The sequence below is a fragment of the Halorubrum saccharovorum DSM 1137 genome, from assembly GCF_000337915.1.
Taxonomy (GTDB): Archaea; Halobacteriota; Halobacteria; order Halobacteriales; family Haloferacaceae; genus Halorubrum; species Halorubrum saccharovorum.
This window is the reverse complement of record NZ_AOJE01000006.1, coordinates 56,289-97,224: the sequence shown is the minus strand read 5'-3', so window position 1 is coordinate 97,224 and position 40,936 is coordinate 56,289. Positions and strand designations below refer to the sequence as shown.

Annotated in this window: 37 protein-coding genes (1 of these 37 running past the window's edge); 13 read left to right on the top strand and 24 right to left on the bottom strand. The window is 69.5% G+C overall.

Going from position 1 to position 40,936, the window contains the following annotated elements; all coding sequences use genetic code 11:
• The first annotated feature begins 136 nt into the window (after positions 1–136).
• Positions 137–1,723 carry a sensor histidine kinase gene (locus tag C471_RS01435; RefSeq protein WP_004045990.1) on the top strand — a complete coding sequence of 529 codons (1,587 nt, stop codon included), beginning with the start codon at positions 137–139 and terminating at the stop codon, positions 1,721–1,723.
• A gap of 38 nt (positions 1,724–1,761) precedes the next feature.
• Here C471_RS01435 and C471_RS01430 read toward each other — a convergent pair whose 3' ends face one another.
• Positions 1,762–2,259, bottom strand: coding sequence for an SRPBCC family protein (locus tag C471_RS01430; RefSeq protein WP_004045988.1), 498 nt, complete (start codon positions 2,257–2,259; stop codon positions 1,762–1,764).
• Positions 2,260–2,382: 123 nt separating this feature from the next.
• Here C471_RS01430 and C471_RS01425 point away from each other — a divergent pair, with 123 nt between their 5' ends.
• Complete coding sequence (locus tag C471_RS01425; protein ID WP_004045986.1) at positions 2,383–3,309, top strand: DNA-3-methyladenine glycosylase family protein; 927 nt, start codon at positions 2,383–2,385, stop codon at positions 3,307–3,309.
• Positions 3,310–3,405: 96 nt separating this feature from the next.
• Positions 3,406–3,795 carry a DUF555 domain-containing protein gene (locus C471_RS01420; RefSeq protein ID WP_004045984.1) on the top strand — a complete coding sequence of 130 codons (390 nt, stop codon included), beginning with the start codon at positions 3,406–3,408 and terminating at the stop codon, positions 3,793–3,795.
• Between the two features lie 90 nt (positions 3,796–3,885).
• Here C471_RS01420 and C471_RS01415 read toward each other — a convergent pair whose 3' ends face one another.
• The 8 genes from C471_RS01415 to C471_RS01380 form a co-directional block, all read right to left on the bottom strand.
• Positions 3,886–4,119 (bottom strand): UPF0058 family protein, encoded by a 234-nt coding sequence (locus C471_RS01415; RefSeq protein WP_004045982.1) that lies wholly within the window; start codon positions 4,117–4,119, stop codon positions 3,886–3,888.
• A gap of 294 nt (positions 4,120–4,413) precedes the next feature.
• Positions 4,414–4,593, bottom strand: a complete 180-nt coding sequence (locus C471_RS01410; RefSeq protein ID WP_049908910.1) for a DUF7836 family putative zinc-binding protein — start codon at positions 4,591–4,593, stop codon at positions 4,414–4,416.
• A 107-nt stretch (positions 4,594–4,700) separates the two neighbouring features.
• Positions 4,701–5,702 carry a transcription initiation factor IIB gene (locus tag C471_RS01405; protein ID WP_004045976.1) on the bottom strand — a complete coding sequence of 334 codons (1,002 nt, stop codon included), beginning with the start codon at positions 5,700–5,702 and terminating at the stop codon, positions 4,701–4,703.
• A gap of 105 nt (positions 5,703–5,807) precedes the next feature.
• Complete coding sequence (locus tag C471_RS01400; RefSeq protein WP_004045974.1) at positions 5,808–6,158, bottom strand: PGF-CTERM sorting domain-containing protein; 351 nt, start codon at positions 6,156–6,158, stop codon at positions 5,808–5,810.
• Positions 6,159–6,331: 173 nt separating this feature from the next.
• Positions 6,332–6,637 (bottom strand): hypothetical protein, encoded by a 306-nt coding sequence (locus C471_RS01395; RefSeq protein ID WP_004045973.1) that lies wholly within the window; start codon positions 6,635–6,637, stop codon positions 6,332–6,334.
• Between the two features lie 99 nt (positions 6,638–6,736).
• On the bottom strand, positions 6,737–7,018 hold the full coding sequence (locus tag C471_RS01390; RefSeq protein ID WP_004045969.1) for a winged helix-turn-helix domain-containing protein: 282 nt from the start codon (positions 7,016–7,018) through the stop codon (positions 6,737–6,739).
• Positions 7,019–7,080: 62 nt separating this feature from the next.
• Positions 7,081–8,037: a mechanosensitive ion channel family protein gene (locus tag C471_RS01385; protein WP_004045968.1), complete on the bottom strand. Its 957-nt coding sequence runs from the start codon at positions 8,035–8,037 to the stop codon at positions 7,081–7,083.
• A 40-nt stretch (positions 8,038–8,077) separates the two neighbouring features.
• Positions 8,078–9,340 carry a Zn-dependent hydrolase gene (locus tag C471_RS01380; protein WP_004045967.1) on the bottom strand — a complete coding sequence of 421 codons (1,263 nt, stop codon included), beginning with the start codon at positions 9,338–9,340 and terminating at the stop codon, positions 8,078–8,080.
• 101 nt (positions 9,341–9,441) lie between these two features.
• On the opposite strand from C471_RS01380, the gene C471_RS01375 reads away from it, so the two are divergent.
• The gene (locus tag C471_RS01375; RefSeq protein ID WP_049908909.1) at positions 9,442–9,654 is read left to right on the top strand and encodes a PLDc N-terminal domain-containing protein; all 213 of its coding nucleotides are present in this window, start codon (positions 9,442–9,444) and stop codon (positions 9,652–9,654) included.
• Between the two features lie 23 nt (positions 9,655–9,677).
• Here the strand turns inward: C471_RS01375 and C471_RS01370 are convergent, their stop codons facing one another.
• The 3 genes from C471_RS01370 to malA are packed head-to-tail and all read right to left on the bottom strand — an operon-like array spanning position 9,678 to position 14,351.
• The gene (locus C471_RS01370) at positions 9,678–10,706 is read right to left on the bottom strand and encodes a sodium:calcium antiporter (RefSeq protein ID WP_049908914.1); all 1,029 of its coding nucleotides are present in this window, start codon (positions 10,704–10,706) and stop codon (positions 9,678–9,680) included.
• A gap of 6 nt (positions 10,707–10,712) precedes the next feature.
• Positions 10,713–12,203, bottom strand: coding sequence for a 4-alpha-glucanotransferase (malQ, locus tag C471_RS01365; RefSeq protein WP_004045964.1), 1,491 nt, complete (start codon positions 12,201–12,203; stop codon positions 10,713–10,715).
• Between the two features lie 60 nt (positions 12,204–12,263).
• Positions 12,264–14,351 (bottom strand): alpha-amylase MalA, encoded by a 2,088-nt coding sequence (gene malA / locus C471_RS01360; protein ID WP_004045963.1) that lies wholly within the window; start codon positions 14,349–14,351, stop codon positions 12,264–12,266.
• Between the two features lie 146 nt (positions 14,352–14,497).
• Here malA and C471_RS01355 point away from each other — a divergent pair, with 146 nt between their 5' ends.
• The gene (locus C471_RS01355; protein WP_004045962.1) at positions 14,498–19,249 is read left to right on the top strand and encodes a glycoside hydrolase family 15 protein; all 4,752 of its coding nucleotides are present in this window, start codon (positions 14,498–14,500) and stop codon (positions 19,247–19,249) included.
• 30 nt (positions 19,250–19,279) lie between these two features.
• Here the strand turns inward: C471_RS01355 and C471_RS01350 are convergent, their stop codons facing one another.
• The 6 genes from C471_RS01350 to C471_RS01325 form a co-directional block, all read right to left on the bottom strand.
• Positions 19,280–19,747 carry a hypothetical protein gene (locus C471_RS01350; protein WP_004045961.1) on the bottom strand — a complete coding sequence of 156 codons (468 nt, stop codon included), beginning with the start codon at positions 19,745–19,747 and terminating at the stop codon, positions 19,280–19,282.
• Positions 19,740–21,626 carry a MutS-related protein gene (locus C471_RS01345; RefSeq protein WP_004045960.1) on the bottom strand — a complete coding sequence of 629 codons (1,887 nt, stop codon included), beginning with the start codon at positions 21,624–21,626 and terminating at the stop codon, positions 19,740–19,742. The genes C471_RS01350 and C471_RS01345 overlap by 8 nt, the downstream gene beginning before the upstream one ends.
• Before the next feature lie 68 nt (positions 21,627–21,694).
• Positions 21,695–22,843 (bottom strand): acyl-CoA dehydrogenase family protein, encoded by a 1,149-nt coding sequence (locus tag C471_RS01340; protein ID WP_004045959.1) that lies wholly within the window; start codon positions 22,841–22,843, stop codon positions 21,695–21,697.
• Between the two features lie 61 nt (positions 22,844–22,904).
• Positions 22,905–25,076: a class I adenylate-forming enzyme family protein gene (locus C471_RS01335; RefSeq protein ID WP_049908913.1), complete on the bottom strand. Its 2,172-nt coding sequence runs from the start codon at positions 25,074–25,076 to the stop codon at positions 22,905–22,907.
• A gap of 27 nt (positions 25,077–25,103) precedes the next feature.
• A complete protein-coding gene (locus C471_RS01330) occupies positions 25,104–25,538 on the bottom strand; it encodes a universal stress protein (protein ID WP_049908908.1) in 435 nt (144 codons plus the stop codon).
• Between the two features lie 88 nt (positions 25,539–25,626).
• The gene (locus tag C471_RS01325; RefSeq protein WP_004045956.1) at positions 25,627–26,667 is read right to left on the bottom strand and encodes a transcription initiation factor IIB; all 1,041 of its coding nucleotides are present in this window, start codon (positions 26,665–26,667) and stop codon (positions 25,627–25,629) included.
• 447 nt (positions 26,668–27,114) lie between these two features.
• On the opposite strand from C471_RS01325, the gene C471_RS01320 reads away from it, so the two are divergent.
• Together C471_RS01320 and C471_RS01315 are read left to right on the top strand one after the other, a co-directional pair.
• A complete protein-coding gene (locus tag C471_RS01320) occupies positions 27,115–27,516 on the top strand; it encodes a hypothetical protein (RefSeq protein WP_004045955.1) in 402 nt (133 codons plus the stop codon).
• 4 nt (positions 27,517–27,520) lie between these two features.
• Entirely contained in the window at positions 27,521–28,144 is a 624-nt protein-coding gene (locus tag C471_RS01315) for an METTL5 family protein (protein WP_004045954.1), read from the top strand.
• 37 nt (positions 28,145–28,181) lie between these two features.
• Here C471_RS01315 and C471_RS01310 read toward each other — a convergent pair whose 3' ends face one another.
• The 3 genes from C471_RS01310 to C471_RS01300 all read right to left on the bottom strand — a co-directional run bounded on the left by C471_RS01310 (position 28,182) and on the right by C471_RS01300 (position 30,845).
• A complete protein-coding gene (locus tag C471_RS01310) occupies positions 28,182–30,059 on the bottom strand; it encodes a rhomboid family intramembrane serine protease (protein ID WP_004045953.1) in 1,878 nt (625 codons plus the stop codon).
• Positions 30,060–30,145: 86 nt separating this feature from the next.
• Entirely contained in the window at positions 30,146–30,424 is a 279-nt protein-coding gene (locus tag C471_RS01305; protein ID WP_004045952.1) for a UPF0058 family protein, read from the bottom strand.
• 205 nt (positions 30,425–30,629) lie between these two features.
• Positions 30,630–30,845 carry a DUF7120 family protein gene (locus C471_RS01300; protein ID WP_004045951.1) on the bottom strand — a complete coding sequence of 72 codons (216 nt, stop codon included), beginning with the start codon at positions 30,843–30,845 and terminating at the stop codon, positions 30,630–30,632.
• A 235-nt stretch (positions 30,846–31,080) separates the two neighbouring features.
• Between C471_RS01300 and C471_RS01295 the strand changes: the two genes are divergently transcribed.
• Complete coding sequence (locus C471_RS01295; protein WP_004045950.1) at positions 31,081–31,752, top strand: sulfite oxidase-like oxidoreductase; 672 nt, start codon at positions 31,081–31,083, stop codon at positions 31,750–31,752.
• A gap of 74 nt (positions 31,753–31,826) precedes the next feature.
• Entirely contained in the window at positions 31,827–33,164 is a 1,338-nt protein-coding gene (locus C471_RS01290) for an isochorismate synthase (protein ID WP_394295185.1), read from the top strand.
• Positions 33,165–33,215: 51 nt separating this feature from the next.
• On the opposite strand, the gene C471_RS01285 is transcribed toward C471_RS01290, so the two are convergent.
• Positions 33,216–33,956 carry a proteasome assembly chaperone family protein gene (locus C471_RS01285; RefSeq protein WP_004045948.1) on the bottom strand — a complete coding sequence of 247 codons (741 nt, stop codon included), beginning with the start codon at positions 33,954–33,956 and terminating at the stop codon, positions 33,216–33,218.
• A 115-nt stretch (positions 33,957–34,071) separates the two neighbouring features.
• On the opposite strand from C471_RS01285, the gene C471_RS01280 reads away from it, so the two are divergent.
• Both C471_RS01280 and C471_RS01275 read left to right on the top strand, forming a co-directional pair.
• Positions 34,072–35,022, top strand: a complete 951-nt coding sequence (locus C471_RS01280; protein ID WP_004045947.1) for an RsmB/NOP family class I SAM-dependent RNA methyltransferase — start codon at positions 34,072–34,074, stop codon at positions 35,020–35,022.
• On the top strand, positions 35,019–35,549 hold the full coding sequence (locus C471_RS01275) for a DUF7122 family protein (RefSeq protein ID WP_004045946.1): 531 nt from the start codon (positions 35,019–35,021) through the stop codon (positions 35,547–35,549). The genes C471_RS01280 and C471_RS01275 overlap by 4 nt, the downstream gene beginning before the upstream one ends.
• A 19-nt stretch (positions 35,550–35,568) precedes the next feature.
• Here C471_RS01275 and C471_RS01270 read toward each other — a convergent pair whose 3' ends face one another.
• Both C471_RS01270 and thiC read right to left on the bottom strand, forming a co-directional pair.
• Positions 35,569–37,086: a DUF790 family protein gene (locus tag C471_RS01270; RefSeq protein ID WP_004045945.1), complete on the bottom strand. Its 1,518-nt coding sequence runs from the start codon at positions 37,084–37,086 to the stop codon at positions 35,569–35,571.
• Positions 37,087–37,174: 88 nt separating this feature from the next.
• A complete protein-coding gene (thiC, locus tag C471_RS01265; protein ID WP_004045944.1) occupies positions 37,175–38,623 on the bottom strand; it encodes a phosphomethylpyrimidine synthase ThiC in 1,449 nt (482 codons plus the stop codon).
• 111 nt (positions 38,624–38,734) lie between these two features.
• Here thiC and C471_RS01260 point away from each other — a divergent pair, with 111 nt between their 5' ends.
• Complete coding sequence (locus tag C471_RS01260) at positions 38,735–40,456, top strand: tRNA uridine(34) 5-carboxymethylaminomethyl modification radical SAM/GNAT enzyme Elp3 (RefSeq protein WP_004045943.1); 1,722 nt, start codon at positions 38,735–38,737, stop codon at positions 40,454–40,456.
• 78 nt (positions 40,457–40,534) lie between these two features.
• A protein-coding gene (rqcH, locus tag C471_RS01255; RefSeq protein WP_004045942.1) for a ribosome rescue protein RqcH crosses the window boundary here: on the top strand, positions 40,535–40,936 show its 5' portion. 1,800 nt of this gene lie beyond the right edge of the window; 402 of the gene's 2,202 nt are visible here — the first part of the coding sequence; its start codon is at positions 40,535–40,537; its stop codon lies off the right edge, out of view.

Sequence of the window (40,936 nt, the reverse complement as noted above, 5' to 3'; positions counted from 1 at the left end):
TCGATCCAGGCGATACGTTCGCTGAGGCGGTCGAATTCTGTCATAGACACTCAGAAATCGTCCGCCTCATCCTCTAACTTAACGCGACCGATATTTGCGGGTTAACCTTCAAATGCGATTGGTGCGATTTCACGGTATGCATCGGCGTTCCGCCGTGACGTACGTCGGAGACGATCCGGACGTGCGGGCGCGCGTGTCACATGCGGTCGAGAGCGCCTGGAGCGGGTCTTGGGCTCCGGACGACCGAGCGATCGCCACGGACGTACTGCTAGAGGCGGACGAGGAGACCGATCTGCAGCCACTGTCCGACGCCTGCGGCATTGTCACGACCGGCGACGCGGCAACGGATCCGTCTGTCGCTGACCGGCTTGCGGCGACGCCGGATCGCGTGCCCGTTATCGTCGTTCTCGAGACGGCGACCGCCGAGGGGTTCCGTCTCGCGCTTCGGGCTGGTGCCGACGACGTGGTCGCGGGCTCGGAATCCGACGCGTCCGAGTCGGAATCTGAGGCCGATCCGCTCGTGGGGCGGCTGCTCGACGCGGTGGAACCGAGACGGGCTCGGTTGGGATCGGACGACGCCGCTCGGCTCCGTGAGGTTCTGTTGGACGCCGGATCGACGCTAATGAGCACGCGGTCCGACGAGGTCGACACGAAGATCAGGTGGACCATGGAAAACGTCGGCGAACACGCCGAACTCGACCGGATGGTTTGTTACCTTCGGGAGGGAGAGATGTTTGAGCCGGCGTACACCTGGTGTCCCGAAGGGTGCGACACCGCGCTGCGTCCGATCGGTGGGTTCCCCGACGGAGGTAGCCTCTCGACGTTCGAAAACGTGGTCCGGTCGTCTGTTCCGCCGGGGTCGACGGACCGTTCTGCGGACGGAGATGACGCCGCGCTCGAGGAGGGGAAGGCGCCGGCGACCGTTCTCGTACCGCTCGTCGCCGACTGGAATTTAATCGGGGTGTTGACATTCGAGACCGACGCGTGGCGCGTGTGGACCGACGAGGAAGTGGACCTCTATCGAACGTTCGCCGATCTGATCGCGTACACCATCGCACGCAACGATCGGCGGCTGGAACTCCGCCGCCGAACGGAACAGCTCGAACAGTTCAGCGCCGTCGTCTCGCACGATCTCAGGAATCCGCTGAACGTGCTCTCGGGGTACCTAGAAACGGTCAAGAGAGAGGTCCCGGAATCCACGTACGAGCCGATGGATCGGGCGGTGACGCGGATGGAGACGCTCATCGACAATCTCCTCATGTTGGCGAAACGTGGCGAGACGATCGGGGACACGGAACTGATATCCGTCGCCGGCGTGGCCGAGGAAGCCTGGCAGACGGTCCGCGCGCCCGACGCGACACTGACGATCGCCGACGAGGTCGGCCAGGTGCGTGCGGATCCGACCCGGCTTCGACAGGTGTTCGAGAACCTGTTTCGAAACGCCGTCGACCACGCCGGTCCGGGCGTCACCGTCGAAATCGGCCCCCGATCTGGAGACGCCGGAGACGGGATGTACATCGCCGACGACGGGCCGGGCGTCCCGCCCGACGTACGCGACTCGCTTTTCGACTCCGGGTTTTCGACCGCGGACAGTTCCGGTATCGGACTCGCCATCGTCGACCGCATCGTCGACGCCCACGGCTGGGAGGTCGACGTCCACAACGACGGCGGCGCCGTGTTCGAGGTCGCCTTCAAAGCGGAGGCCGCGGTGACTCCCGCCTAACCGCTCGAGAGCTCCGGCTCAGGACCGCGGCGCCGGCCCTACGGTTCGAATCGGGCGACCGTCCGCCGGTGACGGTCCCGGAACATTCCCTCGAACCCGACCTTCGCGAACGGACCCGCAGCGTCCCCGAGGGGCCCGAACGGGAGCCGGTACGCGACGGTGTCCACGAGCAGGGTCTCCTCGCCGTCGGCGTAGAACGCGTGCGTGTGCTCCCATTTCCGGAACGGCCCGCCGGACATCTCGTCGACGAAGCGGGCGCGATCGCCGAGCGCGGACTCTCCGTCGGGCTCCCGTTCGGTGATCCGGGAGATCCACCGCTGTCGCGGTCCGACGCCGAAGGGCCGTATCGACATATGGATCCGCGACCCCTCAGCGAGTACGTCCGGGTCCGTCTCCCCGTCTGGCCCTTCGACGCCCCCGACACGGAGGTGCATCCAATCGGGCGTGAGCTCGCGGAGCCCGTCGATCGTGGAGTGGAACGCCCACACCTCGTCGATGGGGGCCGGCACGCGGGTCGTTCGTCGGTACGTCGGCATACCGTTCGTAGGGGACGAACGGGCAAAAACCCCCCTTCGGCGGCGGTCCACGGACTCGACGCGATCGCGATCGCTATCCGCCGACCGAAACCCGAATACGGTCACGGAACCACCGGATCAGTAATGGAGCGAGGCGCGATCGACATCGCGGATCTGGCCGGCCCGTTCGACCTCCAAGCGACCGTCGAGAGCGGACAGAGCTACCTCTGGAACCGCGCCGACGGTGGAACCTACGAGAATCTCCACGCCTACGGCGGAGATGCGTGGTACGAGACGGTCGTCGACCCGATACCCGGCGTGATCGACGAGCGGGTCCCGGTCCGGGTGCGACAGGAGGGTGGTGTCCACGAGGGGACCCTTCATTGGGAGTCGTCGGTGGACGCCGCTCCCCTCTTGGAACACCTACTCCGGCTCGACGACGACCTCGACACGATCCTTGACGCGACGCCGGATCTCCCCCTCCTCGAACGGGCGTACGACGCCTACGAGGGGATGCGACTCACGCGCGACCCCGTCTTTCCGTGTCTGATCTCGTTTATCTGCTCGGCACAGATGCGCGTCGCCCGGATCCACGGGATGCAGCGCCGGCTTCGGGAGACGTACGGCGACGCTGTCACGCTCGACGACGAGGAACACCGCGCGTTCCCGAGTCCTGACCAGCTCGCCTCTCGGACCGAGGAGGAGCTTCGCGACCTCTCCTTAGGGTACCGAGCACCCTACGTGCAACGGACCGCGGAGATGATCGCGACCGGCGAGGCGCATCCGCGAGAGGCGGCGGACCTCCCCTACGAAGAGGCCAGGAAGTCGCTGACGCGGTTCGTCGGCGTCGGCGACAAGGTCTCCGACTGCGTGCTGTTGTTCTCGTTGGGCTTCCTCGAAGCCGTCCCGCTCGACACGTGGATCCGGACCACGATCGAGGAGTACTACCCGGACTGCGAGCGCGGGAACTACGCCGACACGTCGCGCGCGATTCGAGAGCGGTTCGGCGGGGAGTTCGCCGGCTACGCGCAGACGTACGTCTTTTATCACCTCCGCGCGGGCGGCGAGTAGCTCGCCGGGGATCGATTCCCCCGAGCCGGCGTCGTTTCGGTCTGGAGACCTGTCGGCCGAACTTTCATACCGGTTCGCGTGGTACGGTGGCCCGTGATGGACTGCCGAGTCGTCGTCGAGGCCGCGGTTCCGGTGTACGACGTGGAGACCGCAGACGAGGCGGTCCGGATCGCCATCTCGAAGACGGGCGAGATGCTCAATCCGGACCTCAACTACGTCGAGATCGAGACTGGAAGCCGCACGTCGCCCGGCGGCGAGCAGCTCCCGCCGGCGTTCGTCGCCGCCGACGAGGCCCTCGTCGCGCTCGAACTCCAGATGGACGTGTTCAACGTCGACCGCGAAGAGCACGCGAGCCGCGTCGCCCGCAAGGAGATCGGACAGCGGCTCCGGAACATCCCGCTCAAGGTGCTCTCTGTCGAGGAGATCGAGGAGGACGCCGTCGACGCCGACGGCGATGCAGACGGCGCGAACGGCGCTCGGGAGTAACACCTCGCCACCGAGTGCTCGGTGACCGCTTCGAAACGACGACGTCGCCACTAGAAACGTAGCGATCGGCCGGCAGGCGGCGACGAAGATTTAGTCTGCGGTCGGGGCCAGCGGCTCCGACTCGGACTCGTCCATCGGCTCGGTGATTCCGTCAGTCAGCTTAAAAACAGCGGCTTTGTGGTCGGTCTTCGACTTGTGAATCGATGTCGGTTTGACGCCGAGTTCTTCATAGGCGTCGAGGTCAATGTCCTCGTCCCAAAACTCGCACTGCTTTCGTACTTCCGCGAGGAGGCCGTGAAGGTGGATGAGTTCCTGCTTCTTCATGAGTACCAGTCCTTTGCTACCGGAGGTTTATATTATTATCCTGAGTCACGTTACCATGGATAGTTCTGATTTCCCGTTTCCGGGGCGGAGACGCGTCTTTTCGCGTCATCGATCGGGAGGGTTTTCGAATTTTCCTCCCGACGACCGACCGACGGACGTCGAGAAATTGCGTCCGTCGGTGCGTTTCGGATCCTGTTGGTGCGTTTCGGATCCTGTTCTTCGTCGCGCGCGATCGATCACCGACCTAATGCTCGATCACCGACCTGCTCGACGGACGGCCGGACCGACCGTCTGCTACTGGAACTGTTTGACGGCTTCGAGGTCGCGTTCGGTCCGCATGAACTCCGTCAGTCGTCGCGTCGCGTGACAGTCGGGACAGCTGAAGTTCGAACGGAGACGCTGTAGGTCTGCAGGGTTGTCTTCCCACTCTTTGTTACACTCCGGACAGACGAGCCTGACGAACGCGTCGACCATGTGGGCGACGTACACGCGGCCGGGTTAAAAACGTACGTGGCGCTTCCGATCGTATCGGCTCCCGAGAACGGGGAGCCGCTGAGACGCGTTGGCTGGCGCGGGACGAATTAGGCGGTCAGCCCCTCGCTCGCGTCGAGGAGCTCCTTGTACCGATTTCGGATGGTGACCTCGGAGATGTCGGCGACTTCCGACACCTGGCTCTGGGTCACCTTCTCGTTCGAGAGGAGCGCGGCCGCGTACACCGCAGAGGCGGCGAGGCCCACCGGCGACTTCCCGCTGGTAATCCCTGACTCCTTCGCGCCGTCGAGCAGTTCGCGGGCGAGCCGCTGAGTCTCCTCCGAGAGGTCGAGCCGCGAGACGAACCGGGGGACGTAGCTCTCGGGGTCTGCGGGCTGGATCTCCAGCTTGAGCTCTCGGATCACGTACCGGTACGTCCGGGTGAGCTCCATTTTGTCGACCCGCGAGACGGCGGTGAACTCGTCGAGGCTTCGGGGATTCCCCGCCTGTCGGGCGGCGGCGTACAGCGCCGCGGTCGCGACGCCCTCGATGGAGCGGCCGGGAAGGAGGTTCTCGCTCAGCGCGCGGCGGTAGATGACGGAGGCGGTCTCGCGGACGTTGTCCGGGAGGCCGAGCGCGGAGGCCATCCGGTCGATCTCGCCGAGCGCCTGCTTGAGGTTGCGCTCCTTCGAGTCGCGGGTGCGGAACCGCTCGTTCCAGGTGCGCAGTCGCTGCATCCGCTGGCGCTGACGGCTGGAGAGCGACTTGCCGTAGGCGTCTTTGTCCTGCCAGCCGATGTTCGTCGAGAGCCCCTTGTCGTGCATCATGTTCGTCGTCGGGGCGCCTACACGGGACTTGCTGTCGCGCTCGCTGGAGTCGAACGCGCGCCACTCCGGTCCGCGGTCGACCGAGTCCTGTTCGACGACGAGGCCGCAGTCAGTACAGACGGTCTCGCCGTGTTCCGTGTCGGTCACGAGGTTCCCCTCGCACTCCGGGCACGTCGTGGTCTGTTCGCCCGTCGACTCCGCCTCGTCGACGGTCGATTCGGCCGACTCCGTAGTTCGGTCTCGCTCCGTTTCGCCGTTGTAGCCGCGTATGTGTGTTTCAGTCATGGTGTTCTCGCCGATCGAACTCCCGACAGAAATACTGGCGTCGGGCTCGCCGATTCGTTAACCAATAGTAAGTTACGAGCATATATAAATCTTTGCCCTAACCTCTCAACGATGATACTGGAAGAACGGCTGTAAACGCCGTCTATTCGGATATGGCGATCGACGACGTTTCCGCTGATTCTCCGATACGCCGAAGTCGAAACCTCCGACATATATAAAGAATAGTGTTCGAACCCCTCGCCGATCGCCGCCGTCATCCCGCCGTTCACAGGAGCGACGGCGCGCGACGATCGCGACCGCGATCAGTGCGGCAAGCGCGGCCACGGCGCCGAATCCGGGCGCTTCGTCACTGCTTCCGTCCTCGTCGCTCTCGCTGCTGGGGAAGTCGTACGCCTCGTCGACGACGACCGTCTCGCCGTCGGTGTCCTGCGCGCTCGCGTCGACGAACGCGGTCACCTGTGCGCGCGCAGCTCGCCGCCGGCGATGCGATATCTACACGCCGGTGAGCGAGAGCGACGATCGCGTACGACGGACGACGCGGTGGAGCGCGCCTCCGAGTCAGTGACGCGCTCGATCACGGGAGCCGCGAGACACGCCGGTACCCCGCCACGACTGCGGTCTCGATCGGTTCAGTCCCACGTGACCCAGACGAGGAACAGGAGGCCGAAGGTCTGGAGCACGTGGAGCGCCATCATCCCGCGCCACGCGATGGCGGGGACGTCGGAGGCGAACCACGCAGACAACATCGGGTCGAGCAGGTAGATGTACAGCGCGAACGCGTTCTCCCCGAGGAGGAACACGCCGAACATCGCTAACCCGAGGGCGTGTTTCGAGCGGAACTGCGCGTAGTTCCGCCCCCACACCCAGACGAGCGCGAGCAGCAGGGCGACGTTCACCCCCGCTGAGGCCCGCGCTACGTCGAACCAGAGACTCATCGTACACCTGCTATCGCCGGAGCGGGTATAACCGCTTTCCCAAATTCGTTCCGAATACGACCCGCAACGCGGCGGCTTCGGCTCCGAACCCCCGGCTCGTCAGTCGTCATCTGTTTGCTCCATGATCGTTTCGATAGTGTCCCAGTGTTGGCGCGCTCTCGGCGTCGGCAGGTAGACGGCGCCGTACTCGTCGCCGCTGCGCTGGACGACGTCGTTGTCCATCAGTACGTCGAGGTGGTGTCGAACGGTCTTGTAGTCCAGATCGAGGTCCTCGGCGAGCTGGTTCGCGTTTCGCGGGCGGTCGTCGAGCGCCCGCAGCAGCCGGACGCGGTTCGCGCCGCCCCGCGTTCCGGTTAGCACGTACCAGAGTGCCGCTTCCATCGTATTCCGATCGTCGGCGCGCCACCTAACTCCACCGCTCCCCGACGAGGTCCGGCGTCCGGCTACCGGTTCCGGCTCACCGGGAACGCGACGCGGTCCGGGTGTTCGTTGAACCGGGCGAGGATCCGCTCGTACAGCCGATTCTTGACGCGTTGTCCCCGACGCGGGTGGGTGAGGTACCGGACGCGGAGCTCCACCCACGACTCGCCCTGTTTCACGTTCACCGTCGGTCCGTCGTGCACTTCCAGCTCCACGGGCGTCTCGGCGAGCGCCTCGCGGTACGCCGCGATCCCCTCGGCCATCTCCTCTCCGAGGAGGTCGCTCGCCTCCTCGGCCATGATCTCGCGCGCGAAGTCGAGGTCGGTCTCGTAGGCGACCTGCACGGCGACCTCGTTCCACACGTACGGCGAGCCGCCCCCGCCGAAGTTGACCACGTTCGAGGAGAGCACGACGCTGTTCGGGACCGTCACCACCCGGCCGGACGGCTGGTTCGTCGTCACCAGTTCGCCGTCGATCTCCCACAGCGTCGTCACGAGGAAGTCGACGCCGATCACGTCCCCCTTCGCGTCGTCGATCCGGACGCGGTCGCCGACGCCGTACGGCTGTTTGACGGTGATGTACACCCACGCGATGAGCGACAGGAGGGGCTGCTGGAGCGCGAACGTGATCGCGAAGCCGATCACCCCGAGCGAGAAGAGGAGGCCGAGCCAGTTCTCCGTCAACACCGCCAGCGTCGCGACCGTCCCCACGAACCCGAACGCGAGGCGCAACACGTTCCGCGTGTTGTACGCGCGCCGCTTGTTCGCCGATCGCATCAGTAGCCGGACGGCGAGGAGGTACGACCCGTACAGCACGCCGAACACGGCGACGACGAGCAGCGCCCGTCCGACGACGAGCGTCGCCGGGTAGCCGATCACGTCGGGCCAGTCGCCGAGCGCGCCGGTCGTCGCCACGAGGCCGCCCGCCACGGCCGAAGCGACGCCGAGGACGATGGCGCCGAGCCCGAGAGGTCGTCTCACGGTCGTCGGTCGCGGCCGACCGGCAAAACGGTTGTGACGCCTACTCGCTCGCGACTCGCGCCAGCGCGCCCGCGAGGACCTCCGTCGCCGCGGCGCAGTCCGCCCAGTCGGTCCACTCGCGCGGGTTGTGCGAGATCCCGTCGCGAGAGGGCGCAAAGAGGAGTGAGGCGTCGGTGACGCGTGCGACCCGCATCGCGTCGTGCGCCGCGCCGGAGTGGAGGTCGATCGCGGTTCGTCCCGCCGCCTCGGCCGCGACGTGCGCCGCGTCGCGGAGCCGGTCGCTCATCGGCGTCGGCGCCACGTCGAAGGGGCGCTCGAAGGCTGTCTCGACGCCGCGCTCGCGCTCCAGTCGGGCGAGCGAGTCGCGCGCGGCAGAAACGATCGCCTCCATCGATTCCGTGTTCACGTCTCGCACGTCCACCCCCGCCTCGACGCGACCGGGGACGACGTTGGTCGCGTTCGGCGAGACGGACAGCGATCCGACCGTCCCCACTGCCGACTCGCTCTCGGTCGCGACGACCTCGTTCGCGGCGGCCTCCACGTCCAGCACGAACTCGCTCGCGGCCGCGAGTGCGTCCGTCCGGTCCCCCATCGCGGTCGCGCCCGCGTGGTTCGCCTCCCCCTCGATCGTCGCCTCGCAGTGGGTGATCCCGGTGATCGTCGTCACCACGCCGGCGTCGGCGCCCGCCTCCTCTAAGACCGTGTCCTGCTCGACGTGCAGCTCGTAGAACGCCGCCCACGAGGCCGGATCGATCGCGTCGTCGCCGCGGTAGCCGATCCGGTCGAGGGCCTCGCCGAGCGTCTCGCCCGCGTCGTCTTCGAGCGCGAGCGCCTCGTCGACCGAGGTGACCCCGGTCGCCACGCTCGACCCGAGCAGGCCGTCCCCGAACGTCGCGCCCTCCTCCTCGGTGAAGCTCACGACGGCGACCGGTCGCGCCGGCTCGACCTCGGCGTCCCGCATCGCGCGCACCGCCTCCAGCGGCGCGTACACGCCGAGCGGGCCGTCGAAGATCCCGCCTTCGGGGACGCTGTCGAGGTGGCTCCCGCTCGCGACGGGCGCCGCGTCGGGGTCTGCGGAGTCGGGGGTCCACGTCCCGACGAGGTTGCCGACCGCGTCGACGGCGACCGCGAGGCCGGCGTCCTCGAACCGCTCGACTAGTCGGTCGCGGGCCGCCCGGTTCGCCTCGGTCCCGGTCAGGTTCGTTCGCCCGCGCTTCTCGGGGTCGTCGTCCGCGATCCGCCCGAACGCCGCGTTCGCCCCCATGTCCTCGCGGAGCCGGTCGGCGTCGACTGGGAGATCCATGCCCGGATGGGGGGCGGGAGGTGCAAAACGGTTCGTGGTCGACGTGGGGAATCCGCAAAGCAACCAAAGACACTTATTTTTCGCCCGAGTTCCCGGGGACGATGTCCCCGATACTGCTACAGGGAGGAGCCGGTGTGCTCTTCTTCCTGATCGGCCTCCTCATGCTGCTCGTACAGCTCGGCATCATCGTCTGGATCTACTCGGACGCGCAACGGCGGAGCGACCAGCCCGCGTTCCTGTGGGCGATCGTCGCCTTCCTCGCGCCGCTTCTGGGGCTCGTATTGTACCTGATCATCGGCCGAAATCGGTACTGAGGCCGGCGGCTGGAACCCACCGCTCAAACGCCCCTGAGGACGGTCGTCGCCCCGACCGTCTCCGCGACCATCCACGCGACGAACAGCAGGTACGAGACCAACAGCAGCGACGACTCCCGCTCGGTGAGCGACAGCTCCGTCCGGAGCGTCGCGAACAGCAGCACGGTCGCGACGGTGAGCACGCCGAACATCGGGACGGCGGTCGAGAAGTTCACGTCGACGCTCCCGACGATCAACACCCCGGCCGGAATGGCGACCAGCAGGTCGAACGTGTTCGACCCCAGCACGTTTCCGAGGCTCGTTCCGCCGCGTCCCTCGCGCGCCGTTCGGACGCTCACCAAGGCGTCCGGGAGGCTCGTCGCCGCCGCGACGATCGTGATCCCGGCGAGGAACTCCGGAACGCCGAACGTCGCCCCGAGCGACTCGACCGACCCGACCAGCCGCTCGACGGCGACGCCGATGACGAGCAGGCCGGCCGCGAGCTTCCCCCATTCGCGGCGGATATCGACCCCCTTCCGAACCCGCGTGATCGCCGCATCATCCACGTCCTGGTACTGGATGAACAGGTAGAGCCCGTACAGCAACAGGGGGATCGCGGCGACGGGCCGGGTCAGCTCGCCCACGATCGGGTCCGACGAGACGGGGTAGTAGATGACCGCGAGCGAGAAGGTGACGACCAGCGCCGACACCGCGATCATGTAGAACTGCGCCTCCTTGTACACGATCGCGCGGCTGGCTTCGAGATCTCCCTCGGCGCCGAACCCGGAGAGCCCGGGGATGACGAGGACGTTGAAGATGGCGGAGCCGACCAGCGCCCCCACGCCCATGTCGAAGACGCCGGTGGCGGCGGTGACGACGACGCTCGCGAACTCCGGGAAGCTCGACCCGACGGCGACGACGACCGATCCCTGCACCACCGCAGGCAATCCGTAGTACCCCGACAGCGTCTCGGCGGCCTCCTCTAACCACTCGCTCCCGACCCAGATGGCGCCGGTCGCGACGGCGATCACGGCGACGTGGACGATCGGCGCGTCCGGCAGGATCCCACCGATCATCGACTATCTGATGTGTTCGCCGGCGAGCTCCCACAGCCGGTCGGCGATCTCGTCGTCGAGCGCGTCGCGCCGGACGCGCCACTCCCAGTTGCCGCCGAGGGTTCCCGGCTCGTTGAACCGCGCGTCGCTCCCGAGCCCGAGCAGGTCCTGGACCGTCGTCATCGCCAGCACCGCCTCCGAGGCCCACACCTCGTCGATGATCTCCCACTCCGGCGGCCGGTCGCCGTCGGCGCCGACGTTGTACCGGAAGCACTCCCGCTGGCGCTCCGGGAGGTCCTCGAAGTAGCCCGCCCACGTGTCCGTGTCGTGGGTCGACGTGTAGCCGACGACCCCCTCGGGGTAGTGCATCGGCTGGTACTCGTTGCCCTCCTCGCACCAGTCGGCATACTGCGGGACGCGCATCCCCGGGAAGCCGAACTCCGTCATCAGATCGTCCATCGCCGGCTCCTCGAACCCGAGGTCCTCGGCGATGAAGGGCGCCCGTCCCAGCTCGCGCTCGACGGTCTCGAACAGGTCGCGCCCTGGTCCCTCGCGCCACTCGCCGGCGGCCGGGTCGTCGCGGTCGGCCGGGATCGCCCAGTACTTCACGAACCCGAGGAAGTGGTCGAGCCGGGCCACGTCGGCGAGCTCGAACAGCCGCCGGAACCGGGCGAGCCACCAGTCGTAGTCGCGCTCCGCGAGCCGGTCCCAGTCGTAGACGGGGTTCCCCCACCGCTGGCCGGTGTCGCCGGCGTTCGGCGGGACGCCCGCGACCGCCGCGGGCCGGTTCTCGTCGTCGAGCCGGAACGCCTCCGGGTTCGCCCACACGTCCGCGGAGTCGAGCGCGACGTAGATGGGCACGTCGCCGACGATCGACACGCCCTCCTCGTCGGCGACCGCCCGGAGGTCGCGCCACTGCCGGTCGAAGGTCCACTGGAGGAACTCCCGGAACCGGACCTCCGCCGCGTGTCGCTCGCGGGCGTCGGCGAGCGCCTCGGGCTCTCGCGTCCGGAGCGGGTCGGGCCACTCGACCCACGTGTCCTCGTCTCTCTCGCGCGATATCGCCCGGAACAGCGCGTAGTCGTCGAGCCACGGCTCCCGGTCGCGGAAGGCGTCGAACTCGGGCGCCGCCTCGCCCGCCCCGGCCTCGTCGAACCGCTCGAACGCGGTCCGCAACAGCGGCGCCTTGTACTCGCGGACCGCGTCGTAGTCCACCCGGTCGTCCGGGAAGTCGGGGACGGGTTCGAGGTCCGACTCGTCGAGCCATCCGTCGTCGACGAGCCCGTCGAGGTCGATCAAGAGGGGGTTGCCGGCGAACGCCGAGGGCGACTGGTACGGTGACTCTCCGGCCGCGTCCATCGTCGGCCCGAGCGGACAGATCTGCCAGTGGCGGACGTCGGCGTCGCCGAGGAAGGAGAGGAACGCTTCCGCGCCGTCGCCGAGGTCGCCGATGCCGTGTCTCCCCGGGAGCGATGTGACGTGACAGAACACGCCGCCGGAGCGGTCGAGTCGCATGCGTCTCCCTGCGACCCCCACCGACTCAAGCGTTGTGTCCGGGCAGTCTCAGTGACGGGGTCAGCGTCCCGTCTCTCGAACGACCGCCACGTCGTCGACCCGGATCCGCTCGGTCCCCTCGCCGTCGACGACCACGCAGGGCTCGTCGGTCACGAGGTCCCGGTTGCCGTGGTCGACCCCGACCGCGACGCTCGCCGATTCGGGAGCGAAGTTGAGGACGACGACCAGCGCCTCCTCGCCGTCGCTCCGGCGGAACGCCACCACGTCGTCGGGGTGGACGTCGCCGCTCGCGACGATCGGTCGCTCCGAGAGGTCGCCGCTCGCGACGTGGTACCCGACCCGATCGAGGTCGCCGCCGGGTCCGAGCGCGGGGTGGGCCTCGCGGACCGCGAGCAGCTGCTGGTAGTGGTCGCGGACGCCCTCGCGAGCGTGTTCCCACGCGATCGCGTCGCGCCGGCCGCGCTGGCCGATCTCCTGGCCGGCGTAGATCATCGGGACGCCCGGCAGGGTGACGGTCGCCGCGCCCGCCGCGGCCGCCGCGGCGTCGCCGCACTCGACGCGGTAGCGCGTCTCGTCGTGGTTCTCGATGTACTGGAGGAACTCGGCGTGGTCCGGGAAGCCGATCTCCGCGCGCTGGTCGACCGCGTCCAGAAGCGACGACGCGGGGTCGACGCCCCGGCCGATCTGACGGAGCTGGAAGTACAGCGTCGCGTCGAAGTGCACGTCGAACATCCCCTCGTGGAAGCCGGGGATGTACGGGATCGTCTCGTCCATCAGCAGGAACTCCCGGTCGATGTCCTTCACGCGGTCCCGGAGCTCGCGCCAGAAGGAGTCCGGCACGGCCCACGCCATGTCACAGCGGAAGCCGTCGACCAGCGGCGCCCACTCGTCGATCACGTCGAGGAGGAAGCGCCGGACCTCGAGGTTCGAGTGGTTCAGGTTCGCGATCAGCTCCCAGTCGAAGTAGGTCCCCGGCTCGCCGGACTCCTGCCACTCGTAGCGGTCGCGGTACGGGGAGTCCGGGTTCTGGTAGGCGTGCTCGAACCACTCGTGGTCGCGCGCGGTGTGGTTGGCGACGAAGTCGAACAGCACCCGCATCCCGTGGTCGTGGGCCGTCTCGATCAGCTCCTCGTAGTCCTCCCGGTCGCCGAGGTCGCTGGCAACGTCGAAGAAGTCGGTGATGTTGTACCCGTGCGGTTTCCAGTCGTGCTGGAGGACCGGCGTGAGCCACAGGGTGTCGACGCCGAGATCCGCGATCTCCGGGATCCGGTCGGTGATCGCCTCGAACGTCTCCCCCTCGGGCTCGTCGGCGAACGTCCGGACGTACACCTCGTAGACGGTCGCGTCGTTCGCCCACGTCGGGGGATCGTTGAGCCGCACCGTCTCGAAGGCGGGGCTGCTCGGGCCGCCGACGCGCCCGTCGACGTCGCCTCCCCGGCCCGGGCCGTCGCCCTCGCGCTCGACCGCGACGGCGTCGGCGACGCTGACGCGCGGCTCCTGTCCCGGCTCCGCGGCGACCGCGACCCCGTGGACGCGCAGGCGGTCCGCGACCGCCGCCGCCGGCACTCGGAGGGTTCGCCCGTCGTCGCTCGTCCGGAGCGCGTCTCGCGGGTTCGTCCGTCCCTCCGCGACCGCGCTCGCGACGTCGCGGTCGTCGACGACGAACGTCACCCGCAGGTCGTCCGCGCCGAGCGAGGAGTGCGGGTTCGGCGTCGGCGTCGCGCGGACGACGACTTCGGGGGAGTCACCCGCCGCGTCGCCGGACTCCACGCTCGCGTCTAGTCGAACCCGCGGGCGCCCGACGCCGTCGCTGCCGCGCGGCTCGGCGTAGTCGACCGGGGCGTCGTCGGCCTTCCGGTCGCGGAGCGCCGTCCCGCTTCCGCCCTCGATGTCGACGCCCTCGTAGCTCGACGGGAACGCGCGGACCGTCAGCCGGTGGTCGCCGTCGGGGGCGTCGAGGCCGATCCGGTAGCGTCCGGGAACGTCCGGGGTGAACTCGGTCACCGGGTCGGTTCCGACCGTCGCTTCGCTGGCCGGGGGCGCGTCGACGACGCGCCACGCGTAGGATCCGTCTGGGTCCGGATCTCGCGGGGCAAGCTCTGTGGTCTCGCCGGTCGCGAGGAATCTGGGGGGTCCGGGATGGTGCATACCACCCCCATCGGCGCCCGGGGTCTTCGTTGTTGCTCCTCTCCGGGTCGCCGTCGACCGCGGGGGCGCCGCTGTGCGTCCTGGCGCCGCGGCTCGTATACCGCCTCGGTCGTCAAGGCTTTCACCACGGGAATCGCAGGGCACCCATGCGACTGCGAACCGCTCTCACTGAACACGAACGTCGGCGCGGCGAGCGCTACCCGGCTGAACGTCCCACTACCGCCGGCGCGTTCACGGGCGACGACGGTCGACTGGTCCACGTCGGACCGAACGGGACCGTCCACGACTGTTCGTACTCCCTCTCAGGCGTCGGTGGCGCCGACCGGCTCCGCATGGGGATCACGGCCGGGCGTGGCGTCCGGTGGTTCGACGACCTCACCACGACGCGCCAGCACTACGACGGCGACACGCCCCTCGTCGAGACCGAGTACGACGCCGGCCGCTACACCATTCACCAGTTCGATCTGGTCGTAAGCGACACCCACCTCACTCACGTCGAACTGCGCGGTGCCCCGCCGGCGGACGCGGAGCTCGTCGCGGCCTGCGCGTTCTCGCCGGACATGGTCGAGGGCCGCGTCGGCAACCTCGTCCACGGAGGGGCCGGCCCCGAGGACGGAAGCGTCGTCGAGGTGTACCACCGGACCGAACACGACTTCCTCACGGCGTCTACGGGGCTGTCGGCCGCGCACGGCCAGCGGCTCCGCACCGTCTCAGAGCTACTCGGGGAGAACGGCGAGGGGTTCCCGCACCGCGGCGAGATCGACCAGCGCGAGGACTCCCGGCTCACTCCCGACGTGGTCGTCCGCGCCCCGTTCGAGCGCGACGGGCGGACCGAACGCGTCACCCTCGCGAGCCGAGCGGTCCTCGACAGGCGGGAGACCCGCGAGACGGTCGACGACGCCAAGGACGCGATCTCCGACGGCCCCGACCGCCAGCGCCGCATCGACGAGCTGTCGCGGATCGCGACCGCCTACCCCGATGCCGACGACCTCCGCGACGCCGCCGAGGGCCGCGGCCCGACGGTCCCCGACGACGTGCCGCGTCGATCGGTGGTCGCCAGCGACCTCCGCGCGCTCGACCTGCTCACCGCCGAGTCCGGCGCGCGGATCGCCGCCCCGGAGTTCGACCCCTTCTACTCCACCTCCGGCGGCTACGGCTACACGTGGTTCCGCGACGAGGCGGAGACGTCGCTGGCCCTCCTCGACGCGAGCGACGAGCTCGGCTTAGACGCCGACGAGGAGCTGCTCGCCACGGCCTCCTTCTTCTGTCGCACGCAGGACGCCGACGGCTCGTGGCCCCACCGGGTGTGGGCCGACTCAGGCAAGGTCGCGCCCGGCTGGGCGAACGCACGGATCGAGGGCGCGAACGGCACTGCGGGCCCGAACGACCAGCTTGATCAGCCCGCGTCCGTGGTCGCCTTCCTCGCCCGGCTCCGACGGACCACGGACCTCCCGCCGGAGTGGCGCGACCGCGTCGACGACACGATCGCCGACGCGCTCGAGTTCCTCCGGGAGACGACCGAAGACGACGGGCTCCCCCGACAGTGTCAGAACTGCTGGGAGAACGCGCTGGGCCGGTTCACTCACACCGGCGCGACGTACCTCCGCGCGTTCGCCGCCGTGGCGCGCGCGCCCCTCCCCGACGACGTGCGGGCCGACGCCGCCGACGCGGCCGACGCCGCCCTCGCCGGCCTGCAGGACCGGTGGAACCCCGACACGGAGCGGTTCCCGCAGCGCGCGAGCGCGGAGAGCCGCGACGACCGCCCGGACGCTAGCACGTTCGCGCTCGCGACCGCCGCGACCGAGTACGCTGCGCTACGTGCGGAGCGCGGGGAGCGCGACACGGCCGCTAACGGCGGCGCCGTCGCCGGCTCGACCGCGACCGAAGCGAACTTCGACGCCTTCCTCGACCGCGTGACGACGCACGTGTTGACGACGATCGCAGAGCTCCGTCGCGAGACGGCCGATGTGGAAGGACTCGTTCGGTTCACCGGCGACGACTGGCGCACGGCGGAGCAGGGCGGAGCGAAGGTGTGGTCGATCGCGACGCTGTGGGGGTCGACGGCCGCCGCCGAACTGGGCGGACTCGTCCGCGAGCGCGGCGGGGACGCAAATGCCCTGTTCGGCGCTGCGCGCAACCTCTACGCGCTGTGTGAGCCCGACGGGCCGTTCGTCAACGACGCCGGGCTCATCGCCGAGCAGGCGTTCGACGACGGCGACCTCGACGGCGCGACCCCGATCGCGTGGTCGCACGCACTCCGGATCGACGCGACGGTGACGCTCGCGAGCCACGGGGCGCTTCCGGTCCCGCACGACGAACCTCAGGGGCCGGACGAGGCCCCTCACTGGACGACCGGTCGGAAGTTCGGCGTCGGCACGCCCGCCGACCACAAGGCCGCCGACCCGGTTCCGGTCTGGTTCACGCTGACCGAGGGCGCGCTCACCGAGGCGCGGTTCCCGCGGATCGACGTGATGAACGTCCGAACGTTCGACTTCCTCGTCGCCGATCCGGAGACGGGGTACACGGTCCGGACCTTCGACGAGACGAGCCACCTGTCGGCGACGGAGACGGTCGAGCGGACCACGGAGCCGAGCGTCGACGACGCCCTCGCGTACACGCAAACGGTCCGGGAGACAGGCGACGGCCACGGCCACCGCTGGACGCTCACCGTCGAGTACGCGGTCGACACCGACGGCGACGCGATCCTCGCCGACGTGTCGTTCGAGGGGAGCCGCGAGTACGACGTGTACGCCCTCGTCGACACCACGGTCACGAACGTCGGAACGAACGACCGCGGCGACCGCGTCGGCGGCTCCGACGGGTACCACCTGCTCGCTCGCAACGACGACGCGGCCCAGCGCGATCCGGGGAAGCTCGTCGACGACGAGGGTGACTCATTCGAGGTCGCGCTCGCGCTCGACAGCGCCGGCGGCTTCGACTGGGCGAGCGCATTCGCCGCGGACGACGACGCGGCGGACGCCCTCTTCGCCGACGGCGATCGGGGCGAGGGGAACGAGAGGGCCACCGGCAACGTCGTGCTCGCGGGGCTCGTCGGGAGCGGGACCGAGATATCGGATGCGGTCGCGCTCGGATTCGCTGAGAACGCCGACACCGCCGCCGCCCTCGGCGAGGCGCGCGGCGCCGTCGCCCGCGGCTTCGCGAACGTCGCCGAGTCGTACGTCGAGACGTGGCGCGAGTGGCTCGCGGACCGGGAGTTCCCCGCCTCCGTGACCGGCGACGCGGAGTTGGTGACGCAGTACCGGTTCGCGCTGATGACGCTCGCGGCCGTCGAGGACAAGCGGCACGACGGCGCGGGGATCGCCAGCCCGTCGGTGCCGTGGGGCGAGACCGAGTACGCCGCCGAGGACCGCGGCTACGGCTACAACTTCGTCTGGTCGCGCGACCTCTATCAGGTGTTCACCGCGCTGATCGAGGTCGGCGAGATCGAGCGCGGCGCGGACGCCCTCGCGTACCTCTACAACACCCAGCAGGACGACGACGGGTTCCTCCCGCAGAACACGTACATCGACGGGCGCACGCGGTGGGGCGGCGAGCAGATGGACAACATCGCCTTCCCGTCGGTGATGGCGTGGCAGCTGTACGAACACGGGGTCTCGCCCGGCGACACCGACTACACCTACGATCAGATCCGCCGCTCGCTCGGCTACATCGCGGCCAACGGCCCGGAGACGGCTCAGGAGCGATGGGAAGAGGAGGCCGGATACTCGCCGTCGAGCATCGCCGCCGAGATCGCGGGACTCGTCTGCGGTGCCGCGCTCGCGGTCGCCGAGGCCGACCGGATCGAGGCGGGCGACGCGTCCGCCGGCGGGACCGGACCGGACGCCGATCCCGACTCTCTCCGGGCCGACGCCCTCTCGTGGCTCGCGCTCGCGGACGACTGGACGGCCCGCGTCGAGGAGTGGTGCGCGACGGCCACGGGCACCGAGCGGCACAGCCAGACGCCCTACTACGTCCGCGTCACGGCCGACGGGGACCCGGAGATCGGCCGCCCGCGAACGATCGCCAACGACGGCCCCACGTACGACGAGCGGGAGATCGTCGACGGCGGCTTCCTCGAACTGGTCCGGCTCGGCGTGAAGCCCGCCGACGACACCGTCGTCCGCAACTCCGTCTCCGTGGTCGACGACTCGATCCGCGTCGACACGCCGTACGGCCCCGCGTGGTACCGGTACGTCGGCGACGCGTACGGCGAGATCGCACGCGGCGACCCCGGTGGGCCGTGGGCTGGGACCGGCGACGGCCGGGGTCGGCTCTGGCCGATCTTCACCGGCGAGCGCGGCGAGTACGAGCTTCGCGCCCGCGGCGACGGCCCCGACGGCTTCGGCGGCACCGACGAGGCGGCCCTCGAACCCGACGCGCTCCTGGAGACGATGGCCGGGTTCGGCAACTCCGGGCGGATGCTCCCGGAGCAGGTGTGGGACCGCGAACACCCGACCGACTACGGCTGGGAGTTCGGCGAGGGTACCGGGGGGGCGACCCCCCTCGCGTGGTCGATGGCCGGCTACATCCGGCTCGCGCACGGGGTCGACGCGGGCGAACCGGTCGAGACGCCGACCGTCGTCCGCGACCGCTACGTCGAGCGCGCCCGGTCTGAGCCGCCGGAGCTGACGGCGACCGACGAGTACGTCGACGACGATCTGGTCGTCTCCGGTGAGACCACCGCCGACGTCGTCGCGGTGTACACGCCGGGCGGAGCCGCGCTCGCGACGCCGGAAAACGGCGAGTATGAGTTCGACCTCGACCCGGCGCTCGACGCGAAGACGGTCGTCGTCGCCGCCGCAAACACCGGTGACGCGGACAGTGAGACGGTCGACGCAGACGCGATCCTCGGCGAATTCTCGGGCGCCGGAACCGCGGTCGAGCGGCTCCGGCTGTAGCTGAGGACGGGTTTCGGCGCTTCGAGAGCGCTATCCCAGCGCGGTCACGTCGACTTCGACGGTCTCTCCGCCTTCGCCGCCACTTCCGTCGGCGTCGAGTTCGACGCCGGCGGCTACCGACTCCCGAACCGCCTCGCGCCACGACTCGACCGCTTCGGTGTGCCGTTTCCTGCGCGTCTCCAGGTCGGCGTCCGGATTGTCCGCCATCGTCTCGTCTACCTCGGGGTACGGGGGCACGTCCGAGACGAGGTCGCGCGGGTCGACGTGGACCGGGGCGGGGGCGGCCTCGCCGCCGTCGTCGGGCGCCGCCTCGTCGCTCGCTCCGAGGCTGTGCAACCGGGCGCGCATCCGCCCCGAAAAGGGCGGCGTCACGCGCAACACGACCTCGCGGTCGCTCCGAAGGGTCGCCTCCAGCGCGGTCGCCACGTCGTCGCGGTGGACCGCGATCGACCGGATCCGGCCGGGGTCGTCGGACATCGACGGGTCGCCGTCAGTCATCGCCTTCCGACCACTCCACGTCCGAGAGGGTTCGCTGGACCGCCTCCTCGCCGACCGCTCCGGCGAGGTGTTCGAACCCGGCCCGGACGCCGCGGTCGCTCGCGTTCGCCACCAGCCGGGAGACGATGAACTCCGGCGTCGACTTCCCGACCGTACCGAACCGGGGCTGGTAGTCGACCCGCAGGTCCAGGTCGTTCGTGAGCCCCTCGGCGAAGATGCCGTCGATGCGGGCGGGGTCCGGGAGCGGGCTCAGGTCGTCCGCGAGGTGGGTGACGTACACGCCGAGCGCGCCCCGCTCGACCGTGAGCGTCACCAGCCCGTTCAGCAGGTCGGCGGCCCGCCCCGGCTCCGTGATCGCCTCGAACTCGTCGACGAGCATGAGGGTCCGACCGTCCGCGACCAGCGGCGGAACGACCGACTTCAGCGTCGACTCCAACACGCCGGCGTTGAAGGAGGCGTGCCGCCGGTGGAACACGATCCGGTCGAACGCGCCGACCTCGGCCTCCTCGGCGGGCACCGGGAGCCCCATCGACGCCAGCAGCGCGACTGCGCACAGCGTCTCCAACAGGGTGGTCTTCCCGCCCGAGTTCGCCCCCGTGAGGACGCTCACCCGATCGCCGGTCGGCGGCGCTTCGACGTTCGCCACGCCCGAGTCCCCGGCGAGCGAGTGGGTGCCGATCGCGTACGACACCGATTGGACCTCGCCGTCGATGAAGAGGTTGCGGGCGTTTCGAACCGCCACGCCGTCGTCGACGAAAGTTGGTCGGGTCAGGTCGTACGCCACCGCGAACCGCGCGAGCGACAGCAGGAACGCGGCGTCGGAGACGGCCGCGACCGCGCCGGCGACGGTGCCGGTCGCGCCCTCCTCGTCGCCGTCCTCCCCGTCGTCGCCGTCCTCCCCGTCGTCGCCGTCCTCCCCGTCGTCCCCCTCGCCGCCTCCGACCTCCATCCCGCCGATTCGCTCGCGGATGTCGGCGGCGACGGTCGCCTCGCGCTCCGCGACCGACTCCTCCAGTTCGGTCTCCAGATCGCGGAGCGTGGCGGAGACGAAGTCCGCGGCGTCGAGCGCCTCGTCCGGCGCGACCGAGCGCACCGTCGCCGGGTCGACGCCGGTCTCGCTCGCGACGTGGTCGATCGTCGCGGCCTCCAGCGCCTCGAAGTCGCGCAGCGAACCGTCCCGAACGGCGTCGAGCACGTCGAACGCGGAGTCGGCGAGGTCGCTGGCCGCGTCGAGCCGGTCGCGCCGCCGGTCCAGTTCGTCGTCCGCGCCGCGCGCGACCTCGATCTCCCCGTCGCCGGCGCTCGTCGGGTCGATCGCGCCTCGCACGTCGGCGAGGGCGTCGGCGGCGTCGCGCAGGTCGTCCCCGTCCAGCGCGCCGATCTCCTCGAAGGGCGTCTCCGTGAGGCCGACCTCGCGCAGCGCGACGGCGGTCTCGACGGCGGCCAGGTCGGAGCCGCCGGCCGCGTCGTACTCGTCGAACGCCTCGGTCACCCGGTCGCGCTCGCCGTCCGTGAGTTCCTGCCACGCGTCGCGGGCGGCGATCACGTCGTCGAGCCGGGACTCGACCGCCTCGCGGTCGGTGAGCGGCGTCAACACGCGGATCCGGTCGGCGGCGTGGGCGGTCAGCGCGTGGCTCGCCGCCAGCGCGAGGAGGTCGTCGTACACCGAGCGCGTGTCCCCGGTCGCGAGGACGTCCATGCCGGCCTCCCCGTTGGCCCGGCGGAGGATCCGGGTGGCTCGCCCGCGGTGGAGCCCGGCGTCGACGAGCGCCCGCACGTCGGCCGACTCGATCGCCTCGACCGCGCGCTCGGTCCCGAGCGACTCCGTGAGCCGCTCGCTCGTCTTGGGGCCGATCCCCCAGTAGTCCTCCAGTCGCATACGTCGTGGTGTCCCCCCGGCGTCTTGGCGTTTTCGTCGGGACGCGCGCCCGAAGGGGATCCGTCAGCTCACCGCGACTGGCGGTAGATCAGGTTCCGCTGGATGTCGTTGGCGCCCTCGTAGATCACCGGAATGCGCACGTCGCGGTAGACGCGGGCGATCCGGCGGTCGGTGAGGATCGAGCGCCCGCCGTGGAGCTTCATCCCCTTCTCGGCGCAGTCGGTCGCGACCTCCGTCGATTTCGTCTTCGCGAGCGCGGCCCAGTAGCCGGCGTCCTCGTTGTTCGCGACCTTCTCGCAGGCGCGCCAGTTGAGCGCGCGCGCCGACTCGAAGCCGATCCGCATGTCAGAGAGGGTGTGTTGGACCGCCTGGAACTCGTTGACGGTGCGGCCGAAGGCGTTGCGCCCGTGGACGAACTCCTCGGCCTCCTCGATGGCGGCGGCGGCGAGCCCGAGCCCGTGACCGCCGACGACGACGCGACCGTGGTTGAAGAAGTCCGCGAGGACGTAGAAGCCGCCCCCCTCGCTGCCGACGACGTTCTCCTCGGGGACGAAGCAGTCCTCGAAGACGATGTGGCCCTGCTTGGAGGCGCGCATCCCCATCTTCTCCGGGATGTGCTCGGCCTCGTACCCGTCCGAGTCGGTCTCGACGATGAACAGCGTGTAGTTGGAGTAGCGGTCCTCGCCGTCGCCCGTCTTGGCGTAGACGGTGAGCCAGTCGGCCTCGACCGCGTTGCCGACCCAGTACTTCTCGCCGGTGAGCTCGTAGCCCCCTTCGACCGTCTCGGCCTTCGTGGTCATCCCCGCGAGGTCGGAACCGGTCTCGGGCTCCGAGACCGCCAGTCCCGATATCTGGTCGTTCTCCGCCACCGGCCGGAGGTACTCCTCCTTCTGTTCGTCGGTGCCGTACTGCTCGACCATCTCGCAGCCGAAGCTCGCGAGCTGGAGCGTGAGCGCGATGCCGGCGTCGGCGCGGTAGAACTCCTCCGCGATCGCGAGCACCTGCGCGAGGTCAAACCCCTTCCCGCCGTGCTCCTCGCCGATGTCCTGCGCGACGAGCCCGGCGTCCATCCCCGCCTCCAGAATCTCCCACGGGTACTCGCCCGAGTCGTAGTACGCCTCGGCGTTCGGGGCGATGTGCTCGTCGGCGAACTCGCGCGCCTCCGCTTTCACGTCCCGTGCGTGCTCCGGAACGACACTGTCGTCGAGTAGATCCATGTCCGGTATGCGGACTTCGTGGTCAAAACGTTCGTGAAACAACGAAGAACTTCGGGACTGTTTATCCGTCGTCGGGATCGCTCGTTTCCCGCTCGCCGTCGCCGGCGTCTGTCGTCCGGTCACCGCCGGCAGCGTCCGCCGTCTCGTCGCCTCCGCCGTGTTCCTCCACCTCCTCGCCGCTTTCGCTGTCTCCGGTCCGAACACCGTCGCGGTCGCCGTCGTCGGCGCTGTCGCCGTCGACGCGTTCGCCGTCTCCGCTTTCGTCCCGGTCGTTCGGCGTCGTCGATGTCGCCGGCTCGGCTGATGCACTCGCCGCGTCCGACTCGGTCGGTTCGTCGGGATCGGTCGGTTCGGTCAGTTCGCCCGGATCGGCCGGATCAGTCGGCTCAGCCGGTTCGAATCCCGCCGTTTCCAGGTCGGCGTCACCGCGCGGATCGTGCCCGCGATCGCGGAGGATCCGGCGCACCGCCGCCCGATCGACCGTTCCCGACACGGTTCGGGGGAGATCGTCCACGTACGCGACGGTCTTCGGGATCTTGAACCCCGCGAGCCGGTCACGGGCGAACGAGACGAGGCGCTCCTCGTCCACGAGCGAGGACGCGTCGCCGTCGGGCGACTCCTCCGCGGCCGTTTCGGGCTCGCCCGTGCGTTCGCCGTCGCCTCCGTCGCTGTCCGGGTGTCGGTCACTCGTCGCTTCGGCCTCCGTCGCTTCGGTCTCCGTTTCTCCCTCCTCCGTCGCTTCGGTCTCCGTTTCTCCATCCTCCGTCGCTTCGGTCTCCGTCGCTCCGTCGCCGGTCGCTCCGTCGACCGCACCGCCGCTGTCGACGGCTCCGTCGGCCACCTCCTCCGCGATCGCTGCGCCGTCCCGGAACCGGTCGCCCACCGCGAGCAGCGCGGAGACGCGCTCGCCCCACACGTCGTCGTCGAGCCCGACCACAGCAGCGTCATCGACGGCGGGGAACTCCCGGAGCACGTCGACCACCTCGCCGGGCTCGACGTTCTCGCCGCCGGTGATGATACGGTCGTCGAGGCGGTTGAGCACGTAGAGGAACCCCTCGTCGTCGACGCGACCCACGTCGCCGGTGTGGAGGCCGTGCGGGCCGAACGCCGATCGGTCGAGTACGGTCGTGTCCGGCTCCCCGCCGTCGATGTACCCCGGCGTTATCGTCGGACCGTCGACGACGATCTCGCCGGTCTCCCCGGGTTCGACGGGCGCCCCGTCCTCGTCGACGACCGTCACGTCGGTGCCGAACAAGGGACGACCGACGGTTCCGAGCCGGCCCTTCGTCTGTCGGGGCGTCGCGGTCGTGATCTGGGAGGCCGATTCCGTCATCCCGTAGGTCGGGTACACCGGGATCGAGTAGCTGCGGCAGCGCTCGATCAGCTCGTCCGGGGCGGGCGCCCCACCGAGTAACACCACCCGGAGCGTGTCCGAGAGGGTCCCCCGCCTGTCGAGCATCCGTCGGAGCATCGTGGGAACCAGCGAAATTCCGGTCACGTCGTAGGTGTCGATGTCGTCGGCGGTGCCGCCCGGATCGAACCCCTCGCGGAGCACGAGCGTCGTCCCGTACAGCGCGGAACGGTACACCGGGGCGAGTCCGCCCATGTGGTGAAGCGACAGCGACACGAGCCACCGATCGCCGTGTTCGACGCCGAGCCGGAACGCGGACGCGACCGCCGAGCTGTAGATGTTCCCCGCCGTGAGCGGAACCGGCTTGGGATCGCCGGTCGTCCCGGAGGTGAACAGGATACAGAGGGAATCCGAGGTGGCCCACTCCGGCGGCTCGACCGGCTCAGGATCGACGCCGTGTACCGCCGTGACGGTCCCATCGCCCGGGTCGTCGACGGAGAGCACCGGCACGTCGGTGTCGCCGTCGAGGCAGTCGACGGCACCGAGCGCGGCGTCCTCCGTCGGCTCCGCGCACACCACCGCGTCGAGGTCGGCCCGCTCGACGCGCTCGGCGAGCTCCCGCTCGGTGAGCTCCTGTCCGAGCGGGACGAACGTCGCCCCGATCCGCATCGCCGCGTGGACGAGTCCGACGGTGCCGACGTACGGCGGCGTGAGCACGCCGAGTCTGTCGTCCGCCTCGATGCCGTGCGCGACGAGCCGGCCGGCGGTCTCGGAGACCAGCCGGTCGAGGTCCGTGTAGGTCCACGCCTCTCCGTCCTCGGCACGTATCAGCGCGGTGTGGTCCGGCGAGGAGGCGACGCGGTGTGATAGCCAGTCGCGCATCGTCGTCACCGGAGCCGAGTTCGTCGTCTACTCATCGGCGGACTGGCGCACCGTCAGTACCGGCACGTCGGAGGTCCGAACGACGCGCTCCGTGACGCTGCCGAGCAGGTAGCGATCGAGTCCCTTCCGGCCGTGGGTTCCCATCACGATCACGTCGACGTCGTTCTCGTCGACGTAATCCCGGATCGACTGGTACGCGGTGCCCGTGGCGACCGTCGTCTCGCAGTCGACGCCGGCGTCTGCAGCGGCGTCGGCGACGCGGCTCGTGGCCTCTTTCCCCTCGGATTCCAGCGCTTCGACGACGATGTCCGCGCCGGCTTCGAGGGTGGAGTACGCCGCCCCGTCGACGACGTAGAGGGCGTGCAGGCGGGCGTCGTAGTGTTGCGCGAGGTCGATCGCGTGCTCGATCGCGGCGTCCGACGCCGGACTGCCGTCGGTCGGGACGAGGATCTGGGAGTACATCTCGTCGCCAGATACGTCGGTGTCAATTAAAAACCCGATCACGACGAACCGCCGTCCGCCGCGGCCTCCCCGAACACGCTCTTCGATCCTAGCGGAATCCCATCGCTTCGATCTGCTCTTGATATCGGTTGCGGATGGTGACCTCGGTCACCTGCGCGACGTCGGCGACCTCGCGCTGGGTCTTCTTCTCGTTACACAGCAGCGACGCGGCGTANTTGCGGATGGTGACCTCGGTCACCTGCGCGACGTCGGCGACCTCGCGCTGGGTCTTCTTCTCGTTACACAGCAGCGACGCGGCGTAGATGGCCGCCGCGGCGAACCCCGTCGGCGACTTCCCCGAGAGGAGCCCCTGCTCGGCGGAGACGTCGATGATCTCCGTCGCCTTGGACTGGACCTCCTCGCTGAGCTCCAGTGAGGACGCGAACCGCGGAACGAACTGCTTCGGGTCGACGGGCTTGAGCTCCAACCCGAGTTCCTGGGAGATGTAGCGGTACGTCCGCCCGATCTCCTTTTGCGGGACCCGTGACACGTCGGCGACCTCGTCGAGCGAGCGCGGGATCCCCTCCTGCCGGCAGGCGGCGTAGAGGGCGGCGGTGGAGACGCCCTCGATCGAGCGTCCCCGAATGAGGTCCTCGTTCAGGGCTCGTCGGTAGATGACGGAGGCGACCTCGCGTACCGATCGGGGGACGCCGAGCGCGCTGGCCATCCGGTCGATCTCCGAGAGCGCGAACTGGAGGTTGCGCTCGCCCGCGTCCTTCGTCCGGATCCGCTCCTGCCACTTGCGCAGCCGGTGCATCTGCGACCGCTTCTCGGAGGAGAGCGACCGCCCGTACGCGTCCTTGTCCTTCCAGTCGATCGTCGTCGTCAGCCCCTTGTCGTGCATCGTCTCGGTGATTGGGGCGCCGACGCGCGACTTCGACTGCCGCTCGGAGTGGTTGAACGCGCGCCACTCCGGCCCGCGGTCGATGTTCCGTTCGTCCAGCACCAGGCCACAGTCCTCACAGACGAGCTCCTGATCGGCGTCGGTGACGATCTCGGTCGAATCGCACTCCGGACAGGAGAGCGTTTCTTCGTCCGACTCTCGCTCGGTGTCCCGCTCCTGTTGGCGCTGGCGGCTCGGACGTTCCATTATAAGGTTTCTGGTTACTCCCGCATTTAAACCTTTGTCCCGGTTCGCAGGTTGGATCGGTTCGACCGCTCTCCCGAAAAAGCGAGAAAACCGGCTGTGGAAGCTCTGTGCGGTACGGTTACCGTTCTTCTGCGGCTTCGACTCAAAAGCGGCCTAGCGAGTTGTATCGGCGCGGTGAACACGAAACGTGACCGGTCTCGACGGTCGGAACGATCGGTCGATCACAGAGTAACAAGGAGGAAGCCCACGGCTTCAGTCGTGGGTAACTGACGAGGCGGTTCCGATCCCGGTCCGGGGTGATCCGGTCCGGGGTGATCCAGTCCGGGGTGATCCAGTCCGGGGTGATCTGGTCCTGGGCGATCCGGATCGATCTAGTGTCACCTGACTTATAATATTACTATAAGGCATTTAACAAAGCTTTTGTATTACTATTATATATAGTAGTGTATGAGCACGACGCAGTCCGACGGGATCGAAGCCACGCTCAGCGGCTGTCGCCCGGCGGAGATCGACCCCATCGTCGTCGACGCCGCCGACCTCGAAAGCACCGCCCCCGAACACCTCCGCGACCTCAAGGCCGAATTTGCCGCCCGCGGCTACCAGCCCGCGACTCTCTCCGTCTCCGGTCGGTTCGACGGCGGCGACACCCTCGCCACCCAGCGCGAGGCCGACCGCCTCCGCGAGTTCGTCCGTGCCGCGTCGTTCCTCGGTGCCGGCCGTATCGAGGTCCGGCTGGACGAGGTCGCCGACCGAGACGCGGCCGAGCCGGCGCTGTCGGCGCTCGCCGAGCGCGCGCGCCGCGAGGGCGTCGAACTCGTCCGCGTCGACGACGGCTCGGCCGCCGCCTGAGCGGATGGCGTCGAAGCGCTCGCTCGCGACCAAGCTCGGCGTCGTCGCCGGATTCGAGGCGCCCAGCGCCGCGCTCGAACAGTACCCGACGCCGCCGGACCTAGCTGCGCACGTCGTCCACCTCGCCGACCTCCACGGCGACGTCGACGGCCGGACCGTCCTCGATCTGGGCACCGGGACGGGGATGCTCGCGCTGGCGGCGGCCCTTCGCGGTCCCGCGCGCGTGCTCGGGATCGAACTCGATCGCGACGCGCTCTCGACGGCGACCGAAAACGAGCGCCGAGTCGCCGGGAGCGCGCCCGTCCACTGGATCCAGGGCGACGCGACGCGACCCCCGCTCGACGTGCCCGATCCCGTGACCGTCGTGATGAACCCGCCGTTCGGCGCGCAGGACGGGAACCGGAACGCCGACCGCGGGTTCCTCGCGACGGCGAGCCGCGTCGCCGCCGTCTCCTACTCGGTCCACAACGCCGGCAGCCGCGAGTTCGTCGAGGCGTTCGCGGCCGACAACGGCGGCGAGGTCACCCACGCGTTCGCCGCCGACTTCGCGATCGAGGCGCAGTTCGACCACCACACCGACGCCGCCCGCGAGATCGACACCGAAGTGTACCGGATCGAGTGGGCCTGACGCGCGTCGCCGCCGGTCTCCGCGCTCCCGTTCCAATTCACTGCCGCCCCTCGTACGTCTCCCGCTCCGCGATCCGCACCCGCGTCTCTCCCCGCACCGCGAACACCGCGTCGCGCTTCTGGACGAACGTGACCCCCCGCAGCGTCACCGACTCGTTCGCGGCCGGAAGAGGGGCGACTTCGGCCCCGCCGTCGCCCGTCACGCGCAGTTCGAACCCGCCCTCGACGGCGGCGACCGTGACGTTCCGGCCCTCGATTCGGGGCTCGGCCCGCGCCGGGTCGCTCGTGAACAGCGTCGACCGCGTCTCGTTGCGCACCGCGTCGACCCGGTAGGTCGGCCCGCCGTTCGCCGCCACCCAGCCGGTGCGCTGGACCCAGACGGTCTCGCGCCAGCCGGTCCCTCCCACGTCGATCGCGCGGTACCCCCAGAAGGCGAGGTTCCCCTTCGAGACCGCCGCGGTCCAGATCTCCCGGTCGGCGTTCGCCACGATCACCCCGGAGGTGTTGACGCTCGTCGACCGGCCGAACGCCTCCACGTCGACCGCGCTCACCACCCGGTTCTCGACGTTCTCGGCGTACGTCACCTGATACCCCTCGATCTCGATCGGGTCGCCCGGAAGCTCGGTGTCGTCGTCGACGGCGACGAGGTTCGGCGCGATCCCCGGTCCGGCCACGACCGCCAGCGCCGAGACGAGCAGCAGCAGGCCGACCGCCGCGGGCGTCGCCGACCGGATTCCCTCACGGACCGTTTTCGGCTCCGAGACGGCCATATCCGACCGGATCGGCTCGTCGCGTCCGGCGATCGCGAGCGCGGCGAGCGCCGCGAGGACCGCGAGCAGGCCGAGTCCGACGGCGCGGTACATCTCGTACCGCTCGTTCCCCAGGTACCAGTAGACGGCCCAGAGCCGGCGGGACGCGCCGAACAGCAGGACCGCGCCGAACGCGACCAGCGCGGTCGTCCGCGATCGCGGGTCGATCCACTGCGAGTCCACGTCTGTCCACGCGGCTCCCGCGCTCCGCCGCCGTCGAACGAGCCACACCGCGGCGATGATCCCCGCGATCAGTCCGATCGCGTGGCTCTGTATCGCGACGTTCGCCCAGCTCGGCGCGCCGTACGAGCCGCTCGCCTCCGAGACGACGACCGGGTTCCGGAGCGTCCGGTAGGTCACGTTCACCAGCGTCGCGCCGGTGAGCGCGGCGATCGTTTTGACCGGGTAGAACACGAGCGCGAACCCCCACAACGCGAACACCACGCCCGAGAAGCCGATCACCGGTCCGAGCGCGAACGGCGACGAGAGGACGCCGAACGACAGCATCGCTCCCGGAACGACCACGAACGCCCGAACGTAAGGGTTCGAAGCAAGCGATTCGCGCGAGGAGGCACCGACCGCCAGCGATTCCCGAACCGGCGCGAGGGAGCCGGCGGCGGACAGCGACCCGACCGACGGGAGCGACCCGACAGACGGGAGTGACCCGACCGACGGGAGCGCCGATCGCACCGTCCCGGTTCCCTCGTCGACATCGCGACCGCCGGGGAAGTGCCCGTAGGCGTACTCGGCCAGCACGCCGGCGACGAGCGTCGACAGGAGGTTCCCCGTGATGTGGCCTCTCCCGGAGTGCGCGAGCCCGGACCAGAGCATTCCCTCGGGGTAGAAGTACGACCACGACCGGAAGGGGATCACGACGGGTCGGTCCGGGTTCTCCAGCCCGCTCTGTACGAACAGATAGACGGCGACGACCGCGGCGATCGCGACGAGCGTTCCCCACGGGACGCCGAGGAGGAAGCGGGAGCGGAGCGCCCGCGTCCACGCTCCGCTCGGACGATCGGCCCGATACACGACGGCGAGCGCGGCGGCGACGAGAGCGCCGCCGGCGACGAGGTGAGCGGCGTCCGACGAAAGCGCCTCCGCGACCATGTGGGTGAGGGAACGGCCGAGCGCTTAAGAATTCGCGGGTCGCTTCCGGCCGCGAGACCCTCCACTGACCCGGCGGTACTTCCGTCTCAGATCTTGTTTTCGGCGTCGTCGGCGAGCTCCTCCATCCGCTTGCCGACGCGGCCGGCGGGAGAGAATTCGTCTTCGCTCATCGCGTTCGCGAGGGCGTTTCCGAGGACGAACACGGCGTGTTTGTGCTCGCTCTTCGATTTGTGGACGTGGGAGGGATCGACATCGAGCTCGTCGTACGGGTCGAAGAGCGAGCCGTCCACGGTCTCGTGGTTGCGGAAGTGCTCCATGATCGTCACCATCTGCTCGTGGAGTTCGAGAAGCTCGTCTTTGTGCATACCCGTTGATACGGGCCGTACACCCTTTAAGCGTTGTTGAGGGGTATACGCACGGTTCTGCAGCGTTTCGACATCCGGCCGGGAACCCAAAGCGGGACTGAAGCCGATCGGGAAACGGCGGCCGGTTCGGAGGGGCGGCGAAACGCTCGGGGACGGCGAGGGAGTCCGGAACCGATCGGAACGAGACCAACGGAAGCCGAGTGCCTCAGAAAACGTACTCGTCTTCGTGGCCCATCATCCCCTCGTCTTCGAACCCGCTGGAGTCCTCGTCGTCTCGCGGACCGCTCGTCTTGAACGCCTTTATCCCCGTCGACAGGAGCTCTTCGACCGCCTCCTCGCGGTTGAGGAACTCCCCCTGCTCGACCATCTGAGCGATCTGCATCTCCAGATGCTCCGGCACGGTTATCTCTACTTGTGGCATTTCCTGCTGGGGAGTAATGGGAATGGGTATATAAATGTGGCGTCGATGCTACGGTTATTAGAAACCGATTTCGGGCAATCTTGAAAGTCTATTTCTGAGCATTCGAATAACTATTTTATATCCTGCAATTCGTTGGGTTTCCCGAACATGTCGCGGGGCGTCTTCCCCGTGCACCTCCGTCGGCCGCTGTCGCGAGAGCGACATACATAGGTGAGGCCGGGACGTACGGGAGGTCATGACCGAAGCCGGCGCGCCCGACGCCGACGCCCGCGTAGATTCGGGAGCCGATGACGCTGACGCCGCTGCCACCGACGCGATCGAGGACCTCACGGACCTCTACCGCGAGTTCGGAGACGACCGGCTCCCGCCGGGACAGCGCGAGACCGATCGGTTCCCCGTGCTCTCGAAGAGCGGGACGCCCTCGTGGGACCCGGAGACGTTCGAGTTCGAGGTGTGGGGCGCCGTCGAGGACCCGCTCGCGTACTCGCTTTCCGCGTTCCGCGATCTCCCGTCGGTGACCCAGCGGCAGGACTTCCACTGCGTGACCGGCTGGAGCAAGTTCGACTGCGCGTTCACCGGCGTCGAGTTCGGCGAGATCGTCGACCGAGCGGGCGTGCGAGACGACGCCGAACACGTCCTGTTCCACGCGCTCGACGGCTACACGACCAACCTCTCGCTGGAGGAGTGCACCCGCGAGGGCGTGCTGTTCGCCTACGGGTTCGACGGCGACGACCTCCCGGCCGACCACGGCGGCCCGGTCCGGGTCGTCACGCCGCATAAGTACGCGTACAAGGGGGCCAAGTGGGTCTCCGGCGTGGAGTTCCTCGCAGAGAAGGAGCTCGGCTACTGGGAGAAGCGCGGCTACAGCGACACCGCGAACCCGTGGAACGAGGAGCGGTACAGCTGAACCGCACCCCGGTTCCCGCTCGCGGACTCCCGGGATAGTCAGGATAAAGGTTCCCCGGACCCGATCAAATGGCAATGGTACGGGCGCGTTCGTCCCCGGTGTCGACCCTCGTTAGCCGCACGACCGGGATCGACGCGCCCGCCTTCGCGGCCGCGTTCGACGCCCTCTCGGCGCCGCGAATGACGTGGAACGCCCCCGACGACGCGCTCGTGTTCGCCAGCGGCGCGGCCGCGACGCTGACCGCGAGCGGCCCGGACCGATTCGCGGCGATCCGATCCGGCGCCGACGACCTGTTCGACTCCGGCGACGTCCACGCCGGGACTGAGGCCGCCCGTCCCCGTCTCTTCGGCGGGTTCGCCTTCCACGAGGGCGGATGCGACGGCGACCCATGGGAGCCGTTTCCCGAGGCGCGGTTCGTCCTCCCGCGCGTGCAGGTCACGTTCGCGGACAACGGCGCGTGGCTCACGGTGAACGCGGTCGGCGACGACGCCGATCCCGACGCGGTCGAGGAGCGGCTCGCCGCCGAGCGCGACCGGATCGCGGGACTCCCGAGGGAGGGAGACCGCCCGCCGCGGCCCGGAATCGCGGCGACCCGCCGGACGACGAGCCGCGAGGCGTGGCGCGAGAGCGTCGAGGCCGCGGTCGACCGGATCCGCGGCGGCGACCTCCGGAAGGTGGTGCTCGCGCAGGCGCTGGAGGCCGACCTCGACGCCCACTTCCCGCGGGCGGCGACGCTCGACCGGCTCGCGGAGAAGTACCCGGACTGCCACCGCTACTACTTCGAACCCGACGCCGAGGGGAGCGCCTTCTTCGGCGCGACCCCGGAGCGGCTGGTCGCGCTGCGCGGTCGGACCGTCGAGACCGACGCGCTCGCGGGCACGACGGGTCGAGGCGAGACCCCGGCCGAAGACGAGTGGCTCGCGCAGGAGCTGCTCGACGACGCCAAGAACGTCCACGAACACGAGCTCGTCGCAGACACCGTCCGCGAGCAGTTAGAGCCGTTCGCGGCCTCCATCTCGGCGGGCGAGCGACGCGTCCGGCGGCTCGCCACGGTGCAACACCTCCACACCCCGATCACGGCCGAGCTGAACGCCGACCGCCACGTCCTCGACCTCGTGGAGGCGCTCCACCCGACCCCCGCGGTCGGGGGGCTCCCGCCGGACCGCGCGCTCGAAACGATCCACGACACAGAGCCGTTCGACCGCGGCTGGTACGCGGCGCCGGTCGGCTGGATCGACGCCGCCGGCAACGGCGCGTTCGCGGTCGCGATCCGGTCCGCGGTGGCGACCCAAAGCCGAGCCACCCTCTTCGCCGGCGTCGGGCTCGTCGCCGACTCCGACCCCGACCGCGAGTGGGACGAGGTCCAGCTCAAGTACCGCCCGATCCTCGACGAGCTGGAGGGCGGGAGCTGACGGGGCGCTTTCGGTCGAGGTGCCGAGTGAGGCGCCGAGTGTCGGCGCCCCTCACTGGAACATCTTCAGCGGCTCCGCCTGCGAGCTCTCCTCGGTCGCCTCCTGCATCCGCTTCGCGAACGCCTGCTTCGCGTTCTTGATCTCGGTCGCCTGATCGACGAGCCCCTCGGTGGGCGTCTCCGTTCCGGCGATCGGATCGATGCCGTCGAGGATGAGGACCCGAGCCGCCTCGGGGTCGGGGAACTGCGGGTCCGACTCGACGATGAGCCCGACCGCGTCGCGACCGCGCTCCAGCGACTCCGCGAGCATCGCGCCGGTCGGCCCGGAGACGAGTCCCGACTCCGGCGGGTCCTCGACCTCGGCGCGAGAGAGCGCGTCGCCGCCGTTCCCGGTCGCGACGCCGTACAGGTCGGGCGGCGTCTCGTCCTTCTCGCGGCCGAGCCCGGAGAGGAACACGGGGAACGCGCCGGTGTCCTCGAACCAGGTGTCGAGACAGCCGGCGACCTCGGTCGCGGCGCCGGGATTCACCGGGACGTCGCTGCGGAGCGCGACGAGGTCGCGTTCGGCGTCGGCGTACAGCCGCACCGGCGACGTCAGCGAGGGGTCCGACTCGTGGTAGACGGCCACCCGCGGGAGCCCGTCGCAGTGCACGTTCGCGTAGTGGACCATGTCGTGGGCCTCGATCAGGTGGTCCGTCGCGATCTTGCCGACGAGGCCGACGCCGGGGAACCCCTCGACCAGCGTCGGCTCGTCCAGCGACACCTCGTCGTCGAGCACGGAGATGCGTGCCATGCGCTCTCGTACTCCCGCCGCCGACCTAAAGGTGGGGCGCGAAGTGGCGGCCACCCGGGGCGATCCGATCGCCCTGTCCCGAAACCGACTAACCGTCCGGCGCGCAAGGGCGGTCATGAATCCCCTCGACCGCTACGAGGCCCTCGTCGACGATGCCGACGCGTTTCGGGCAGCCTGCGACCGGCCCCTCCCGTCGGTCGTCCGCGTGAACGAGATGGCGGCCTCGCCGGCCCGCGTCCGCGAGGCGTTCGACGAGGAGGGAGTCGCCTACGAGCCCGTCGACTGGCACGACGGGCTCTTCCGGCTCCCGGACGGCAACCCCGGCGGCAACTGGCCGTACGTCCACGGCTGGACCCACGGCCAGGAGGAGGTCTCCGTCCTGCCGGGGCTCGCGCTCGATCCGCGGCCGGGCGACCGCGTCTGGGACGCCTGCGCGGCGCCCGGCAGCAAGACCACCCAGATCGCGGACGCGATGGACGACGAGGGAACCGTCGTCGCCAACGACAACAACCTCGGGCGGCTCTCCGCGCTCCGGCACAACGCCGAGCGACTCGGGATCACGAACGCGATCGTCACCAACCAGGACGCGCGCAACTTCTCGACGAAGCCGCTCGCGTTCGACGAGTTCGACCGCGCCCTCGTCGACGCCCCCTGCTCGTGTGAGGGAACCTGCCGCAAGAACCCGGACGTGGTCGACCAGTGGACCCTCGATCACGTCCACGCGGTCGCCGGGATCCAGAAGGGGATCTTGGCGCGCGCCGTGCAGGCGACCCGCCCCGGCGGGACCGTCGTCTACTCCACCTGCACGTTCGCGCCCGAGGAGAACGAGGCGGTGCTTGACCACGTCCTCGGCGAGGAGGACTGCGAGATCGTCGAGCTCGACCTCCCGCTCGACACGGTTCCCGGCGTCACGGAGTGGGAGGACGAGACCTACGACGAGTCGGTGACGCGCGCGCACCGCGTCTATCCCCACCACAACGACACGGGCGGGTTCTTCTGCGCGAAGCTGCGCGTGGGCGGTGACGACCCCAACGCTGCCAGCGGCGGCGAGGAGGCGAGCGCATGAGCGACGACGCCCCCACCAACGACGGCCAGCGCTTCGACCGGCTCCCGGAGACCCCCGCCGACCGCGAGGTCGAGGGGCGCGCGAGCAGACGGGAAGTGCTCGACTGGTGGGCCGAGCGGTTCGGGATCGAGAGAGGGGTGTTCGAGGGGTACAGCTTCTGGGAGAAGGGCGCGGGGAAGGTCTGGATCTTCAACGGCGAGGCGACCGACCCGAGCCGGGTGGAGGCGATCGGGATGACCTTCCTCCGGACCCGTCAGGAGCACTGGAAGCCGACGACCCGGGCGGCCACCCGGTTCGGGGGTCTCGCGACGAAGAACGTCATCGAACTCGACCCCGAGCAGGCCGCAGCCTTCGTCGCCGGCGACGACCAGGACCTCCCCGAGTGGGACGGCGACTGGGGGTACCTGATCGCGGCCCACGAGGTCGCCGGTGAGCGGGCGCCGATCGGCGTGGGGCTCTACCTCTACGACGAACTCCGGTCGGTGGTGCCGAAGGGGAGTCGGGCGGACCTGCCGGTCGTGGAGTAGGCTGCGAGTCCACCGCCGGCTACTCCCCTTTCTCCCGCACCGTCCCCCCGCCGAGCCCCTCCCACTCCACCCGATAGCCGAGCCGCGAGAGGGCGGCGCTCGCGTCGTCGATCCCGCGCTCGTCCAGGACCGACTCGGCCGCCGAGAGCGACATCCCGGCTTCCAACTCTTCGCCCGCCGCCGCCAGAACCGCGGGCCGCACGAGGGTCCGACCGATCCGCTCGTGGTCGGGGAACGACTTGTCCTCGATCGCCTCGACGCTCACGCCGTGCGCGTCGGCGAGGTCGTCGAGCCCGATCGCGTCGGCGTCGGGCGAGAGGGTTTCGGGGAGGTCGGCGGCGGCGTCGGCGACGAACTCGGCCTCGTACTCGCGGAGCACGTCGACGATCTCTTTCACGCGGACGGTCCCGGAGTAGGTGACGACGCGGTGGTCGCGCGCGGCGATCTCCTCGCCGACGCCGAGGCTCTCGTCGACGGCGACCAGCAGGTCCACGTCCTCCACGTCGGCGAGCTGGGAGAGCTTCTTCTCGACGTACTCTGGGGTCCAGAAGCCCATCACCTCGAAGAACAGCCGGAAGTCGGCGTGGTCGTAGTCGAACGCGAAGTCGGGGATCATCACCCGGGTTCCGGTTTCGAGGGGCTCCGGCTCGCGGACGAGGGTCCAGTCGAGGTCAAGCCCGCGGAACCGCCCGGCGAAGTCGGCCTCGACCCCGCTGTCGAAGTCGGGCTCGGCGACCGGCTCGACGCCCGGCACCGTCACGTCGCCGTCGGAGAGACGCATGGTGCGCTCGCGCCCGCGGTCGTCGATCGTCGCCGAGAGCTCCCACTCCGCCGACTCCGCGACGGTCCGGAGCAGCCGAGCGAAGGCCGTCCCGTAGCGCCGGGTGCGCGAGAAGAGCGCGTCGGGGCCGGTGACCACCAGTTCGCGGCCCTGGGGGGTCTTCTCCAGTTCGTACATCAGGCGCAGTCGCTTCACGGCGGAGACGAGCCGCTTCGGGTCGTTCGACCGCACTCGGACCTCGGTGGCGTCGAAGAGGGCGGTCTGGGCCAGCGAGAGGTCGTACTGTTCGAGGAGCGAGTTCGGGTCCCACCGCACGTCGGCGTCGACGAGGACCTCGTTGACGTCGCGGTCGGCGTACAGCGACGCCTCCACGTCGCCGGGGTCGATCCCGAGCGCGTCGGCGGCGCGGTCGACCGCGGCCTCGCGCTCGGCCTCGCTCGCGACGCCCACGGCCTCCGCGGCCTCGAACGCGGCCCGTCGGACGCGGCGCGGGGGAACCGGAGCGCGCGTCTCGAAGGCGCACTCGCGCTCCACGAGCGCGGCGAGCCCCCGAACCAGTTTGAAGTCGCCGCCGGCGTCGGCGGCGTCGGCCTCCAGATCCGCCAGCGCGTCGTCGAGGTCGCCGCGCCGCTCCCCGACGTGGGACTCGAAGGCCCCGAGCACCCGCGCCGCGAGCGGGCGGTGATCGCGGGTCGCGAAGCGCGGGCGGTACCCACCGCCGGCCCGGGAGACGCGAAGGAGGTCCTTTCGTAGCACGCTCCCGCGGTACGGGCCGGTCGACCTAAAACGGGCGGATCCGGTCGACGACGGCGAGGGACGTTCCGGAGCGACGGCCGATTGCGAATCAGTCGTCGGCGTGCCCCGTTTCCGGTGTGAACGTGACCCCGTCGATCTCGATCTCGTCCGGTACGCGGTCGGTGTCGTGCGACCCAACCGGCGGGACGTTCACCGCCGCGGCGGCGGACGCGTCAAGGTCGGTCTCGCCGTCGATGGCGGCCATCTCGCCGTCCGCGTCCCGGGCGTCCTGATCGATGCGCATCGAGCAGAACTCCGCGCCGCACATCGAGCAGAACCGGGCCTCCTTGTAGTTATCTCCGGGGAGCGTCTGATCGTGGGAGGACCGCGCGCGGTCGGGATCGAGCGCGAGGTCGAACTGCCGGGCCCAGTCGAACTCGTAGCGCGCCTCCGAGAGGGCGTCGTCCCAGTCGCGCGCGCCCGGAAGCCCGTTGGCGACGTCGGCGGCGTGGGCCGCGATCCGATACGCCGCGAGCCCGTCTCGCACGTCCTCCGCGTCGGGGAGGCCGAGGTGCTCTTTCGGGGTGACGTAGCAGAGCATCGCCGCCCCCGCACGCGCCGCCTCGGTTGCACCGATCGCGCTCGTGATGTGGTCGTATCCCGGGGCGATGTCCGTCACGAGGGGACCGAGCACGTAGAACGGCGCGCCGTCGCACACCTCCTGCTGCCGGTCGACATTGTCGGCGATCTCGTCCATCGGGACGTGGCCGGGGCCTTCCACCATCACCTGCACGCCGTGATCCCACGCGACGCGAGTCAGCTCGCCGAGGGTGTCGAGTTCGGCGAACTGCGCCTCGTCGCTCGCGTCGGCGAGGCAACCGGGGCGGAGGCCGTCACCGAGCGAGACCGTCACGTCGTGTGCCGCGAGAATCTCGCAGATCTCCTCGAACTTCGCGTACAGCGGGTTCTGCATCCCGTTCTCCTCGATCCACTGGGCTAGGATCGAGCCGCCGCGCGAGACGATTCCGGTCGTGCGACCGTCGGTCAGCGGCAGGTGCTCCAGCAGCACGCCCGCGTGGATCGTCATGTAGTCGACCCCCTGTTCGGCCTGCTTCTCGATCACGTCGAGCAGCAGTTCGTGAGTGATCGCGGACGGGTCGTCCGCTCGCTTCACCGCCTCGTATATGGGAACCGTGCCGACGGGGACCGGCGAGTACGCGACGTTCGCCTCGCGGGTCTCGTCCAAGCGCTCCCCCGTCGAGAGGTCCATGACGGTGTCTGCGCCGTAGTGGACGGCGGCGTGGAGCTTCCGGAGCTCCGCGTCGAGGTCGCTGGTCGATTCGCTGTTGCCGATGTTGGCGTTGACCTTCGTCGAGAACTCCCTCCCGATGATCATCGGGTCGAGCGAGTCGTGGGCGTGGTTGTTCGGGATCACCGCCTGCCCGTCGGCGATCTGCCGACGGACGAACTCGGGATCGCGGTTCTCGCGCTCTGCCACGCGCTCCATCGCGGGCGTGACCTCGCCGTCTCGGGCCCGCTGGATCTGTGTCGGCGCCATTGATTACTCAGTTATATCACTAGCTAATATACTCTTGGGTGTACGGTTCGACGGTCTCCGCGGGACACGGGTGCGACACGCTTAACTCCGAAACCCGCCGATCGAAGGGTAATGAGTACCGACGCGGCGAGTGACGCGGACGCCGGAAGCGAGGGAGAAGACCAGCCCGAGGCGTTCGTCCGGACCTGCGAACATCTCGTCGATCGGATTCTCGCGGGCGAGATCGACCGCGACGACCTGGAGTCCGCCAAGCTCGACGCCTGCTCGGAGTTCGGCTCCCCGAAGGTCCCGAAGAACACCGAGATTCTGGACCACGCGCCCACGGAGGCTCGCGACGACGTGATCGAGGTCGTGCAGCGGAAGCCGATTCGGACCGCTTCCGGCGTCTCGCCGGTCGCGATCATGACCTCGCCGAAGCTGTGCCCGCACGGGAAGTGCCTCTACTGCCCCGGCGGGCCGGCTTCCGAGTTCTCCTCGGCGCAGTCGTACACGGGCCACGAGCCCGCCGCGGCCCGCGGCGAGCAGAACGACTACGACCCGTACGGGCAGGTCACCCTCCGGCTCGAACAGCTCCGGAAGATCGGCCATCCCGTCGACAAGGTGGAGCTCATCCTGATGGGCGGGACGATGACCGCGCGCTCGCACGACTACCAGGAGTGGTTCGTGAAGCGCGCGCTCCAGGCGATGAACGACTACGACCTGGACAAGGAGCCCGAACCGGCCGAGGGCGAGTCGTTCGCGCCCGCTCCCGAGGAGACGGAGTTCGAGTACCTCGAGGACGTGATCGCGGAGAACGAGACCAACGAGATCCGCAACATCGGGACGACGTTCGAGACGAAGCCCGACTGGTGTGACCCCGAGCAGATCGACCGCATGCTCGATCTGGGCGGCACCAAGGTGGAGGTCGGCGTCCAGACCACCTACGAGCGGATCAACCGCGAGATGCACCGCGGGCACGGCAACGAGGCCTCCCGGAACGCCAACCGCCGGCTCCGCGACGCCGCGTTCAAGGTCGGCTTCCACATGATGCCGGGCCAGCCGGGGATGACCCGCGAGATGTGTATCGAGGACTTCCGGCAGCTGTTCGAGAACCCCGACTGGCGGCCGGACTACCTCAAGATCTACCCGACCCTCGTCGTCGAGGGGACCCGGATATACGACCGGTGGCGCCGCGACGACTTCGAGCCCCTCTCGAACGAGGAGGCGGCCGACGTGGTCGCCGAGGCGATGGACCACATCCCCAAGTACACGCGGCTCCAGCGCGTCCAGCGCGACATTCCGGCCGACTTCATCGAGGGCGGCGTCTGGAAGTCGAACCTCCGACAGCTCGCCGACCGGCGGGCCGAACAGAAGGGGATCGTCCAGCGCGACATCCGCGCCCGCGAGGTCGGCCACAACGACGCCGACCCGGACCCGGACGACGTCGAACTCGACGTGATGACCTACGAGGCCGGCGGCGGGACGGAACACTTCATCTCCTTCGAGGACCCCGTCCGCGACCTGCTCGTCGGCTTCTGTCGCCTCCGGTTCCCCTCCTTCGCGCCCGACCAGCCCGGCGCGCCGGGCACCGAGGGCGACGCGATTCGCCGCGAACTCGAAGACGCCGCCTTGATCCGCGAACTCCACGTGTACGGCAGCGAAGTCGCCATCGGCGGCGACGGCGACTGGCAGCACCAGGGGTACGGCAAGCGGCTCCTCCAACGCGCCGAGGAGCTGGCCCGCGACGCCGGCTACCGCAAGATGGCGATCATCTCCGGGATCGGCGCCCGCGAGTACTACCGGACCAAGCTCGGCTACCACCAGGACGGGCCGTACGTCTCGAAGCGGCTGTAGGCGCCCCGAGGGTCGACCCCTCGACCGTCCGTCCTCACAACGACACGTCTTTTTCCGGGCCGGCTGTCTCCTTGGTGTATGGACCAGAAGCGGGAGCTGTCGAGCATCGACCTCGGCGCGCTCGTCACCGAGCTCAATCGGTACGAGGGCGCGAAGGTCGACAAGGCGTACCTCTACGACGACGACCTGCTCCGGCTGAAGCTCCGCGACTTCGACCGCGGCCGGGTCGAACTGATGATCGAGGTGGGCGATATCAAACGTGCTCACGTCGCGGATCCCGACAACGTCTCGGACGCCCCCGGTCGGCCGCCGAACTTCGCGAAGATGCTGCGCAATCGCATGTCCGGCGCCGACTTCGCGGGCGTCGAGCAGTACGAGTTCGACCGCATCCTCACCTTCGAGTTCGAGCGCGAGGACCAGAACACGACGCTCGTCGCCGAGCTGTTCGGGCAGGGGAACGTCGCCGCGCTCGACGAGACC

Coding starts and splice junctions, on each gene's coding strand:
- C471_RS01340 (WP_004045959.1), bottom strand. CDS start 22,843: ATGGATCTACTCGACGACAGTGTCGTTCCGGAGCACGCACGGGACGTG.
- C471_RS01375 (WP_049908909.1), top strand. CDS start 9,442: ATGTCCCCGATACTGCTACAGGGAGGAGCCGGTGTGCTCTTCTTCCTG.
- malA (WP_004045963.1), bottom strand. CDS start 14,351: ATGCACCATCCCGGACCCCCCAGATTCCTCGCGACCGGCGAGACCACA.
- C471_RS01345 (WP_004045960.1), bottom strand. CDS start 21,626: ATGCGACTGGAGGACTACTGGGGGATCGGCCCCAAGACGAGCGAGCGG.
- C471_RS01305 (WP_004045952.1), bottom strand. CDS start 30,424: ATGCACAAAGACGAGCTTCTCGAACTCCACGAGCAGATGGTGACGATC.
- C471_RS01280 (WP_004045947.1), top strand. CDS start 34,072: ATGAATCCCCTCGACCGCTACGAGGCCCTCGTCGACGATGCCGACGCG.
- C471_RS01430 (WP_004045988.1), bottom strand. CDS start 2,259: ATGCCGACGTACCGACGAACGACCCGCGTGCCGGCCCCCATCGACGAG.
- malQ (WP_004045964.1), bottom strand. CDS start 12,203: ATGCGACTCGACCGCTCCGGCGGCGTGTTCTGTCACGTCACATCGCTC.
- C471_RS01350 (WP_004045961.1), bottom strand. CDS start 19,747: ATGACTGACGGCGACCCGTCGATGTCCGACGACCCCGGCCGGATCCGG.
- C471_RS01405 (WP_004045976.1), bottom strand. CDS start 5,702: ATGACTGAAACACACATACGCGGCTACAACGGCGAAACGGAGCGAGAC.
- C471_RS01420 (WP_004045984.1), top strand. CDS start 3,406: ATGGACTGCCGAGTCGTCGTCGAGGCCGCGGTTCCGGTGTACGACGTG.
- thiC (WP_004045944.1), bottom strand. CDS start 38,623: ATGGCGCCGACACAGATCCAGCGGGCCCGAGACGGCGAGGTCACGCCC.
- C471_RS01330 (WP_049908908.1), bottom strand. CDS start 25,538: ATGTACTCCCAGATCCTCGTCCCGACCGACGGCAGTCCGGCGTCGGAC.
- C471_RS01295 (WP_004045950.1), top strand. CDS start 31,081: ATGACCGAAGCCGGCGCGCCCGACGCCGACGCCCGCGTAGATTCGGGA.
- C471_RS01435 (WP_004045990.1), top strand. CDS start 137: ATGCATCGGCGTTCCGCCGTGACGTACGTCGGAGACGATCCGGACGTG.
- C471_RS01425 (WP_004045986.1), top strand. CDS start 2,383: ATGGAGCGAGGCGCGATCGACATCGCGGATCTGGCCGGCCCGTTCGAC.
- C471_RS01310 (WP_004045953.1), bottom strand. CDS start 30,059: ATGGTCGCGGAGGCGCTTTCGTCGGACGCCGCTCACCTCGTCGCCGGC.
- C471_RS01300 (WP_004045951.1), bottom strand. CDS start 30,845: ATGCCACAAGTAGAGATAACCGTGCCGGAGCATCTGGAGATGCAGATC.
- C471_RS01380 (WP_004045967.1), bottom strand. CDS start 9,340: ATGGATCTCCCAGTCGACGCCGACCGGCTCCGCGAGGACATGGGGGCG.
- C471_RS01320 (WP_004045955.1), top strand. CDS start 27,115: ATGAGCACGACGCAGTCCGACGGGATCGAAGCCACGCTCAGCGGCTGT.
- C471_RS01260 (WP_004045943.1), top strand. CDS start 38,735: ATGAGTACCGACGCGGCGAGTGACGCGGACGCCGGAAGCGAGGGAGAA.
- C471_RS01355 (WP_004045962.1), top strand. CDS start 14,498: ATGCGACTGCGAACCGCTCTCACTGAACACGAACGTCGGCGCGGCGAG.
- C471_RS01290 (WP_394295185.1), top strand. CDS start 31,827: ATGGTACGGGCGCGTTCGTCCCCGGTGTCGACCCTCGTTAGCCGCACG.
- C471_RS01410 (WP_049908910.1), bottom strand. CDS start 4,593: ATGGTCGACGCGTTCGTCAGGCTCGTCTGTCCGGAGTGTAACAAAGAG.
- C471_RS01415 (WP_004045982.1), bottom strand. CDS start 4,119: ATGAAGAAGCAGGAACTCATCCACCTTCACGGCCTCCTCGCGGAAGTA.
- C471_RS01315 (WP_004045954.1), top strand. CDS start 27,521: ATGGCGTCGAAGCGCTCGCTCGCGACCAAGCTCGGCGTCGTCGCCGGA.
- C471_RS01335 (WP_049908913.1), bottom strand. CDS start 25,076: ATGCGCGACTGGCTATCACACCGCGTCGCCTCCTCGCCGGACCACACC.
- C471_RS01275 (WP_004045946.1), top strand. CDS start 35,019: ATGAGCGACGACGCCCCCACCAACGACGGCCAGCGCTTCGACCGGCTC.
- C471_RS01390 (WP_004045969.1), bottom strand. CDS start 7,018: ATGGAAGCGGCACTCTGGTACGTGCTAACCGGAACGCGGGGCGGCGCG.
- C471_RS01395 (WP_004045973.1), bottom strand. CDS start 6,637: ATGAGTCTCTGGTTCGACGTAGCGCGGGCCTCAGCGGGGGTGAACGTC.
- C471_RS01285 (WP_004045948.1), bottom strand. CDS start 33,956: ATGGCACGCATCTCCGTGCTCGACGACGAGGTGTCGCTGGACGAGCCG.